This window comes from Acinetobacter sp. SM34, assembly GCF_022012365.1.
GTDB lineage: Bacteria > Pseudomonadota > Gammaproteobacteria > Pseudomonadales > Moraxellaceae > Acinetobacter.
The window spans coordinates 1-57,671 of the sequence record NZ_JAKLTP010000011.1 but is presented as its reverse complement, the minus strand read 5'-3'; the positions used below and the strand labels follow the sequence as shown (position 1 = coordinate 57,671).

General features: G+C 42.9%; 53 protein-coding genes and 4 tRNA genes (1 of these 57 running past the window's edge). 24 read left to right on the top strand and 33 right to left on the bottom strand.

Features of this window, described 5'->3' with window-relative positions; all coding sequences use genetic code 11:
- Nucleotides 1-300 carry the 3' portion of a phosphoenolpyruvate--protein phosphotransferase gene (gene ptsP / locus LZZ98_RS10450; protein ID WP_237787797.1) on the top strand. The gene continues 1,998 nt to the left of window position 1, outside the view, so the window shows 300 of its 2,298 coding nt (coding positions 1,999-2,298); its start codon lies off the left edge, out of view; it ends in the stop codon at nucleotides 298-300.
- Here ptsP and LZZ98_RS10445 read toward each other — a convergent pair.
- The 3 genes from LZZ98_RS10445 to LZZ98_RS10435 all read right to left on the bottom strand — a co-directional run bounded on the left by LZZ98_RS10445 (nucleotide 297) and on the right by LZZ98_RS10435 (nucleotide 2,957).
- Nucleotides 297-497: a DUF7230 family protein gene (locus tag LZZ98_RS10445; protein WP_237787796.1), complete on the bottom strand. Its 201-nt coding sequence runs from the start codon at nucleotides 495-497 to the stop codon at nucleotides 297-299. The two genes, ptsP and LZZ98_RS10445, sit on opposite strands and share 4 nt — an antisense overlap.
- Before the next feature lie 185 nt (nucleotides 498-682).
- On the bottom strand, nucleotides 683-1,063 hold the full coding sequence (locus tag LZZ98_RS10440) for a YkvA family protein (RefSeq protein ID WP_237787795.1): 381 nt from the start codon (nucleotides 1,061-1,063) through the stop codon (nucleotides 683-685).
- A 226-nt stretch (nucleotides 1,064-1,289) separates the two neighbouring features.
- Nucleotides 1,290-2,957, bottom strand: coding sequence for an acyl-CoA dehydrogenase family protein (locus LZZ98_RS10435; protein ID WP_237787794.1), 1,668 nt, complete (start codon nucleotides 2,955-2,957; stop codon nucleotides 1,290-1,292).
- 94 nt (nucleotides 2,958-3,051) lie between these two features.
- Here LZZ98_RS10435 and LZZ98_RS10430 point away from each other — a divergent pair, with 94 nt between their 5' ends.
- Nucleotides 3,052-3,687, top strand: coding sequence for a TetR/AcrR family transcriptional regulator (locus tag LZZ98_RS10430; RefSeq protein WP_237787793.1), 636 nt, complete (start codon nucleotides 3,052-3,054; stop codon nucleotides 3,685-3,687).
- 296 nt (nucleotides 3,688-3,983) lie between these two features.
- Nucleotides 3,984-5,171, top strand: a complete 1,188-nt coding sequence (locus LZZ98_RS10425) for a DUF4268 domain-containing protein (protein ID WP_237787792.1) — start codon at nucleotides 3,984-3,986, stop codon at nucleotides 5,169-5,171.
- Nucleotides 5,172-5,364: 193 nt separating this feature from the next.
- On the opposite strand, the gene katG is transcribed toward LZZ98_RS10425, so the two are convergent.
- On the bottom strand, nucleotides 5,365-7,557 hold the full coding sequence (gene katG, locus LZZ98_RS10420) for a catalase/peroxidase HPI (protein ID WP_237787791.1): 2,193 nt from the start codon (nucleotides 7,555-7,557) through the stop codon (nucleotides 5,365-5,367).
- 358 nt (nucleotides 7,558-7,915) lie between these two features.
- Here katG and LZZ98_RS10415 point away from each other — a divergent pair, with 358 nt between their 5' ends.
- Nucleotides 7,916-8,317 (top strand): DoxX-like family protein, encoded by a 402-nt coding sequence (locus LZZ98_RS10415; RefSeq protein ID WP_237787790.1) that lies wholly within the window; start codon nucleotides 7,916-7,918, stop codon nucleotides 8,315-8,317.
- A gap of 22 nt (nucleotides 8,318-8,339) precedes the next feature.
- On the opposite strand, the gene LZZ98_RS10410 is transcribed toward LZZ98_RS10415, so the two are convergent.
- From LZZ98_RS10410 to hcaE, 9 genes are all read right to left on the bottom strand, one after another.
- Nucleotides 8,340-9,395: an MBL fold metallo-hydrolase gene (locus tag LZZ98_RS10410; protein ID WP_237787789.1), complete on the bottom strand. Its 1,056-nt coding sequence runs from the start codon at nucleotides 9,393-9,395 to the stop codon at nucleotides 8,340-8,342.
- Nucleotides 9,396-9,470: 75 nt separating this feature from the next.
- Nucleotides 9,471-10,409 (bottom strand): cation diffusion facilitator family transporter, encoded by a 939-nt coding sequence (locus LZZ98_RS10405; RefSeq protein ID WP_237787788.1) that lies wholly within the window; start codon nucleotides 10,407-10,409, stop codon nucleotides 9,471-9,473.
- A gap of 421 nt (nucleotides 10,410-10,830) precedes the next feature.
- On the bottom strand, nucleotides 10,831-11,739 hold the full coding sequence (locus tag LZZ98_RS10400; RefSeq protein ID WP_237787787.1) for a DMT family transporter: 909 nt from the start codon (nucleotides 11,737-11,739) through the stop codon (nucleotides 10,831-10,833).
- 168 nt (nucleotides 11,740-11,907) lie between these two features.
- The gene (hcaD, locus tag LZZ98_RS10395; RefSeq protein ID WP_237787786.1) at nucleotides 11,908-13,140 is read right to left on the bottom strand and encodes a 3-phenylpropionate/cinnamic acid dioxygenase ferredoxin--NAD(+) reductase subunit; all 1,233 of its coding nucleotides are present in this window, start codon (nucleotides 13,138-13,140) and stop codon (nucleotides 11,908-11,910) included.
- An 11-nt stretch (nucleotides 13,141-13,151) separates the two neighbouring features.
- Entirely contained in the window at nucleotides 13,152-14,114 is a 963-nt protein-coding gene (locus LZZ98_RS10390; RefSeq protein WP_237787785.1) for a 3-carboxyethylcatechol 2,3-dioxygenase, read from the bottom strand.
- A 66-nt stretch (nucleotides 14,115-14,180) separates the two neighbouring features.
- Entirely contained in the window at nucleotides 14,181-14,999 is an 819-nt protein-coding gene (hcaB, locus tag LZZ98_RS10385) for a 3-phenylpropionate-dihydrodiol/cinnamic acid-dihydrodiol dehydrogenase (RefSeq protein ID WP_237787784.1), read from the bottom strand.
- Nucleotides 15,000-15,001: 2 nt separating this feature from the next.
- On the bottom strand, nucleotides 15,002-15,328 hold the full coding sequence (gene hcaC / locus LZZ98_RS10380) for a 3-phenylpropionate/cinnamic acid dioxygenase ferredoxin subunit (RefSeq protein ID WP_076752998.1): 327 nt from the start codon (nucleotides 15,326-15,328) through the stop codon (nucleotides 15,002-15,004).
- Nucleotides 15,328-15,846 (bottom strand): 3-phenylpropionate/cinnamic acid dioxygenase subunit beta, encoded by a 519-nt coding sequence (hcaF, locus tag LZZ98_RS10375; RefSeq protein WP_086174028.1) that lies wholly within the window; start codon nucleotides 15,844-15,846, stop codon nucleotides 15,328-15,330. Before hcaF ends, hcaC begins: the two co-directional genes overlap by 1 nt.
- Nucleotides 15,843-17,210 carry a 3-phenylpropionate/cinnamic acid dioxygenase subunit alpha gene (gene hcaE / locus LZZ98_RS10370; protein WP_092819097.1) on the bottom strand — a complete coding sequence of 456 codons (1,368 nt, stop codon included), beginning with the start codon at nucleotides 17,208-17,210 and terminating at the stop codon, nucleotides 15,843-15,845. Before hcaE ends, hcaF begins: the two co-directional genes overlap by 4 nt.
- Nucleotides 17,211-17,492: 282 nt before the next feature.
- Between hcaE and hcaR the strand changes: the two genes are divergently transcribed.
- Nucleotides 17,493-18,392, top strand: a complete 900-nt coding sequence (hcaR, locus tag LZZ98_RS10365) for a DNA-binding transcriptional regulator HcaR (RefSeq protein WP_237787783.1) — start codon at nucleotides 17,493-17,495, stop codon at nucleotides 18,390-18,392.
- 287 nt (nucleotides 18,393-18,679) lie between these two features.
- Complete coding sequence (locus tag LZZ98_RS10360; RefSeq protein WP_237787782.1) at nucleotides 18,680-19,351, top strand: DUF1345 domain-containing protein; 672 nt, start codon at nucleotides 18,680-18,682, stop codon at nucleotides 19,349-19,351.
- A 58-nt stretch (nucleotides 19,352-19,409) separates the two neighbouring features.
- On the opposite strand, the gene LZZ98_RS10355 is transcribed toward LZZ98_RS10360, so the two are convergent.
- The 7 genes from LZZ98_RS10355 to LZZ98_RS10325 form a co-directional block, all read right to left on the bottom strand.
- Complete coding sequence (locus LZZ98_RS10355; protein ID WP_237787781.1) at nucleotides 19,410-20,267, bottom strand: alpha/beta fold hydrolase; 858 nt, start codon at nucleotides 20,265-20,267, stop codon at nucleotides 19,410-19,412.
- A 295-nt stretch (nucleotides 20,268-20,562) separates the two neighbouring features.
- On the bottom strand, nucleotides 20,563-21,828 hold the full coding sequence (locus LZZ98_RS10350; protein ID WP_237787780.1) for an OprD family outer membrane porin: 1,266 nt from the start codon (nucleotides 21,826-21,828) through the stop codon (nucleotides 20,563-20,565).
- A gap of 428 nt (nucleotides 21,829-22,256) precedes the next feature.
- Nucleotides 22,257-23,276, bottom strand: coding sequence for a 4-hydroxy-2-oxovalerate aldolase (gene dmpG / locus LZZ98_RS10345; protein WP_086174034.1), 1,020 nt, complete (start codon nucleotides 23,274-23,276; stop codon nucleotides 22,257-22,259).
- Nucleotides 23,277-23,287: 11 nt separating this feature from the next.
- The gene (locus LZZ98_RS10340) at nucleotides 23,288-24,184 is read right to left on the bottom strand and encodes an acetaldehyde dehydrogenase (acetylating) (RefSeq protein WP_237787779.1); all 897 of its coding nucleotides are present in this window, start codon (nucleotides 24,182-24,184) and stop codon (nucleotides 23,288-23,290) included.
- 37 nt (nucleotides 24,185-24,221) lie between these two features.
- Entirely contained in the window at nucleotides 24,222-25,019 is a 798-nt protein-coding gene (locus LZZ98_RS10335; RefSeq protein ID WP_237787778.1) for a fumarylacetoacetate hydrolase family protein, read from the bottom strand.
- A 655-nt stretch (nucleotides 25,020-25,674) separates the two neighbouring features.
- Complete coding sequence (locus tag LZZ98_RS10330; protein WP_086174037.1) at nucleotides 25,675-26,343, bottom strand: HAD-IA family hydrolase; 669 nt, start codon at nucleotides 26,341-26,343, stop codon at nucleotides 25,675-25,677.
- 394 nt (nucleotides 26,344-26,737) lie between these two features.
- A complete protein-coding gene (locus LZZ98_RS10325; RefSeq protein WP_086174038.1) occupies nucleotides 26,738-27,688 on the bottom strand; it encodes an RluA family pseudouridine synthase in 951 nt (316 codons plus the stop codon).
- Nucleotides 27,689-28,449: 761 nt separating this feature from the next.
- Between LZZ98_RS10325 and LZZ98_RS10320 the strand changes: the two genes are divergently transcribed.
- From LZZ98_RS10320 to LZZ98_RS10295, 6 genes are all read left to right on the top strand, one after another.
- On the top strand, nucleotides 28,450-31,833 hold the full coding sequence (locus tag LZZ98_RS10320) for an Rne/Rng family ribonuclease (protein ID WP_237787777.1): 3,384 nt from the start codon (nucleotides 28,450-28,452) through the stop codon (nucleotides 31,831-31,833).
- A gap of 196 nt (nucleotides 31,834-32,029) precedes the next feature.
- Complete coding sequence (locus tag LZZ98_RS10315; RefSeq protein ID WP_237787776.1) at nucleotides 32,030-33,871, top strand: long-chain-acyl-CoA synthetase; 1,842 nt, start codon at nucleotides 32,030-32,032, stop codon at nucleotides 33,869-33,871.
- 193 nt (nucleotides 33,872-34,064) lie between these two features.
- Nucleotides 34,065-34,140 (top strand) — tRNA-Lys (locus tag LZZ98_RS10310).
- A gap of 23 nt (nucleotides 34,141-34,163) precedes the next feature.
- Nucleotides 34,164-34,239: transfer RNA gene (locus LZZ98_RS10305), tRNA-Lys, on the top strand.
- A 58-nt stretch (nucleotides 34,240-34,297) separates the two neighbouring features.
- Nucleotides 34,298-34,373 (top strand) — tRNA-Lys (locus LZZ98_RS10300).
- Between the two features lie 221 nt (nucleotides 34,374-34,594).
- Nucleotides 34,595-34,670, top strand: a tRNA-Lys gene (locus tag LZZ98_RS10295).
- A 122-nt stretch (nucleotides 34,671-34,792) separates the two neighbouring features.
- Here the strand turns inward: LZZ98_RS10295 and LZZ98_RS10290 are convergent.
- Nucleotides 34,793-35,398, bottom strand: coding sequence for a hypothetical protein (locus tag LZZ98_RS10290; protein WP_237787775.1), 606 nt, complete (start codon nucleotides 35,396-35,398; stop codon nucleotides 34,793-34,795).
- Nucleotides 35,399-35,706: 308 nt separating this feature from the next.
- Here LZZ98_RS10290 and LZZ98_RS10285 point away from each other — a divergent pair, with 308 nt between their 5' ends.
- Nucleotides 35,707-35,970 carry a PspC domain-containing protein gene (locus tag LZZ98_RS10285; protein WP_237787774.1) on the top strand — a complete coding sequence of 88 codons (264 nt, stop codon included), beginning with the start codon at nucleotides 35,707-35,709 and terminating at the stop codon, nucleotides 35,968-35,970.
- 83 nt (nucleotides 35,971-36,053) lie between these two features.
- Here LZZ98_RS10285 and LZZ98_RS10280 read toward each other — a convergent pair whose 3' ends face one another.
- Nucleotides 36,054-37,154, bottom strand: coding sequence for an HPP family protein (locus tag LZZ98_RS10280; RefSeq protein ID WP_237787773.1), 1,101 nt, complete (start codon nucleotides 37,152-37,154; stop codon nucleotides 36,054-36,056).
- 205 nt (nucleotides 37,155-37,359) lie between these two features.
- On the opposite strand from LZZ98_RS10280, the gene glyQ reads away from it, so the two are divergent.
- The 6 genes from glyQ to LZZ98_RS10250 all read left to right on the top strand — a co-directional run bounded on the left by glyQ (nucleotide 37,360) and on the right by LZZ98_RS10250 (nucleotide 43,495).
- Nucleotides 37,360-38,349 carry a glycine--tRNA ligase subunit alpha gene (gene glyQ / locus LZZ98_RS10275; RefSeq protein ID WP_237787772.1) on the top strand — a complete coding sequence of 330 codons (990 nt, stop codon included), beginning with the start codon at nucleotides 37,360-37,362 and terminating at the stop codon, nucleotides 38,347-38,349.
- Nucleotides 38,349-40,418: a glycine--tRNA ligase subunit beta gene (gene glyS / locus LZZ98_RS10270; protein ID WP_237787771.1), complete on the top strand. Its 2,070-nt coding sequence runs from the start codon at nucleotides 38,349-38,351 to the stop codon at nucleotides 40,416-40,418. The genes glyQ and glyS overlap by 1 nt, the downstream gene beginning before the upstream one ends.
- Nucleotides 40,419-40,487: 69 nt before the next feature.
- Nucleotides 40,488-41,651 carry a TIR domain-containing protein gene (locus tag LZZ98_RS10265; protein WP_237787770.1) on the top strand — a complete coding sequence of 388 codons (1,164 nt, stop codon included), beginning with the start codon at nucleotides 40,488-40,490 and terminating at the stop codon, nucleotides 41,649-41,651.
- A gap of 79 nt (nucleotides 41,652-41,730) precedes the next feature.
- A complete protein-coding gene (locus LZZ98_RS10260; protein ID WP_237787769.1) occupies nucleotides 41,731-42,120 on the top strand; it encodes a hypothetical protein in 390 nt (129 codons plus the stop codon).
- Between the two features lie 391 nt (nucleotides 42,121-42,511).
- Nucleotides 42,512-42,826, top strand: a complete 315-nt coding sequence (locus LZZ98_RS10255) for a hypothetical protein (RefSeq protein WP_237787768.1) — start codon at nucleotides 42,512-42,514, stop codon at nucleotides 42,824-42,826.
- A 204-nt stretch (nucleotides 42,827-43,030) separates the two neighbouring features.
- On the top strand, nucleotides 43,031-43,495 hold the full coding sequence (locus tag LZZ98_RS10250; protein WP_237787767.1) for a hypothetical protein: 465 nt from the start codon (nucleotides 43,031-43,033) through the stop codon (nucleotides 43,493-43,495).
- Between the two features lie 85 nt (nucleotides 43,496-43,580).
- Here LZZ98_RS10250 and LZZ98_RS10245 read toward each other — a convergent pair whose 3' ends face one another.
- The 3 genes from LZZ98_RS10245 to LZZ98_RS10235 all read right to left on the bottom strand — a co-directional run bounded on the left by LZZ98_RS10245 (nucleotide 43,581) and on the right by LZZ98_RS10235 (nucleotide 46,266).
- Nucleotides 43,581-44,534 carry a 2-hydroxyacid dehydrogenase gene (locus LZZ98_RS10245; protein ID WP_237787766.1) on the bottom strand — a complete coding sequence of 318 codons (954 nt, stop codon included), beginning with the start codon at nucleotides 44,532-44,534 and terminating at the stop codon, nucleotides 43,581-43,583.
- A gap of 112 nt (nucleotides 44,535-44,646) precedes the next feature.
- Complete coding sequence (locus tag LZZ98_RS10240; protein ID WP_237787765.1) at nucleotides 44,647-44,844, bottom strand: hypothetical protein; 198 nt, start codon at nucleotides 44,842-44,844, stop codon at nucleotides 44,647-44,649.
- A gap of 141 nt (nucleotides 44,845-44,985) precedes the next feature.
- Nucleotides 44,986-46,266: a hypothetical protein gene (locus LZZ98_RS10235; protein WP_237787764.1), complete on the bottom strand. Its 1,281-nt coding sequence runs from the start codon at nucleotides 46,264-46,266 to the stop codon at nucleotides 44,986-44,988.
- A gap of 120 nt (nucleotides 46,267-46,386) precedes the next feature.
- Here LZZ98_RS10235 and LZZ98_RS10230 point away from each other — a divergent pair, with 120 nt between their 5' ends.
- The gene (locus LZZ98_RS10230; protein WP_237787763.1) at nucleotides 46,387-47,169 is read left to right on the top strand and encodes a class I SAM-dependent methyltransferase; all 783 of its coding nucleotides are present in this window, start codon (nucleotides 46,387-46,389) and stop codon (nucleotides 47,167-47,169) included.
- 10 nt (nucleotides 47,170-47,179) lie between these two features.
- Nucleotides 47,180-47,794, top strand: coding sequence for a hypothetical protein (locus LZZ98_RS10225; protein WP_237787762.1), 615 nt, complete (start codon nucleotides 47,180-47,182; stop codon nucleotides 47,792-47,794).
- 45 nt (nucleotides 47,795-47,839) lie between these two features.
- Here the strand turns inward: LZZ98_RS10225 and LZZ98_RS10220 are convergent, their stop codons facing one another.
- The 3 genes from LZZ98_RS10220 to LZZ98_RS10210 form a co-directional block, all read right to left on the bottom strand.
- The gene (locus tag LZZ98_RS10220) at nucleotides 47,840-48,250 is read right to left on the bottom strand and encodes a GFA family protein (RefSeq protein WP_237787761.1); all 411 of its coding nucleotides are present in this window, start codon (nucleotides 48,248-48,250) and stop codon (nucleotides 47,840-47,842) included.
- A gap of 83 nt (nucleotides 48,251-48,333) precedes the next feature.
- Nucleotides 48,334-49,536, bottom strand: coding sequence for a TIGR03862 family flavoprotein (locus LZZ98_RS10215; protein WP_237787760.1), 1,203 nt, complete (start codon nucleotides 49,534-49,536; stop codon nucleotides 48,334-48,336).
- Nucleotides 49,537-49,543: 7 nt separating this feature from the next.
- Nucleotides 49,544-50,218: a tRNA (guanine-N(7)-)-methyltransferase gene (locus tag LZZ98_RS10210; RefSeq protein ID WP_237787853.1), complete on the bottom strand. Its 675-nt coding sequence runs from the start codon at nucleotides 50,216-50,218 to the stop codon at nucleotides 49,544-49,546.
- A gap of 84 nt (nucleotides 50,219-50,302) precedes the next feature.
- Here LZZ98_RS10210 and LZZ98_RS10205 point away from each other — a divergent pair, with 84 nt between their 5' ends.
- Both LZZ98_RS10205 and LZZ98_RS15495 read left to right on the top strand, forming a co-directional pair.
- On the top strand, nucleotides 50,303-50,488 hold the full coding sequence (locus LZZ98_RS10205; protein WP_237787759.1) for a DNA gyrase inhibitor YacG: 186 nt from the start codon (nucleotides 50,303-50,305) through the stop codon (nucleotides 50,486-50,488).
- A gap of 607 nt (nucleotides 50,489-51,095) precedes the next feature.
- On the top strand, nucleotides 51,096-51,227 hold the full coding sequence (locus LZZ98_RS15495) for a hypothetical protein (RefSeq protein ID WP_269091749.1): 132 nt from the start codon (nucleotides 51,096-51,098) through the stop codon (nucleotides 51,225-51,227).
- A gap of 33 nt (nucleotides 51,228-51,260) precedes the next feature.
- Here LZZ98_RS15495 and LZZ98_RS10200 read toward each other — a convergent pair whose 3' ends face one another.
- From LZZ98_RS10200 to LZZ98_RS10180, 5 genes are all read right to left on the bottom strand, one after another.
- The gene (locus LZZ98_RS10200) at nucleotides 51,261-51,905 is read right to left on the bottom strand and encodes an MBL fold metallo-hydrolase (protein WP_237787758.1); all 645 of its coding nucleotides are present in this window, start codon (nucleotides 51,903-51,905) and stop codon (nucleotides 51,261-51,263) included.
- Between the two features lie 21 nt (nucleotides 51,906-51,926).
- Nucleotides 51,927-52,940 carry a ferrochelatase gene (gene hemH, locus LZZ98_RS10195; protein WP_237787757.1) on the bottom strand — a complete coding sequence of 338 codons (1,014 nt, stop codon included), beginning with the start codon at nucleotides 52,938-52,940 and terminating at the stop codon, nucleotides 51,927-51,929.
- Between the two features lie 67 nt (nucleotides 52,941-53,007).
- Nucleotides 53,008-54,036: a DUF4062 domain-containing protein gene (locus LZZ98_RS10190; RefSeq protein ID WP_237787756.1), complete on the bottom strand. Its 1,029-nt coding sequence runs from the start codon at nucleotides 54,034-54,036 to the stop codon at nucleotides 53,008-53,010.
- 127 nt (nucleotides 54,037-54,163) lie between these two features.
- The gene (gene murI, locus LZZ98_RS10185; protein ID WP_237787755.1) at nucleotides 54,164-55,036 is read right to left on the bottom strand and encodes a glutamate racemase; all 873 of its coding nucleotides are present in this window, start codon (nucleotides 55,034-55,036) and stop codon (nucleotides 54,164-54,166) included.
- Between the two features lie 48 nt (nucleotides 55,037-55,084).
- A complete protein-coding gene (locus tag LZZ98_RS10180; RefSeq protein WP_237787754.1) occupies nucleotides 55,085-55,696 on the bottom strand; it encodes a DUF1285 domain-containing protein in 612 nt (203 codons plus the stop codon).
- Nucleotides 55,697-55,880: 184 nt separating this feature from the next.
- Here LZZ98_RS10180 and LZZ98_RS10175 point away from each other — a divergent pair, with 184 nt between their 5' ends.
- Nucleotides 55,881-57,593 carry an electron transfer flavoprotein-ubiquinone oxidoreductase gene (locus LZZ98_RS10175; RefSeq protein WP_237787753.1) on the top strand — a complete coding sequence of 571 codons (1,713 nt, stop codon included), beginning with the start codon at nucleotides 55,881-55,883 and terminating at the stop codon, nucleotides 57,591-57,593.
- The last annotated feature ends 78 nt before the right edge of the window (nucleotides 57,594-57,671 follow it).

The window sequence follows — 57,671 nt, the reverse complement described above, 5'->3', positions numbered from 1 at the left end:
GTGATCGAATGTCATAAATACGATAAACCGGTCAGTATTTGTGGAGAAATGGCCGGAGATCCCTTGGCGGCTGTGCTGCTGATGGCGATGGGCTTTAATACGCTGTCAATGAGTTCCAGTAATATTCTGCGCGTGCGTAAAACCATTTGCCATGTACCGATGAGCGATGCACAAGAACAGCTGGAACGAGTATTGAAAATGAGCAATCCGCTGATCATTAAGAGCTGGATGGAGTATTACTTCAAGACCCATGGTCTGGGGGATATGGTGAAATCTGCAACCCGTATCGTGGGTGCTTAAAGGCTTAAATCAAAGCAAAACAGCAGAAATAAAAAAGGGAGATAGTCATTTGAGTATCTCCCTTTTTTGTGCTTGTCATAGCCACGTTTTGCATTTTTCTTGCGGTCTACAAATACCTGGCTTTTGTTGACCTCATGCATGTGTTTTGCCACAAAGTTGTTAATCACAACCTCTGGCATTTGCTTTTTCTTTGCCATGTTTTTTCACCTGTTTGATGTTCGCCATCTTATCGATGGGATGGTGATAATACGCCTTTTTGTACAGAATTCAAGCGATTTTTCTGATCAGATACATTTCGGGTAAAAGATCAATTCAACCTAAATAAAACCTATTTATTTCATTAACTTAAATTCAGATTTAAAGTCTTTATACAAATCAATTATTACAATTTCTGCATATTCAAAAAATGCAGGGCCAAATAGCCCAGAAACAGCAGCCAGATTAAAATAATCACGCCTGCTGCCCAACGGTTTACAGGTCGCTCCGCTAATAGTGAGGCACGGTTTCTGCAATCTTCTATAATTTCTTTAGGCGTAAGCCGAATCACTAATAACAGACCTAAGGGCACAATAATAATGTCATCCAGATATCCCAGTACTGGAATAAAATCTGGAATCAAATCAATGGGTGATAAAGCATATGCCGCAACAATCAGCGCCAATATTTTGATCCAGACAGGCGTTCGCTGATCTTTAGCCACCAGCCAAACGACCACCACATCTTTTTTAATGCTTTTAGCCCATTGTTTAATTTTTTGATACATATAGGTACTGAAAATCAAAAATTTATCAATGATATGTTAGATAAGTTTTCTTAAATAAATATAAATTTTGCAGTTTCAGGATTATTTTTGTGTAAGTGTCAACCAAAGTAAAATTCAGGTGAAGGGAGAGGTACTTTTAAAATTATATTGGCATTATCCCAGCCCTCTTCCCCCGCCTTCTCCCTGAGCCATATATGTCGTAAGAAAAGGCGCCTTCATTGTGAAATTATTTCTGTTCAGTCAAAGCCCTTTCCAACACCCGTTCTACATCCACCTGCTTCGCTGCAATCATACCCACCACACGGCCATGAAATTCGCTATAACGCGTTTCAATAAAAGCAGCGGCCACGTAGTCCGGTGCATAACGTTTTAATAAAACTGCTTGCGCCAAAATCACCAGACGGCTGACCAGGCTGCGCCCCATAAACTGCAATTCATCAGCAGATTGCTGCAACAATTTAAACAGGCTTTGTAATTCATTTTTCAACGTTTCATCTTCTAATGCAGTCGATGCCAAATCTTTAAACAGCACTTCAATCAATTCAGGTTCACGACCAATGGCGCGCAGCACATCCAGGCACATCACATTGCCCGAACCCTCCCAAATGGTATTGACCGGGGCTTCTTTAAAAATACGCGCCATGATGCCGTTATCGACATAGCCATTACCGCCAAACACTTCCATCATCTCGCCAGTCAATTCGACTGCACGCTTGCAGATCCAGAATTTGGAGGCTGGTGTCATGATTCTTTTCCACGCCACGGACAGAGCATCATCCGATTCATAACAATGTGCCAAATGAAAACTTAAGTGCATCGCGGCTTCGGTTTCCAGGGCTAAATCCGCGAGTACTGCTTGCATCAACGGCTGTTCGGCTAAATGTTTGCCAAAAGCTTTGCGCTGACGGGTATAGGCAAGGCATTGCACCAAAGCCTGACGCAGCATGGCGGTACTGCCCACAGAACAGGTCAGACGGGTATAATTGGCCATTTCAATAATGGTTGGGATACCACGTCCTGCTTCACCGATCATGATGCCCCATGCCTCTTTAAACTCCACTTCGGAACTGGAGTTGCTGCGGTTGCCGACTTTTTCTTTGAGGCGCTGCACATGAATATGGTTCTTGGTGCCATCCTCTAACCAGCGCGGAACAAAGAAGCAGGCCAAGCCGTCCTGTTCGGTTTTGGCCACGACCAAATGTGCATCACACATCGGTGCCGAGAAAAACCATTTATGCCCGGTCAGCAAATAGGCCTGGCCACGGCCTGATTCAGCGACAGGAACAGCCAGGGTTTCATTGGCACGCACATCGGAACCACCCTGCTTTTCGGTCATGCCCATCCCCAGCCAGATCGATTTCTTTTGAGCAATCGGCAGGTCACGTTCATCGTATTCGGTAGATAATAATTTTTCGCCAATTTTGGCCCACAGTTCAGGTTCCCGTTGGATTAAGGGAATGCTGCCCAAAGTCATTGAGGTTGGACACAGACTGCCGCATTCGACCTGTCCGCTTAAGTAAAAACGCGCTGCCCATTCCACCCATTTGGAGGAAGATGCCGCATGATTAAATGGATGGGCATGGCTATCGAACTTGCGATTTAGCTCCATCCATTTGTGCCAGGCAGGATGAAACTCAATGTAATCTTTACGGCGGCCACGGGCATCGAAGGCATGCAGAATGGGCGTGTGCTTATTGGCTAAATCGGCATATTGATAATATTCAGATGAACCGACAACTTTCCCCATATCACACAAGGTTGCTTGGTCATGGCTGCCATAACGCTTCAATATTTCATGTAAAACCGTATCTGATGAAAATAAATTGTAATCTTGCAGTTCATCAAACTGGTTGCTGATTTGATGGGTCATCCATGTCTGATTCGATGTATTCATCGTCTATATTTCCTGCTTGTTGTTCTGGGCTTTTCATTCCAGTATAGAGAAAAAATAGCCACGGGATGTTCGGCTTTGTTGGGTCAAACTTTTTATGAAAAATCCACAGATACAGGTACGGCGTAAGCCACGCCAGTCAAGAGCCAAGCTGACTCAGGAAGCCTTGCAGGACAGTTTTGTTCGGCTTTTGCATGAGCGTGCTGCACATGACATTACCATTCGGGAGATTACCGATTTGGCCGGTGTGGGCCTAGGTACGTTCTATGAATATTTTTCTAAAAAGGAAGATTTGATTGCGCTGACCATTCACCGGCATGTAAAAAACAATGCCGAGGACTTAAAGACTTATGCACAAAGCCTGCTCAAGTTATCCACAAATTTAAGTTTGGAAGATTATTTAAAGCAGGTGATTCATTATCAACTTGAGCAGATTCAGGCGCAGCAGTTCTTATGGGCGCAGACTTTTTTGCTGGAACGGCAGATTTCGAATATTGAGAGTTACCGTAAAAGTTATGAGATGATGGTGCAGATGTGGCAAAGTATTCTCGCGCCTTTTATTCAGGATGCTGAACAGCTCACGCGGATGAGTTTAAATGTACAACGGGTCTGTTATGGCTTTGTGTCGCAGACGTTGTTGGTAAAGCCTGAATTTGTGGAGTGGGAGGTTTTAGAGGAGGATATTTTTCAAACTTTGGTCAACTTAATTTTTAATAAAAATGTCCTTTTTTGATTGGCAAAACATATCAAAGCCGCTCATAAAAAAACCGACTTGTTTCAAAGCCGGCTTTTTACGCATATTTGCATTGGGGGTGTATTTTTTAAGTAATTGATATTTAAATTAATATGCAAGTGCACTTCGTATAACCACCATTATGTTAAATAGGGGGGATTTTACGATTCTAAATTTATTAGAAATAATCTAATTATGCTTTGCATAATATATAGATGCATGCTTGTATCATCTTAAATTGAAAAAGTGCTTAGGCTGACCCTAATAGCTTTAAAGCATATACATTTGGAAGCGATATGAGTTTATTTACTGTAGATACTGATAAGAAAGTATTAATGCCACTTGGTGGAACAAAACTGAGTGAACAACAACTGACAGAACGTTATGATTTACAAGAATGGCTAGTTAGTCATCCTAAAGCTTTAGGTGAAGAGCTTCTAATTATTCAAAAAGAATTTTCGGGCTTTGATGGGACAGGGGAACGTTTAGATTTATTAGCATTAGATACCCAAGGTAGATTAGTTCTTATTGAGAATAAACGAGATGAAAGTGGACGTGATGCAGTTTGGCAAGCTATCAAATATGCTTCTTATGTGGCTACTTTCACTGTAGAAGATATTGAAAATGTTTTTGAACAGTATCTACTTAAATACAAACCTAGATATCTCGAACTCGATGATAATGCATATGATTTAGATCAAATCAAGCATACAGTAAAGTCACTTATTCAAAGGTTCCTTGAAGAAAATCAAGAATTAGATACGGAAATACCTACACTTAATTTAGGAAATAGCCAGCATATAATTTTAGTAGCAGGCGAATTTAGACGAGAAGTTACTAGTACAGCATTATGGTTAATTGAGCGCGGTATTGAGGTCAAATGTGTCAAAGTTTCCCCATATATATTAAATGGACAACTTCTAGTTCAAATCCAACAAATTATTCCTGTTCCAGAAGCTTCTGAATATATGGTGCGTTTAAACAGGAAAGATGCTGCGGAAGTTTCAGTTAAGATTAAACGCACTGATAGAACTGATATTAGATATCAATACTGGGAACAGTTATTAGAATATTTTTCAAAATTTAATAATCGTTTATATAACAATATAAGTCCAAAAAGTGATCATTGGCTTAATACTGGTTCTGGTATCTCAGGATGTGCATATACCCTAATTTTTTTACAAAAAGAGCTAAGAGTTGAATTTGCTATGGGGCGTTCAAATGCAGAAGAGAACAAACTACTATTCGATTTTTTTAGCCAGCATAAACAGCAAATTGAAGAAGTATTTGGACAACCTCTGGAGTGGTTGCGTTTAGATGATAAAAAGTCATCACGTATTCAATTATCAATACTAGTAGATGGATATGATAATAAATCTTGGGAACAACATTTTAAGTGGCATTTGCAAAATATAGAAAGGTTAGAAAAAGCATTTAAGCCATTAATAAGTGAAGCTTATAAAGCCTTAAATAATATCAGTTAATATTTACTAATTTTAAAGAATTTCTAAAATTAACATAATACACGTTATACGAAATTCAATAAATAAGTCAAATAATTTCAATATCTTATAATCTATAAAAAAGCTAAGTGTGTAAGATTCAGCTTTTACATGAGATATCCTTGTTTCACATAAAAACCGCCCCTCAAGGCGGTTTTTTACATCTCAATGCAAATTATTTCTTCACATCAAAACGGTCTGCATTCATCACTTTGGTCCAGGCGGCAACAAAGTCCTTCACGAATTTTTCTTTGTTGTCATCTTGCGCATACACTTCTGCATAAGAGCGTAGAATCGAGTTCGAACCGAACACCAGGTCCACACGTGTTGCAGTCCATTTCGCTGTACCCGTTGCACGGTCTACAATCTCATAATGGTTTTTGCCGACCGGTTTCCAGTTGTACGCCATGTCAGTCAGGTTCACAAAGAAGTCATTGCTTAACACGCCTTCACGGTCTGTAAACACGCCTTCTTTCGCACCCGCGTAGTTGGTACCCAGTACACGCATACCACCGACCAGTACCGTCATTTCCGGTGCAGTTAAACCCAGTAACTGAGCACGGTCTAACAGCAATTCTTCAGGTTGAGCAGTGTAGTCTTCTTTTAGCCAGTTACGGAAACCGTCGTGTTTTGGCAACAAGTCTTCAAATGAATAGACATCGGTCTGCTCTTGGGTGGCGTCCCCTCGTCCCGGCGTGAATGGAACTTTAATCTCCACACCTGCAGCCTGAGCCGCTTGTTCCACCGCAGCCGTACCGCCCAATACGATCAGGTCGGCAATGCTGACTTTCTTCTCAAGACCAGCCTGAATTTCTTCAAGTTTCGCCAATACTTTCGCCAGACGTTCAGGTTCGTTGCCCACCCAGTCTTTTTGCGGCGCCAAGCGGATACGTGCACCGTTCGCACCGCCACGATAGTCCGAACCACGGAAAGTACGCGCGCTGTCCCAAGCGGTGTTGATTAACTCGGCTGTGCTTAAACCGCTGTTCAGCAATTTCGCTTTGAGTTCTTCAACTTCTGCTTCAGACAACACGTAATTCACCGATGGAATCGGGTCTTGCCAGATTAAATCTTCAGCAGGAACATCGGCACCTAAATAACGCGATTTTGGCCCCATGTCACGGTGAGTCAGCTTGTACCATGCACGCGCAAACACTTCAGCAAAATAAGCTGGGTCTTTGTAGAAACGCTCTGCAATTTTGCGGTATTCAGGGTCTATTTTCAGCGCCATATCGGCATCGGTCATCATCGGGTTACGGCGCACATTCGGGTTGTGTGCATCAACAGGTTTATCTTCCTCTTTGATGTTGATCGGTTCCCATTGTTTCGCGCCTGCCGGGCTGATGGTTTTTTCCCACTCATAGGTGAACAATAAATAGAAGAATTCATTGTCCCATTTGGTTGGATGGGTAGTCCAAGCCCCTTCCAGGCCACTGACCATGGTATTGGCACCGTTACCGGTACCTTCAGGGTTATGCCAGCCTAGGCCCTGGAATTCGACATCTGCACCTTCAACATCTTTACCCAGCAATTCAGCTTTGCCGTTACCGTGTGCTTTACCAATGGTGTGACCACCTGCAGTCAAGGCAACGGTTTCTTCGTCATTCATGCCCATGCGGTCGAAGGTCACACGCATATCCTGTGCAGTACGCAGCGGATCCTGTACACCATCCACACCTTCAGGGTTCACGTAAATCAAACCCATCTGCACAGCAGCAAGCGAATTGTCTAATGACTTACGATCCTGGTCATTTTCATAACGGTTTTTGGTGGCATCCAGCCATTTTTTTTCAGAACCCCAATTGATGTCTTTTTCAGGGTGCCAGATGTCTTGACGACCGCCACCGAAACCAAACGTTTTCAGACCGGCTTCTTCATACGCCACTGTACCGGCCAGGATGATCAGATCGCCCCAAGAGATTTTATTGCCATATTTACGTTTAATCGGCCAAAGCAGACGACGGCCTTTATCGGTGTTGACGTTATCTGGCCAGCTGTTCAATGGTGCAAAACGCTGGTTACCGGTATTGGCACCGCCGCGACCGTCCTGTTTGCGGTAAGAACCGGCCAAGTGCCAGGCAGTACGCACAAACATGCCAATGTAGCTGCCGTAGTCCGATGGCCACCAGTCCTGGCTGCTGTTAATCAGTTCGCGTAAATCTTGTTTCACTGCTTCTAAATCCAGTGAATTGAATGCCTTAGCATAATCAAAATCCGGGTCCATCGGATTGGTTTTTTTATCGTGTTGAGAAAGAATGTCAAGATTTAGAGCGTTGGGCCACCAAGCCATATTTGAGCTGGCGGCATTGGTATTGCCACCCTCTTGGTGGAACGGGCATTTGGCTGTATTTTGCATATCCTTATTCATATCTGAGCTCCAAATTAATCATAAAATGACGATTGTCATGAACCGTTAAAAATTTCTAACTCATCATCAAAATAGCTGTTTTTTATGACAATAGAAAGCAAGTTATATGAATGAAAACAATCGAAAAAGCCTATTCTAAAACAGGATTTATCAACCTTCACAACAAGAGGTCAAATTTTTAGAACTGCATTATCAATTGGTGATAAAGACAATCAGGATTTGAGATTTTGAACAATATTTCTGATTAAAAATAATGTGCTATATTGAGGCCATAACAAGCAAGAATACCTCACATCATGTTGATCAAGCATGATCGCTACTGCTGAGAACAGACCGTATTTTCTGGAACCTGCCATTCGTGAATCATCAGCCTCTATTGGAAAAACCGCTTCGGCTTATTCAGATCACGCTTGCGGTACTTTGGATTTATCAGGGATTAATACCCAAAATACTCTTTCAATCGACTGCGGAAATTGCAATTTGGCAGAGCATGGGCCTAGAACTAGCTCTGGCAAAAATCTGTGTTGCGCTATCGGGCATGATTGAAATGATGTTTGGCTGTACTTTTGTGATTTGGCCAAGAGCCATTTTAATCCATCAGCTTAATATTTTAGGCTTAAGTGGGCTATTACTGCTGATTATGCTCACGAATCCCTTACAACTCACCACTGCATTTAACCCGGTCGTGATGAATATGGCGATGATTTCCCTTTCAATGCTTGCCATTCAACTGTTAAAGCTGAGCCAAGCGTCATCTTAAGAAATAAACATCTTGCACAACATCAAACCACCAGACGCCGCCCTTCCCGTATACAGATAAAAGGTGTCATCAGTTTAGAAGTGTTTTTCATCGCGATCTTTAAGTCGATTTCCGGCTGTTCCCGACTTTCATCGGTCAGTTGAAAGGTTCGGTAATGAATGGCCAGCGAACATTTGCAATGTAAATCCTGATGCGCCTGAAAAGCCTCTTGCGGGTTCATGTGCATATAACCCATCAGCTCGCGCGGTTCATAGGCACCAATCGGCAACAGGGCTACACGTGGTGCGCCCAAACGGCTGTGAATTTCTTTAAAATGCGGTGAATAGCCGGTATCTCCGGCAAAAAAACAGTGATCTTTTCCAGTCAGCACCGAAAATCCGCCCCAGAGTGCCCGGCTATGATCGCGCAAGCCACGACCGGAAAAATGCTGCGCCGGGGTATAGATAATTTTTAACTCATGCAATAAAGACGATTGCCACCAGTCCATTTCCAGCACATGGAAATTTTTAGGCAAATACCAGGAGTTACCCAGTCCAGTATAAATCGGCATGGCAAATTTATCATGTAGCCACTGCAAGCTGGCCAAGTCCATATGGTCATAATGATTGTGACTGAGCAGCACGGCATGAATGGTCGGCAATTCTTCCAGGGCAATGCCCGCAGGAATAACCCGTTTCGAACCTTTGCCTTGCGCAGGGCCGGCATGTTCACCCCAGACCGGATCGGTTAATAAATTATATGGCCCGATCTGCAACAGCACCGTGGCATGTCCGACAAACCACACTTGCCAATCATCCATATTTGCCTGAGGACGATTCTGGGGAATGGCACGTTTGTTCGCATGGAATTCGGCATGTTCCTTAGCGCTATCGACATTCCATGTGGATGACTTGCGGGTTAACAGCCATTTTATCAAGTCGGCGCGACCACGCCCTGCTGGCCGGGGTAAGGCATTGACGAATCGCTCACCATTATGGTGATTCGAATACATAAACTGAAATGAAGGCTGACGCCAGGTATGTGACCAGCATGCTTTGGTCGGGAGTTGAAAGTGTAATTGCTCAGGCTTTTGCTTCATGTACATTTAATTTCTTAGTGTGACCGCAACATCCAGAATCCGATATTCTGAATGCCATGCCATATATATCACGTTTTATTCCAAACGTCCTTGCATACGTTCCAACCACACCTGTTTGGTTTGCGGTTTGATAAACAATGCCACAATTTCCGGATGAATCTGTTTAATTTTCGCTTCAATTCTGTTGACGCAAGCCTCAATATCATCCGAACTCAAGTTATCTTCAAATTCCAGACTTAAGGAAGCCAGTACTTGATGTGCCCCCATCTGTTCAGTCAACACGCCATTGGCCGACTGTACCGCCTCATCTTGCTGCGCAATCAGCAAAATGTCATTACGCAGTTTTGGATCGGCCGTTTCACCCAGCAATAAGCCCTTGGTTTCGCGGGCCAGTAAGATAGCAGAAACCGCCAATACTATACCAATCAGGATCGAAGCCACGCCATCCAGTTCAGGAATATTCAAGGCATGCGCCAAATAAATGCCGATCAAGGCAATCAACAGCCCGCATAAAGCAGCGGTATCTTCAAATAATACGGTAAAGGTGGTGGGATCCTTACTGCGTCGAAACGCCTCGAAATAGCCTTGCTTGCCTTTCACCTTACGGAACGCTTTCAAGGCCACAAACCATGAGGTGCCTTCACATACAATCGCAATCCCTAAAACAATATAATTGATGGTGGGATTCAGCATTTCTTCGGGATGTAATACGTGTTGTATGCCCTGATAAATAGACACAATGGCACCCAGTGCAAACACCATCAGTGCCACAATAAAGGCCCAAAAATACAGTTCACGGCCATAACCAAAAGGATGCTTGTAGTTTGCCGGCTGCTGGGATTTTTTCATGCCATAGAGCAGCAAAATTTCGTTCAGTGTGTCTACCACCGAGTGAATGGCCTCACTGAGCATGGCTGAACTGTTGGTGATATATGCCGCGACAAACTTGACCAAAGCAATTGCAAGATTACCTGCCAGTGCCGCATAAACCACAATCTTGTTCGAATCAGACATTCAAATTTGTCCTAAACATTTTTTGCTAAGCGTTATTGTTATCAAATAGATCTATTTGATTTTTATAGCTCTTTGCATAGTACTCAATGTGATTGCTGTCGTGGTTTATTCTTTTGTTGTTTTTAGCGTAACTGTTGATTATTTCGCCAACCCCCAGATAGATGTTGCAGATGAAACCCTACCGTGAAATGTGATGCATTTTTCGCGATTTACACAGATGCCAACCTAATCAAAAAGAAGCAGAAGCCACTGCTGTCCCATAATTTGGATTATATTTTAATACTGAACCAGCATACGACATCCTGTCGTGATGGGGAATGTGTGGCATCCCTGCCACACTCGCGAATCTAATACATGTACTTCAACTATGGGGCAGTAGTGGGCCGAAGCTTTCTTTTTCAGTTTTATCTGCCCCGTTGTATTAACGCAGTTTAGAAAAATACTGTTCACGCCACTCTTTCCAGAAATACAGCACAATCCCGAACATCACCACCACAATACCGGCAAAGGCATTTGGGCTGATATGCTCATGATTTAAGGTTGCTCCGAGTATCAAAGCAATAATCGGCGTCATCACGTTACTGAGCGATACAGTAGAAGCGGCCAAACGACGAATCAGCCAGAAGTAGCACAGCATGGCTACAATAGAGGACATGATCATGGTAAAGACAAAACCAATCATGGCCTCGGTGCCTGGAAGACGGGTCGGCATATGCTGCCAGATAAATGGAATCAGGAGCAGTGAACCGGCTGCCGATACCAGAAGTGAACCGGTAGCCTGAGACATCGGACTCAAAGGCGCATTGATCTGTTTGACCCAGAAAATCGAGCTGATATAAGACACCATACTGATCAGCATCAAGACCACACCAATCGGATTGATTTTACTGTCGGCAGAATCGGCAAAGACGAAGGTCAAACCTGAAACCGCAATCGCCATACCCAGCCATTGTAGCCAGATCAGTCTTTGGGTTTTTAAAATCACATGCCCGATCAGACCGGCGATCAGCGGTGAAAAACCGAAGATCAGCGCCATTAAACCTGAAGTTAAATAGTTCGCGGCAAGGTAAATAAAAAGCTGCGCACCGATCAGGTTCAAACTTCCCGCCACATAACTTTTTAACGAAGTCTGATCAAAAGGCAGCGGATCACGCATAAGCTTTAAAAGGAATAAGGCAATGATTGAAGCGCCAAAATACCGGATAATCAGCACCCACATCGGGTGCACTTCCTGCACACTCCAGACAATCGCCAGTGGCGTAGTGGCCCAGATCAGTACCAATAAGACGTAAATACTTGCCGTGACCGGCAGTGATGATGAAGAACTCATAAGTCTCCTGAACGAGGCCAAGAAGTCCTGAATCAGCAACTTCGGAACTAGCGTACAGCGGATCAGCGCTGAGATAAAAGTTTAATTTTCGATAAATTCATCAGATATAGCGCATAAAAAACAGACCTATGCAAAGCATAGGTCTGTCCAAAAATATCTCAATAAAACTTAAGCAACTTTGCGTAAATCCAGGCTTAAATCAAGATGTTTTTCTGCTTCAAAAGTGGTGTTTTTGCTGATCATTTTTTTCAAATGACGCATTTCTTTCGCGGCATTCACGGTAATGCCGGCAACAATTTGACCGTCGGTCACACCGTACATCACGAATGAATTGTCTGCGCCTTTAGCTGCATCCATTTCACCACGGATCACCCATTCAGCTGCCGCCATATCACCCACAAACTGGAAGTTGATATTGAGCTGATCAGTCCAGAACCAGGCCGGATTGGCTTTCGGATGTTCTACACCCATCACGTGACGCGCGAAGATACCTGCCTGAAGGTTGGCATTTTCCCAGGTTTCAACACGACGGTATTGACCATCTTCACGAAGCTGAGTGGCTACGTCACCTGCTGCATAAATGTCAGCATTTGAAGTCTGGCAGTTTTCATTAACTTTGATGGCAACATCAACATCCAGACCGGCATCTACTGCAAGCTGTGCATTCGGCACAATACCAATCCCGTAAACCACCGCATCGGCACGAAGTTCTTCGCCACCTTCAAGAGTTACAACCACTTCTTCGCCATCCAGTTTGCAGTTAGCAATCTGAGTAGAAAGACGCACATCGACACCATTTTGACGATGCTGCTCAAGCAGGAATTCACTCAAGATACGTGGTGAACAACGGCCCATCACCATAGGACCCATTTCGATTACGGTCACTTGACAGTCTTTGTAACGTGCTGATGATGCAAGTTCCAAACCGATTACACCACCGCCGATCAAGATCAAACGGCGACCGGCTTGAAGTACAGGAACCAGTGCTTGTGAATCTTCAAGGTTACGTAGCGTATAAACGTGTTTACCCAAAGCATCGAAGTTGGGTAAACGGCGCGCTGCACCGCCAGTGGCAAGCAGCAACTTGTCATAAGCAACCACATCACCATTTTTAAGTTCAATGGTTTTTGCTTCGCTGTTGATTTTCACCACGCCATTGCCACGAATGGTTTCCACACCCAAATCTGCCAGTTTTTGTTCTGACAGAATTTCGATTTTGGTTTCCTCTGGCTTTAAGATCACATCTTTAGACAAAGGCGGACGTTCATACGGCAGATGTGTTTCATCACCCACCAAAATGATTTTGCCTTCGTATTTGTTGGCACGGAGTTCTAAAATGGCGCTAGCACCAGCTTGACCAGCACCGACGATAACGATGGTTTCGATAGCATTTTGGCTCATGGGTTCAATCCTTATTTCAATTCTGCAGATACGATGCCGAAGCCCGCAATCCACTCACTAATATCTTCGTAGCAGTGAGTTGTCATTTCATACTCACCAACTTCATGTAATGCAGCAAACGCAGCCATCCAGGAACGAACTTCCTGACCGCCACGACCACCCTCGACACGAATTTCAGCTTCGGTCATTGCCTCAATTGCAGCAAAGTCTGCTTTGGCAAAAGTTTCCAGCAATGCGCGATCCCACTCAGGGTTGAGCGGCACTGAGACTGATTTATCGCCAGCAGCAAGACGCTGACCTACTGAAATCACTTTGGCCTGGCGGTTATTACGTGATTCTTCAGACGGGTTACGGCCACAAATCAAGAATTCTTCCACTTCTGGAGGCACTGAGCCCATTTGCGGCGTTGGTGGATCATGGGAAAGACCGCCAGTACCGAGTACCAGTACACGTTCGTTTTCAAGGTTCAATGACTTGATGAACTGACCTACTGCTCGACCCAACGCCACGGTACGCTTGGTGGTTGGCATTGGCGCAGCTGCACCATTGATGAAAACTGGAATTGTTGGGTAACGGTCAAGCTGACCGCCACACAAGAAATGCAATGGCTGAGTCACGCCATGATCGGCTTGCATACGATATGAGTACGCAACATCCACACCTTCATCCAACACACGACGCACTAGATTAATGGCTGTTTCTTCAGGCACATTAATGTGGTCATTGTCTTTACCGTAATCCCAGTCCCCCGCTGCTTTGGCACGAATACCCACGCAGAAGCTTGGCATCAGGTCATAAAAGAAACCATTGAAATGGTCTGGACCAAAAGTAATGATTAAAGTTGGATTGTAGTCTTCAACTTCTTGGGCAAGTTTGGCAAAAGCTTCACGAACGGCTTGTTCTTTATGCTTTTCTTGCGGTGAAGCGAATTCCATTAACGGGCTGTGCGATGCACAAATGAGTTTAACGGCCATGAGTGACTCCTAAACGGAAGGCAGCCTGATCAGGCTGCCGAGTAAGTCCATTACGATTTAGGCTGATTAGATCTCATCAAAGAAGCCGGCACGTGGCTGACGTAAACCACGAATACCTAAGCCACATTCCGCGTTAATTAAAACGCCGGTCAATGGGCGGTTGTTTTGACGAGAAGCCAGTAATACATATGAACCAGTCATATCTTCAGGTTCTGGTAAGAAGCCAAGCGGCATACCACGTCCAATTTTTTCAGGATCGCGGGCATCCAATAAGCCAAGGTTTTCCTGGCCTAAAGATGCTGCACCTTTGATATTTACATTCATACCTGAGGGTGCAACTGCGTTCACTCGTACTTTAGGTGCAAGCTCATAAGCCAGTTCTTTCATCACGCCCACACCAGCATGCTTAGATGCAGTGTAAATAGGGCCTCCGCCTGCTGAGTACAGTGCAGAGTTAGACAAAGTAAATATGATAGAACCTTCAGAAGCTATCAATGCATCCAGTGCAGCCTTGGCACCCAAGATGAGTGACTTGGTATTAATGCCCATGATTTCATCAAAGGCTTTTTCCAGCTGTTCACCAGATGTATTGACGATATCTGCGTAGTGATCCCAGATACCTGCATTTCCAACGAAACAATCGAGCTTACCAAAATGCTCAACGGTCGCATTAACAGCGCGGACGTTGTCTTCATAGCTGGCTACATCGCCTTCGATCGCAAGAACTTTACCGCCAAAGTGTTCATTTAATGCATCCACTTTTGCTTTTGAACGCTGAAGAACTGCAACTTGTGCACCTTCCTCCAGGAAACGTTCAACCAGTGCCCAGCCTAAGCCTGAACCACCACCGGTAATGAGTGCAACTTCGCCTTGTAGCCAACCCATGATTACTCTCCTGCCATCTCTACAAATAACTGACCATCTTCAACAATCACCGGGAAAGTCTGGATTGGATCGGTTGCTGGTAAACATAATGCTTGACCAGTTTTCAAACAGAAACGTGCTGAATGAAGTGGGCACTCTACAGTACCATCGTCTTCAAGATAACCTTCTGACATAGAAGCATTACCATGAGAACAACGGTCGTTCATTGCGAAGAACTCACCGCCATTGTTGAAGACTGCAAGCGCTTCGATACCGTTTACGCCGCAATCCACTTTCAATGCTTCGCCTTCGTCTAATTCGTCAACTTGGCAAACAAAAATCTTATTCATTAGAAGAACACGCTCAGGTTATGTGAGTTATAAGTCACCTGATCAAGGGTGATCTTACGATTGAAGATCTCAAAGCCTTGTTCAGTATCGACTTTACGGATTTTGTCGTGACGCTTACCACAGTAGATGGTGACATCTTTTTCTTTCTGGGTGCGGTACAACAGGTAAGTCACGTAAACGTCGTATTCGCCTTCAACTTCCGTTGCCTCAACGATGATGTTAGACACCATGTGAGTGGTACGTGAAGGAGGTTCTTCGGCCCATGCCATACCTGTCTCAAGACGGGCAACACGGCGTTCCAGCAAATCTTTAGTATCGTTAAATACCCAAGTTGTAGGTGGCTCGATCGAACGACGACGGTCACGTGTTTGAGCGTTTGGTGTGGTACGCAATGTGTAAGAAATATCTTCTGACAGCACAGCTAACCAATCGCGGAATTTCCAGTCGTCAAGCAATTTTGCTTCACGATAGAGGAACTGACTAATTTGATGTTGAAGTTCTAAACTGATCTGACTCATTTCATAAGCTCCTTCTCATATTCGTCAGCTGCTTTTTCCACGTCTTCCCATTTTTCATGGATCAATAAATCTGCCCAGCGGCGATACATGCCACGTGCTGCAGTTTCAGAGAAAATATAGTTGGTGATACCCGGGATACCATCTTCACGAACTTTCTCGTTGCCTTTACCCATTTCCATAATCAACTGGTTCTTACGCGCTTTATAACCACGTAAAACTTTTTGGATTTCGATCCAGTTTTCAGAGTCATCTTGCTCTAGGAAACCAGCAGGACCGAAGGCACGAGTTGCAGAACGTTCAAATGCTTCTTTCACTTCTTGAGAAGCTTCAGCATCGGCAATACAGAATGCCCAAACTTCAGTTTTGTTAGGACCACGTGGGTGCCATACGCGAAGTGTTGCAGTACCGTTCAACCAAGACAATGTTGGGAACATGGTGTTATGACCTGCAAGACGCAGCGCACGAACTTCACCAAGACGTTCTTTTACTTCTTCGTAAGTTTCACGGAAGTAATTCGCCACTTCGCCATCCACCCATACGTTAGCGTCTGGTTTTTCTGTGAAGAAGAAGCCTGAACCGTGACCACGTGAACCGTACTGGATCGCGTCTTTGGCAGTTTCCCAAACTGGGCGGGCAGTTTGTGCAGCACCTAATTTCTTGGTTGAATCATCATCTGGTTTTGCACCCAACACCTGAATTGCAGATGCGTGAGAGAACAATGCGTGATATTGGTCAGATGCGAACTGTTCAGCTGCAAATTTCCAGTTACACTCGATTTCCCATTTGTGCACACCACCGATGATTTCAGTACCACCCGGACGACGGTCTAATACGCCATCGAGGTACCAAGCGATATCACCCATGTATTCTTCCAGATCTGGAGTCGTTTCATCCCAGCATCCGAAGATTAAGCCTTTATAAGATTTAACACGGTTAACTTCTACCAGACCCCATTGCTCTTTGCATGCGCCTTGCGGGAAAGCACGCTCTTCAAGCGGGATGTCTTTTAAAGAACCATCAATACCGTAAGACCAGCCGTGGTATGGGCAAGTGAATGCACGCGTATTACCACAGTCCGCGAAGCTCACACGCATAGAGCGGTGACGGCATTGGTTTAAGAATGCTTTGATTGAACCGTCTTTTTGACGTGCCACAATAATTGGATCTTCGCCCATGTAGGTATTGAAGAAGTCACCAGCCTTAGGAATCTGGCTTTCATGGCAAAGGAACAACCAGGTACGACCGAACACACGTTCAAGTTCTAGTTCGTATAGATCTGGATCTGTATAGATCGACGGCGAGATACGTCCATTTTGTGCATCGACTAAAGCGTCGATTTCGCGCACATCAATTTTTCCACTCATGAAAAGCTCTCCTGTGACCAGTAACGGCACAAAGTAAATAGACTCAACTTTTCAGCGATAATGGATTTTTAGCCAGTTTTGGTGAAATATTTTTTTTGTTTCAATTAAGATATTTTATGGATTATTTAAAACTGTGCTTTATATATTTAAACACTAATAGAAAATGCAAGATCATTTATTTTCTAAATGGCAGAATAATCTTCACCTCATAGTTGTTTATAGATTATACTGCTACAAAAATATAGTAAGACATTTTTTGGATTACTCTTTTGGACGAGTTATATGGAATTACGACACCTACGCTATTTTATCACCGTTGCAGAAGAACTTAACTTCAGTAAGGCTGCACTAAAGCTTTATACCGCCCAGCCCTCTTTAAGCCAGCAAATTAAAGACCTGGAAGAAGATGTCGGGGTAAAACTGCTTTATCGTACCAAACGTAAGGTTGAGCTGACTGAAGAAGGTGCCGTATTTCTCGAACAGGCCCGCTTAACCCTGGCACAGGCAGATAAAGCCGTTGCCATGGCACGCCAGGTGTCTCAAGCCAAACAGCAAATGCTGCGTATAGGCTTCGTTCCGGTGGCGGAAATGAAAATTTTCCCTTATGTGTTGCCGAATTTGCGCGTGCAAAACCCTGATTTAAAAATTGATTTGCTCAGTTTAAACAACAATGAACAAATGAAGTTGCTGAAAAAAGGCGAGCTCGATATCACCTTTACCCGACACAACTTTAATAGCGATGAAATTGAAAGTTTATTCGTACTGCGCGAGCCATTGATCTTTATTTTGCCAGAAAATCATCCTTTGGCTAAATATGAACGCATACCCGTTAAAGAATTGAATGGTATAGATTTTATTATTCCCGCTGCGGAACAGTCTTTAACGCTGCATAATGCCATTATGGATTTTGCCCATGCTAATGGCATTGAATTCAATATTGTGCAAAAAGCCGATAATATCCTGTTTAACATCAACTCTGTAGGGATGGGCCTAGGCTGTACCATTCTGCCAGGTTATGTCGCTCCGCTCACCATGAACAATACCGTGATTCGTGCCTTAGATGTGGAACTGCCCTACCTCGACCTGTATGTGAGTTACCATAAAAACAGCAGTTCTGGGGCAGTGAAAAAATTTATTGAATTACTGACCCATGTGTTTTATCTGAACATTAATCGCGGTTAATTAATTTTTTACACTTTTGCGCTGAATTAAAGCCACCATTATTTTGCTAATAAATAATGGGGCTTTTTTTTATTTCAATTTGTGTATTTTTAAACCCGCTTAGACTTAAGTCTTACTCATTTTTCATATCATCAACACGGCATTAATAGGAAATAACTCATAACTTTTCTTTTAAGGACTTATAATCAATATTTCATCAGCAAAAAATTACAACTTAAGTCTAATAAATTCTTCACAGGCTTTTTAAAATTTACAAAACAAAAACAACCATAAAGGAGATGATAACCATGCAGCTACTGCTCCGTATAAAAACAGGGATTCGGCACCATCTTCATTTCTTCCTGATCTTTCCTTTTATTGCGGTACTTTATGCCGCTTTTCAGTTCATGACCGCATGGAGCTGGTCGACCTGTCTTTTAATGAGCTGGAATCTTGCTGTTTATACTTATTTATTGCTTACCCTCAAAAAACTCTGGCATGTTGACCATGCTCATATCCTGCAACGTGCGGAACAACAGGATGCCAGTAAATGGCTGATTCTTTTTCTGGTGATCCTCACTTTAATTATTTGTTTCATCGCGATTATTATTGAAGTGAATAATTTGCCTAGCAATACTGCGATTCGAACGGGTCATTTAATTTTATCCATGCTGACCATTACTTCAGCCTGGTTCCTGATACATACAATTTTTGCGATTCATTATGCGCATGACTTTTATTTGGCATTAGACCAGAATAATGAAGGTGGACTGGATTTTCCGAAAACCCCTAAGCCGACTTATCCCGACTTTTTATATTTTAGTTATATCGTGGGTACTTCTGCACAAACTGCTGATGTATCCGTTAGCCACTCCAAAATGCGGGTACTAAATACCTTGCACTTGCTTCTGGCTTACGGATTTAACACGACTATTCTGGCCATCATTATCAATGTGGCAGCGAACTTTATTAGCCCTTGAATATGCTCATAAAAAAAGGATGACCGAAGTCATCCTTTTTTATCTTTAACAGCTGTGATTAAACACCACGAGCAGTTAAGTAGTCTTTAATAACAGTATTGAACTCTTCAGCTTTTTCCACTTGAGACCAGTGGCCACATTGGCTGAAAATGTGCGCATCAGCATTCGGCACAGTGTTTAAAATGTCCCAAGTACGTGAAACTGGAATGACCACGTCCTGTACACCGTGAATCAACAATACTGGTACAGTAATGTCTTTCATTTTTTCGAAATCAAGCGGGAATTCGAAACGGTCACGGTCACGTGCGCCCACTACGTCCATCAAACGATTCGATGCATAGTCATTTGCAGCAGAAGCATAACGTACTTTCACCAATTCGTCGGTGATCAGGTCTTTGTTCACCACGAACATAGACAATGTTTTCTTGATGCCTTCTTCAGTCAATACCGGGTTGGCATGCGCTTTAAGTGCTGCAGTCTGTTTAGCACCGCCAGTACCCATAGACACAATACCCAATACACGTTCAGGGTAATCAAGTACCATTTGGAATGCCAACCAGCCGCCCAATGAGTTACCAACCAACCAGGTTTTTTCAATGCCAAGTGCATCTAAAGTACGCACCGCATGGTCTACCCAGGCACGGATACCATAAGCAGTATTTGGTGCAACTACAGTTTGACCATAACCAATGGTGTCGATGGCGATACAACGTGCCTGCTCACCAATTTGCGGCAAGTTTAACCACCAGTTTGCCGCAGCAGATACACCAGTACCTGAACCGTGCAAAAACAGAATAGGCGTACCTTCACCCACTTCGTGATAGTGAGTCAACTCACCTTCTGCAGTTTCAATCCATTTGTCTTCTAAGCCAAAGAATGGATCTGTTGTATATTCAGGGATTTGAACAGTGCTCATACATACTCCTCGTACAGTCTTTAGCTTGCGTTTCCATCTTGATTCAGAATTTAACGTCAAGTTGACTCGGTGAAATTTACTTTTTTACCGCCTTATATTACCTGTTCAAACCGGTCAAACTGATACAAATTTACGATCAAATGCTATAAAAAAACGATAATTTAACTATTTGTTTTTAAAAACTTTATTAAAGACAAAACCCTTATTTTTATTAAGGCATTTAATAAAAAATAGCTTTCTACATAGCAAAAAAAAAGCGACTTATTTAAAGTCGCTTTTTTATTACACCGCTTAATTAGAACTTATAAGTATAAGTCGTTGCTACACGGTACTCTTGCAAGTCTGATTTCCAGTCAAAATCGGTATCAATATACATGGCCTGGAAGCCTAAACCTTTCAGTTTACCTTCTGGAACCGTGTAATTCAGAATCAAATTCAGCTCATCCGATTTCTGGTCTTTCAAGATCCCTGCCGAGGTTTTAACTTCCGCATCTGAACCGGTGAAGTATACTGCCGTAGCATTTAAACCTTTGGCACCCAATCCAGAGAAATCATAACCATAAGTGAAGCCCCATGATTTTTCATTGGTATTGGTAAAGGTTGCGACACCCCAGTTTACCAGGTAAGGCTGCGGTACCCAGCCACCCAATGTCGGGAATGCATTATCACCAAACATTTGCTGGTAGCCCAAACCAACCGTATGTGCGCCATAATTGACTTTAGCGCCTACAGACAACGCCTGGTTATCAATATCACCATACAACTTGTCACCTGACTCCGAGTTATCAAAGTAACGGATATGGCTGTCTAACTTGGCTTTTTCACCCAGCTTGGTTTTGTAACTGGTACCGACATAATGCTGCTGGTAAATATCTTCAACATCTGCATACCAGTAGCTGCCGCCAATTTCTGGAGTAAACTGGTGATCAACACCCGCAATCAACATTCCATCAGAAGCTTCACCATTATCGTAATACTTTTTGCCCTTAGCAGGTGCAAACAAGGTTAAGTCACGGAACTGGTTGTCATAACGGTTATTGATCTTATCAATATAAGCCACAGTCAGTTTGGTGTCTTTAATCTCTTTCGACTCTAACCATGCACCGCTATATGTGGTGAGTAACTGACGCGATGGATCGAATACCAGTACTGGAGATACCGGTAATAATTCACCGACTTTTAATTCAGTTTGTGAAACTTTGGCTTTTAAGGTTGCCCCTACTTTACCAAAATTGTCTTTCGACTCTTGACCATCATGTGGCAAAACCCAATCCGGATTTTTATCACGGCCATTTAATTTAAATGCGTGCTGCACCAACAGGTCTGCACCCACTTGAATACCGCCACCGATGTCCTGATAACCCGATTTGGCATCCAGTGTGATGCCTTGAGACCAAGAACCCCAGTTGTTTTGCGGAAGATCTGCATACTGACGGTCTAAATAAAAGTTTTTAAATTTTAATTGGACATTACTGTCGTCAACAAAATCTGCATTCGATGCAGTTGTTCCTAAAGTTGCTGTCGCAGCAAGCATTGCTATCCATAAGTTTTGACGACGCATGGCTGAATTCCCTAGTAATCAAATTAAGCTATGGCGCCATCATGCTAAACAATCACAAAAAACGAAATCCGACCAGAGTATTAAGATTTATTGCCTTTATGGCTATTTCTGCTTTTTTTTATTTTAGTGATTCAAATCACGTTAAGAACTTTAAACAATAAGTCATTTTATCTTCCTTTCATTTCATTTTTGTTAAACCTTTGTTTCAGTGTTTATTTTAAAAGAATTTAGGCTTTTTGAGCGCAAAAAAAAATTGATTAATCGCTTTTAAGTTTAACCCAGAGCTAAAACCACTTAAATAATTGATTATATTAATATAACTATCCTATGATATGATATTTTTTATCTATAAACTCAAGTGTAAAATCAAGGTCTAGCCATAAAAAAAGCGCCCTTTCGGACGCTTTTTCGCTTCAACTTAAAACAGATTAAGCATTGGCTTCTTTGGCTTTAGACATGGTCAATGCCAAGTCTTCAATCATGTCTTCCTGACCACCTACAGTACCACGGCGACCCAGTTCCATCAGGATTTCACGCGCAGACACGCCATATTTGGCTTCAGCACGTTTCGCAAATAACAGGAACGAAGAATAAACACCGGCATAACCTAAAGTTGCTGCATCACGGTCAGCACGGATCTGATGTGTCATCATTGGAATGATTAAATCTTCGGCAACATCTTGAACTTTAAACAAGTCCACACCTGTTTCCATTTGCATACGGTTGGCAACCGCAACAAACAATTCAAGTGGAGTATTACCTGCACCTGCACCCAGACCGGCAGAAGCTAAATCGACACGCGTTGCACCAGCTTGAACCGCTGAAACAGAGTTCGCAACACCCATACCCAGGTTATGGTGACCATGGAAACCGATTTCGATTTCTGAAGCCAAGTTGGCACGTAAAATACCTACACGGTCAGTCACGTCTTGAGGCAACATATAACCAGCAGAGTCAGTTACATAAATACAGTTTGCACCGTATGACACCATTTTATTGGCTTCTTCCAAAAGTTTTTCAGGAGTTGCCATGTGCGCCATCATCAAGAAGCCCACAGTATCCATACCAAGTTTACGTGCAGCAGTAATGTGCTGTTCAGAAACGTCAGCTTCAGTTGAGTGAGTTGCAACACGAATGGTTGCTACACCAACATCATGTGCCATTTTCAAATGGTCAACCGTACCAATACCAGGCAATAGAAGTGCAGATACTTTGGCCTGTTTCAGGTTTGGAATTACCGCTTTTAGGTATTCTTCATCGGTTGCTGCTGCAAAACCGTAGTTCACAGAGTTACCGCCTAAGCCGTCACCATGTGTTACTTCGATTAAAGGTACACCTGCATCATCCAAAGCAGTTGCAATGGCAACCATTTGTTCAGGTGTAGTTTGATGGCGCATAGGATGCATACCATCACGTAAAGTCATATCATTAATAATAATCTTAGACATTTTGGTATTCCTTAAGCTTCAGCAGTGTTTAATACGCGTTCTGCAAACATTTCTGCAGTACGTGCAGCCGCTGCAGTCATAATGTCGAGGTTACCGGCATATTTAGGCAGGTAATCACCCAGGCCTTCAACTTCCAGGAAGATGGATACACGGTTTCCGTCAAATACAGGACCATTCACCAGTTTGTAACCTGGTACGTATTTTTGAACTTCTTTGATCATCGCATGCACTGATTCAGTGATTGCAGCCTGATCTGGCTCGCCTTCAACTAGGCAGTGAACCGTGTCACGCATCATCAATGGTGGCTCAGCCGGGTTAATAATGATGATCGCTTTACCCGCTTTAGCACCACCAACTTTCTCAATCGCACCAGCAGTGGTACGGGTGAATTCATCGATGTTTTTACGTGTACCTGGACCTACAGATTTAGTCGATACAGTGGCAATGATTTCACCATATTCAACCGGTTGAACACGTGAGATTGCGGCCACCATCGGAATGGTTGCCTGACCGCCACAAGTCACCATGTTCACGTTTGGTAATTCACCCGCTTCAAGCAAAGCTTCAAGGTTTACCGGTGGAACACAGTAAGGACCAATTGCCGCTGGGGTTAAGTCAATCATCAACACGCCAAGTTCGTTTAACTTACGGCTGTTTTCTGCGTGAACGTATGCAGAAGTTGCATCGAATGCAATTTTGATTTCGTCAGCTTCAACATGTGGCAATAAACCGTCCACGCCTTCAGCCGTGGTTTTTAAACCCATTTTCGCAGCACGTGCCAAACCTTCAGAAGTCGGGTCAATACCCACCATCCAAACTGGCTCTAAAAATTCACTGCGTTGTAATTTATACAGCAAGTCAGTACCGATGTTCCCTGGACCGATCAATGCACATTTAATCTTTTTCATGAACAATTTCTCTTAAAAACGCTCTTAAAATCTGGACTTATTCAGCAGCGAATGCAGCAGTTACAGAACCAAAACCTTCAATTTCAACCACGAATTCATCACCCAGGTTGGCGACAACCATAGGACCCAGTGCACCGGTTAAAATGATGTCACCGGCAAGCAGCGGACGGCCACGGCGTACCATTTCATCCGCCAGCCAAACCGCGGCATTTAATGGATTAGCAAGACAGGCTTTACCCACACCTTGAGACACGATTTCTTCGCCGCGTTTCATGGTCATTTTGCAGTTGACGAGGTCTAAATTTTCAAGCTTCACCGGACGTGAACCTAGTACATAAGCCGCAGAAGATGCGTTATCTGCAACAGTATCAATCAATGAAATTTTCCAGTTTTCGATACGGCTATCCACGACTTCTACAGCAGGCAATGCATATTCAGTTGCACTAATAATGTCTGCATAAGTGTGTTTTTCTTGGGTTAAATCTTTGTTGATGATTAACGCGATTTCTGCTTCAACTTTAGGTTGAATCAATAGGCCAGCTGGAATCGCTTCACCATCACCATAAGCCATGTCAGCAAACAACATACCGAAGTCCGGTTGGTCTACGCCCAGCTGCGCTTGCACAACTTTAGAGGTTAAACCGATTTTACGACCGGTTAAACGGCGGCCTTCAGCCTCTGCACGTTTGGTATTTACTTCCTGAACTGCGTATGCAATATCCACATCAGCATTTTCACCGCCAAGTTGCGGGCGAACTGGTGCAATCGCAGTTTTTGATAATTCAGCGTCACGTAATGCTTGCGCAACTGATTCAACAACAGCAGAATTCGACATCAATGTTTCCTTAAACTGCAAAAATTGGACTTATACCGTTATCGATGGAAATGCGATGAACAATGAGAAAAAATCTGTGAACTGATCAAAGCCATCAGCAAAGGGGTGCTGCCCATCTTGGCAAACGCGTATATGTATAAACAGTTTTAGAATCGGAAAATTGCGCTTTTTATGCCAATACTTATTTTATTTATGACAATAGCTAATTCCTATAAATTAACTTGGTTTTATTTTTAAAAAACAGGCATATGAACAAGATATTAAAAAATGCTTTCTTTTATGTGCTTCAGGACAAATTGTCAGATTCATAGAATAACCATCGATCTACGACTAAAAGACTAGATGCTTTGCCTGTTTTTAGTACAAACCTTTTTTTATTAAATCATGAGTTCTAAAAACACCAATTAAAAATCAATATCTTATATTTTAATTATCAATCAGTTTTATCTTCAGCTTATATGCAGCTGATTAGCTTCGCAGTCCACAATTCTGTTCCATCGCGGTACTTTTTCGATATCAAGGTGGATCTGCATACATGCCAATAGAGCCTTATGGTAGTCAAATTTTTAAATGATGAGCATGAACAGATCAAAATAAAAATAAAGATAAAAAAAGAGGATTTAAAATCCTCCTATTTTAACCCATCATCCTGGAATTAAACCGCCTGTTTTAAATTCACATGCTTTAATAAAAGCTGATGCAAATCGGCAACATCCTCTGCAATGGCTAGCGGATTATAGTGGGCAAGGACTTCAGGCGTATGCACACCATAACTTACCCCTATACGCGGCATGGCAATATTTTGTGCCATTTCCAGATCATAAGAGGTATCACCCACCATAATGGCATTTTCAACACTGATGCCCGTGACCTGTAAAATTTCAGTCAACATTAAAGGATCAGGTTTGGATTTGGTTTCACTGGCTGCACGGGTCACATCAAACAGGTCATCACTGGCTGTTTGATGAAGTACACGGTCTAAACCTTTACGGCTTTTTCCTGTCGCCACAGCAAGTTTCACCTCTTGTGCCTTTAGATCCTGCAACATAACCGAAACCCCTTCAAACCAGGCATCTCCTTTGGAGTTTTCCACATAGTGAGTGGCATAGCACTGCAAAATCTCATGATGTAATTCAGGCACTTCAGGAAACAAGACTTGCGCCACTTCCGGTAAACCCAGACCAATAATGCTTTTTGCAGCAGCTTCTGTCAGCGGCTGCTCGAACTGCTGTGCCGCAAACTGTAGGCTCGCAACAATCTGACCGACTGAATTAAATAGCGTTCCATCCCAGTCAAAAATGATGAGTTCTACAGGTGTGTTCATGTTTGAGTTCCAATATTTGGTTCAGTTTTTTAATTTACTTCACTCTTATTTTTTCAAAGAAGAGCTTTATTTCGAATTCATATAATTTTGAATTAACGAAATATTCCCTCTCCTTCCAGGAGATGAGGAATATATTCCGCAAGGGAGAGGTTAAACTAATTCATAACCACGGTTAGCCTCAATAACTGACTTTTTCCGTGTAGGTATTACTTACTTTTCAAGGATGAAAAGTAACAAAAATCCTTTGTTACTCTGATGGAACATCCCTGTACCACAGAGTAACGGCGACATCCATGTTGCCTTTCGCTTAACTCTCTACATATTAAATTCGAATCTCTCCTAACCCCTTTTTCTTAAAGAGGAGAATTTCCAATTACAGGAAATTAGAGATCAATCAAGAAGACTCTTTATCTTTCTTCTGTGCTCTTAACTGCGCCACCAAACTCTGCATATCTTCAGGTAATGGCGCTTCAATGGTCGGATAACCCGGAATTTCCAGTCGCATCGCATGCAAACACAAACGACGTGGCTTCGGCCCGTTATATTCGGTTTCATGACCATATTTTTCATCACCAATTAAAGGGTGACCAATACTTAAACCATGGACACGAATCTGATGGGTCCGACCAGAAAGCGGTGAAGCATACACCAGTGTGCCATGCATGAAACGCTCTGCCACATTCCATTGAGTTTTACTGTCTTTACCCTCTTTAGACACACGAACCCGGCGCTCGCCATTGGCCAGCTCATAGCGATGCAAAGGTGCATCAATTAGCTGTTTATCCAGACTGACCTGCCCTTTAACAATTGCAGCATAAGTCTTTTTAATTTTGTGTTCACGCAGTAAATCTTGCAGTGTTTTTAAGGTGCTGCGTTTTTTACTGATCATCACCAGGCCAGAAGTGTCACGGTCAATACGGTGAATCAGTTCCAGATATTTCTTGCCGGTTGCAGCACGCAGACCTTCAATCAAGCCATAAGCCACACCACTGCCGCCATGCACGGCAATCCCTGAAGGTTTGTTTATCACCATCAGGCCTTCATCTTCATACACCACTCGACTGAGCAGGCTTTGCGCCACTTTATCCGATACCGGTGCCGCCGTTTCATCTTTTTGCTCATAACGAATCGGCGCAACGCGAATCTGGTCGCCAATATTGAGTTTGGTTTCCGCTTTAATGCGCTTTTTATTGACCCGAACCTGTCCTTCACGGATTAAACGATAAATCCGACTTTTAGGCACACCTTTCAGTCTGGAAAATAAAAAATTATCGATACGTTGACCTAATTGATGCTCGTCCACTTCAAACCAGGTGACACTTTGCCATTCTTGCGTAGAATTCATACAGTTACGATGACCCAAAAAATACTAAAATTGATTAAAAACTGATCACTTAGGCTATGCTTTACACAAGAAACATAAGCTTAGCCCATAGGCAGATGATGCAAGGTTTGATATAGTCAGCGCACGGATACCACCGTTAGTGTGAAAAAATTTAATTCCTTCAATATTTTTGAAGCTCAAAATTAAATTTCACAATTCACATTAAACACGGAAAGGTCCCTAAAGAATATGCCGACGCCGAAGGCTTATTATATCGGCAAAAAAGCAAACTGTTGCGTTTAATTGTACTTCGTACATAAATCAGTTTGCCCTAAAAAATATGTCGCCAACGTTAAGTTGGTTTTTAAACGTAAACTGATACACATCAGATTAGTCGCACCCTGAAGTTGTATTCAGGCTATAACGTTGATGCATTGGATCTGCACATAAAGCAACGATACGATGATAATTCCGTATCAAGACGCCCGATCATGAATTAATGAAGGGACGGTCTTCAAGCTACGTGACAGTGAAAGTTACTCACATCTAATGCACCGTTAGACCGCCAGTGAATCGTTCAGGTGACTTTAATCGTTTATAAGATTGAAGCCGTATTGCCATCTTCAATACGTGAATCAAAAACCGAAGCCCAAAAAAAGGCCGGTAAAAAAGCTCAGACCACAATTGCGTCATTTTGAGATCTGGGTGTTGATCCGTAATGTGTGATGTTCGCTACGTGTATAGCGATGTTTTGGTGTGTATCACTATTAGGTGTTACACCCATGAAACGTATGTTGATTAATGCAACACATGCCGAAGAAATTCGCGTTGCACTTGTCACTGGTCAGCGTCTTTACGATTTCGATCTAGAAAATCGTACCCGTGAACAAAAAAAATCCAATATCTATAAAGGTCACGTGACTCGCGTTGAACCTTCTTTAGAAGCTGTTTTTGTAGAGTATGGTGCAGGCCGTCAGGGCTTCCTGTCTATGCGTGAAATCGCAAACTCTTACTACAAGGCAGATCCTCGCCAAACTTCAAATATCCGCGAATTGATCACTGAAGGTACCGAACTTTTAGTACAAGTGGAAAAAGAAGAGCGTGGCAATAAAGGCGCTGCCCTGTCTACATTTATTTCGCTTGCTGGCCGTTATTTGGTGCTTATGCCAAATAATCCGAAAGGTGGCGGTATCAGCCGTCAAATTTCCGGTTCAGTTCGTGACGAACTGAAAGAAATGTTGGCCTCACTGAATATTCCTCGTGGCATGAGTGTGATTGTTCGTACTGCGGGTATTGGTCGCTCTCAAGAAGAATTGCAACTTGACTTGCAACACTTAATGGACCTTTGGGCACAAATCCAAAACACGGCTGGTTCTGGTCCATCACCAATGCTGGTACATCAAGAAGCCGGTGTGGTAACACGTGCAATTCGTGACTACTTACGTGATGATGTTGCAGAAATCCTGATTGACTCTGAACAAGCCTATAACGAAGCGTATAACTTCGTGAAAGCGGTTATGCCACGTCAAATCGACAAGTTAAAAACCTATACTTTAAATGAGCCTTTATTTGCTCATTTCGGTATTGAAAGTCAAATCCAGACTGCCTATGAACGTGAAGTAAAACTTCCTTCTGGCGGTTCAATCGTGATTGACCAGACTGAAGCTTTGGTGTCTATCGACATTAACTCGGCTAAATCGACTCGTGGTCACGACGTTGAAGACACCGCTTTAAATACCAACCTGGAAGCAGCCGAAGAAATTGCACGTCAACTGCGTTTACGTGATATCGGTGGCCTGGTGGTAATCGACTTCATCGACATGACCAAAGACCGCAACCAGCGCATGGTTGAAGCCAAACTTCGTGAAGCGACCCAAAGCGACCGCGCCCGTATCCAATTCGGTCAATTGTCCCGTTTTGGTTTAATGGAAATGAGCCGTCAACGCTTACGCCCATCGCTTGAAGAAGCAACCGGTTACGTATGCCCACGCTGTCATGGTACAGGTATGGTGCGTGATTTACGTTCTCTTTCCCTTTCGATCATGCGTAAAGTGGAAGAAATTGCACTTCGCGAACGTCATGGTGAAGTTCAGGTCGAAGTTCCGGTTGAAATCGCAGCATTCATGTTGAATGAAAAGCGTCATACTTTGGTGTATTTAGAACAAACTTCAAATGTCCGTGTAACCGTGTTGCCACATCCGCACCTAGAAACACCGCATTACGAAATCACTTATAATGCTGAAGGTTTTGCACCAACCAGCTATGAACGTACCGAAGCAACACGTTCAAGCGAAAAAGAGTTGGGTTATGAATCTTCTGAATGGCATTTGGAAGGTGAGCAACAAGCTCAAGCTGCTGCGCAGGCACCTGCTCAGCAACAGGCTAAAAACCAAAACAACAAGCCACAACGTCGTCCACAACAAGTAGCTCAAGAAGTACAGCAATCACAACCAGCTCAAGTTGCGCCTGCTGCTCAAGCTTCATCCAGCCCATGTGCATGGCTAGAAAACCTGTTTGTGCAAAAGCAAGCTAAAACAGTTGATCAAGCACGTACTGCAAACAATGCTGCTGCTGCCATTGAACAAATGGTCAATGGTGGTGCGGTCAGCCGTGGTCAATTCGGTCAGGTTGTAACATCTGCGCCTACTCAGAGCGCACCACCGGTTGCCACTGCAAACAACAATGCTTACTTATCGCCAACTGCGCCTGTAACACAAAAACAGGAACAGCACGAAGTTGCAGATAAATATTCTGATAAAGAAGAAAAATCGCAACGTCACAACAAAAAGCGTAATAAGCCTAAAGAGCAACGGGAACAAACTCAGCACGACAATCAGCAAAACCAAGTGCATGAAGAAATTGTTCAGGTTTCTCGTCATGAGCAGCGCCAAGAGCAACGTCCAGAACAGCGCCAGGATTCACGTGAAAACAAGCGCCCGACTCGACGTCAACACGCTGAACAGCAAAACACTGATCAACAAGCAGAGCAAAATGCTGTGCCACGTCGTGACCGTCGTAACCAGCAACGTCCTGAACGCCCAAATCGCCACCGCGATCAAAGCGTATTGAACGAACAGCCAGCACAACAAGCTGCACCTGCTGCAGTAGTGAATGAACAGCAACCTAAAGTCGAAGTGATTGATACACCTCGCCAGGATGTTCTTCCAACAGCATTGGTGATCAATATCGATCAGGCAAAAAGTGAAATTGTTGCATTAAATTCAACTCCTGTAGTTGAAGCGCCAATTGCACAATCTGCACCTGAAGCTGTTGAAGCCCCAGCACCTATTACTGAGAAACCAGTGGTCGCGAAGGAAGAAAAACCTGCTGCTGCAACTGAAACTCATGAGCCGCAAAAACCACGTTCTGCAGAAAAACGTGCCAGCAACGATCCGCGTATGCATCGTCGCCAAAAGCGTGAAGCTCAGGCAAAACAAGCTCAGGCACCGAAGTTAAGCCCTTCTCAGGTTCCAACTTTGGGTCAATACACGGTGGGCAGCCTTATTCGCCATGTGTATGGTGAAGATTGCTCAGTATTGATTGAACAGTTTGGTTTAATTCCAACCTTCAACCGTGCCTTGGTAAAATTTACCGAGCAATATGCCGAGACCATCAGCCAACAGGCAACTGAAGCGCAAGCACCAGTACAGGCTGTGACTCGTGATGTGGCATTAACCAAAGCAGCACCTGAAGCAGAACCCGCACCCGTGCTGGACTTAACGCCGCCAACACCGGTATCTGACAAGCGTGTGGCAAATGATCCACGTGAACGTCGCCGTTTGGCAAAACAGGCTGCAGAACAAGCTTTAGAGCAAGCAAAGCAGGCACATAGCGAACCTGAAGTGACTCCTGCGGAAGCTGTTCCAGCCGAAGTTACTCCTGTCACAGAAGCCGAAACAGTGACAGCCGAAGTGGCTGAGCCTGTAGTGACTGAAGCGGTTGCTGAAACTGCTGCAGAAACAATAGCTGCTCCAGTAGAAACTGAACAGGCAGCAAAACCGGTACAAGCTGAATTGGCGGTAGAAGCTGCTCAGGATGTACCAACTGAGCTTGAGCCTAAAGCAGAAGCTGAAAAAACCGAAGGTGAAGACGCTGACAAACCTGTCCGTCCTCGTCGCCCTCGCGGTCGTCCACCAAAGAAAGCAACGCCTGCAAATGAGTCATAATTAGTCACATAATTAGCTCTAATGCAGCGAAATAAAAAAACCTAGTCATTCCGGTGACTAGGTTTTTTTTGATACTTTTATCGGATTAGGTTGATTGCACTAGATTGAAACGGCTAAAAGACAAGTGTACAAATGACTGCAAGCGTATTGCGAACAAATAAACTGTATTGGATTACGAAAAATAAATAGGATTCATATGAACCATACCACACCGAGCGATCTTATTGGTATTGCGGATGTCGCAGCAAAATTACCTAAATTTATGAGTAAAGTCCCTCACCTGTTGAGTGGTCTCAAACAAGCCTATTTGCGTACCTCCAATACTCCTGCAGGCTTAGGGATTGCCTTTGAAAGAGCGGTAAAACGCAATCCGCACGGCATGGCTTTATTATTTGAAGACCAGAAATTCAGCTATCAAGAACTGAATGCATGGGCCAACCAGATTGGACACTTTTATCTATCCATCGGTGCCTGCAGAGGTGATGTGATTGCGGTGATGGTGGAAAATCGCCCGGAACTGGTGGCCACTGTGATTGCCCTGGCAAAAATTGGGGTGACAGCGGCATTAGTCAATACCTCACAAACAGGCAAAGCCCTGACCCACAGTATCAATCTGGTTAAACCGATTGCCATCATTGTCGGTGAAGAATGCCGTAATGCTGTCGAAGAAGTCCGTCAGGATTTACAGCTCCAAGCAGACCGTTTTCATTGGTTCGCCGATCAAGCCACACAAAAGGATGCAGGCAAAACCCCTCAGGCCTGGGCCAATCTTGCAGAAAAAGTGGATCAATTTCCCAAATTCAACACCCCAACCACAAACACTATTCAAGGTAAAGATGGTCTATTTTACATCTACACCTCGGGCACTACGGGCTTGCCTAAAGCGGTCATTTTCACGCATAGCCGCTGGACACTGGCCTATGGTACCTATGGACATGTGCTGGATTTAAAATCTGATGATGTGATGTACTGCACCCTGCCACTGTATCATGCCACCGGTATTGTGGTGTGCTGGTGTGGCGTGATTGCCGGCAGTGCCACTTTGGCATTGCGTCGTAAATATTCGACCTCTTCCTTCTGGAAAGATGTGCAAAAATTTGATGCTTCTGCCATCGGTTATGTCGGTGAACTCTGCCGTTACTTAATGGATGCCCCGGTGTCTGAACTGGAAAAAGGCCACCGTGTCACCAAAATGATTGGTAATGGCATGCGCCCGAATATCTGGGACAAATTCAAAGAGCGCTTTGGCATTGAAGAAGTGCTGGAGCTGTATGCATCCAGTGAAGGTAATGTCGGTTTTAGTAACGTGTTTAATTTTGACAACACGGTTGGCTTCTCTCCAACGCCTTATGCCATTATTGAATTTGATAAAGAAAACAATCAGCCCGTGAAAGATGACAAAGGCTGGTGTAAAAAGGTGAAAAAAGGCGAAGTCGGCTTACTGGTAGGTAAAATTACCCGCCGCTCCCCTTTTGATGGCTATACCGATGCGGAAAAAAACAAAGCCGTAATTATGAAAGATGTGTTTAAACATGGCGATGCATTCTTTAATACCGGTGATCTGGTACGCGATATCGGTTTCCGTCATGCCCAGTTCGTAGACCGTCTGGGTGATACTTTCCGCTGGAAAGGCGAAAATGTTTCTACCAGCGAAGTTGAAAATGCGGTCAGTGAATATGAAAAAATTGCTGAAGCGGTGGTTTATGGGGTGGAAATTCCGCATACCAATGGTCGTGCCGGTATGGCAGCCATCACCTTGAGCGATGGCGCAGAATTAACCGAGCAAGACTTAAAGCAAATGGCAAGCGAGTTTAAAAAATGTTTGCCGGCTTATGCTGTTCCGGTATTTTTACGCATTCAAGCTCAGGTCGAAACTACAGGTACTTTTAAATATCAAAAGAATAAGCTCAAAGAACAGGCTTTTGATCCTAACAAGACCGATGAACGTCTGCTGGTTTTACTCCCGAATGCGACCGAATATTGTGATTTAACCGCGGAAATATTCAGCAATATTCAAGCCTATAAATACCGTTTCTAATTTCTGAACAGGTGTTTTTTAACAAGATTAAGCAAATTTGTTGTATTTATAATCAAACATCAACAAGTTTGCTAATTTTTACTTGCGCTCGTTTGATATCTTGCTACAATACGCTCCATCAAAACAAAGTGGTGTTTAGAAAGCCTTTATTTTCTTGCACTGCACATTCAGACAAGTGCTGAATGTTGGTTCAGGGTCGTTAGCTCAGCTGGTAGAGCAGCGGACTTTTAATCCGTTGGTCCCGCGTTCGAATCGCGGACGACCCACCACTTATTTTGATCAACCTAGAGATGGGTCGTTAGCTCAGCTGGTAGAGCAGCGGACTTTTAATCCGTTGGTCCCGCGTTCGAATCGCGGACGACCCACCATCTTTTAAAAGGCTTCTGACATGAAGCTTTTTTAGCTTTTAAAGCACTCTTTCTGAATGGGTCGTTAGCTCAGCTGGTAGAGCAGCGGACTTTTAATCCGTTGGTCCCGCGTTCGAATCGCGGACGACCCACCATTCTTTCTTAGGGCTTCTTTCTGTACTACAATAGAAACGAAACCTGCAATATTCCGACCAAGACAAACCACACCGTTTCGGTTGATTCGCCATTCTCGAAATTTTGCTACACCGATGTTGCAAAACACAATGCTTTAATGCATTTTTAAAAAATCTCAGATTTTTTCTTGCACTCGGGTGAACCCTTAAAGCGATGCTTTAAGTTCACTAATCCTCATTCAGGGTTGTTAGCTCAGTTGGTAGAGCAGTAGACTCTTAATCTATTGGTCGAGGGTTCGAGTCCCTCACAACCCACCAGATTTCTTTATATTATTCTTCTTATCTCTATACGCACATATAATAAAAAATGCTCCATATTTAGAGCATTTCCATCCTTTTAAATTGCAAGCTTGGTTAAATCAACCAACCCCCTCTCTTCTTTAACTGACTTTTTCTTTAAGCAAACGGTATGCCTGTTGTGGAAAGGGATTGCCTTCGGCAAAATATTGCTCGTTTAAGGCTGAAGCATGCGCAATCTTGTCCAAATCCATGACCAGATTTTGATCTTTATCAATATTATAAAAAAAATCCACCCCATTTGAGCGATGCAAAATCACCTGATGATTTTGCCTATCATAAGACCAGTGATCTTGCCGGTGATACAGATTTGAAGCGAAGCTGATTTGCCCCGAATGGATCAGAGTGCGATGGGCAATTCCATCCTCCTGTAAATTAATAACATAATCTGCTATACCATCTTTACATCTGACAAAAGGATCATCACAACTGATCGTGGCTTGATAACGGCCAATATAAGGCTCGGCATAGTCTGGAATGGCTTTTTTGATTCTGGATTCTGCCTGTTCCACCGGAACAGTCGCCCGCCCAGCAACTTCGGTGAGTTTTCGATCTTGAGTATCATTAACAGCTGAAGTTTCTGCTTTGATCTGTTTCGCTACAGAATCCTCCACAGGTTTGTGACAACCGATCAGACCCGCTGAAACTACAATCAAGATCCATAGCTGATAATCTGCTTTTTGAAACACCTATTCACCCCTGAATCATCTATTTTCTTCGGCTACTTGTTCATCTGTTCAATTATTTATGACTTACGTCATGAGAGGCTTTTTATCATCTTGCAAGGCATTTCCATATTTAATTGATTTTTATTGATATAAATCAACTTTTTTAGGACAAGTGTATTTTATATCCCAACTCTGGTTGCAGTAATTATTTATTTACATAACTTAACCATTTTTTAGGACCTGCCACTTTAAAAATGTATTGGCATCTCCATCTCTTTATTATGAGTATGTTGTTTTAACTTTTATTTTCTCATTCTAAGGAGACCTAGATGGCCAATGTTGGTTTATATCGCTCTAACCGCCAAAACATGATTGCCGGTGTAATGGGTGGTATTGCTGAACGTTTTGGTTGGAATGCCACTTTGCTGCGCATTATTTTTATTCTTGTTTCTGTTATGAGTGCAGCATTCCCGGGGATTTTGGTTTATTTAATTTTATGGTTAGTGATACCAAAACAGCAAAATACCATGTTTGCTCAGTCACAAGCCTATAACAACCCGATCCGCACCGTAAATTCGGATCAGAATCGCTAATATCTCGTTGAACTCTAATGAGTTCGTTTTATGCTACGACCTATACCCCAATCGGTCGTAGCTTTTTTTGTCTGATTTTGAGCTTATGCCACTACATTCAACTGCTGATTCAATGCCGCAATCATATCGGCACGGCTAATAATGCCGATCATTTTCTGTTTTTCCACCACCGGAATATAGTTAAATGAGCGTTCCACAAAATACGGCACCAAGTCCTGAATCGGTTGCTCCGGTTTTACGGTCACGACCTGTCGGATCATAATATCCTTAACCTGACGCTGCCATGTGGTTCTTAAATCGGTGGCACGCTTAAACCACTCCACTACCTCATATAAAGCCAGTGTTCCCACCAGTTGCTGCTGTGCATCAATCACAGGCAGGCTCATTAAATTCATGTGCTTGAATTTATCCAGAGCTGAATGAATATCGTCATTTTCATTTAAGCTGATCACGTTTTTGGTCATGATGTCCTGACACTTAAACAGACTCACTCCCCGGGCATTGGCTTTCTCTTGCGCTGCCAGAATGATTTTTTGCAGGTCATATTCACTAATATCCAAAAGCTCGGTTTGCTGATCCAGCGTTGCCTGAATATCCTGCGGTTGAATAGTCACTTTCTGGGTAGGCGTTGGATCTTTAGAACGCTGGTTAATCTGGGCAACTTGCGGATATTGTTTTCCCAGCAAGCGGTTAAACACAATCGCAACCATCATTAGCAATATGGAATTTAATAAAACCGGATAAAAAATAAAGTGATATCCAAGCTCATGGATCGCCTCACCACCCAAAACGGCAGTAATGGCCACCGCCCCACTCGGCGGATGCAATGAATCGGTGCTCATCATCAACATAATGGACAGCCCGACCGCCACACTAAAGGCTTCGGTCAGGTTTGGAATATATGCGGCACAGGTCACGCCAATAATCCCGGCAATGATATTTCCCACCACCATATTCCACGGCTGTGCCAAAGGACTGGCAGGTACCGCAAACAGCAACACCGAAGATGCGCCCATCGGCGCGATATACCATGTGTTAATATCCCCCAGTACCCACCAGCTAATAACGGAGGAAAGTGCCAGCCCCAGCAATGCACCCACACCGCACAGCAGGCGGTCTTTCAATGGAAGCACTTTAAAATTGGGTTTTAGGGTATTCAGCCAGTCTGCTTTTGAGTGAAACACAGTGTGCCTATTTGTTGTATTGGAGTGGAAGTTCGGCATTATAAAATGCTGACGATTTAAGGTGTATTTATTTTACATCTTATATTTATCAATAAATTTGTGAATCATTTTTAAACAGCCTAATTCTTATCCTGAAATCTTTGCCACTCCCCGACAAAATCCTTATACTTAGAGCCAATTTTTCTCTAATTTTAATGGATGCTACATGAGTCGCGCCATATCGCATATTGATACCTTTCAAGGCTTAATTCTTGCCTTACAAAACTACTGGGCTGAACAAGGTTGTGTAGTGTTACAACCTTACGATATGGAAATGGGTGCAGGGACATTCCACACTGCAACTTTCCTTCGTGCTTTAGGGCCAGAAACTTGGAACGCGGCTTACGTACAACCTTCACGTCGTCCTAAAGATGGCCGTTATGGTGAAAACCCGAACCGTTTACAACACTACTATCAGTTTCAGGTGGTGCTTAAGCCAAACCCGGACAATATCCAGCAGCTTTATCTCGATTCGTTAGAAGCCATTGGTATTGATACCCTGACTCACGACATCCGTTTTGTTGAAGATAACTGGGAATCACCAACACTCGGTGCCTGGGGCTTAGGGTGGGAAGTTTGGCTTAACGGTATGGAAGTGACGCAGTTCACTTACTTCCAGCAAGTCGGTGGTGTTGAATGTTACCCGGTAACAGGCGAAATCACTTACGGTCTTGAACGTCTTGCAATGTACTTGCAAGGTGTAGATTCAGTTTACGATCTGGTTTGGACCAAAGGTCAGTTTGGTACTGTAACTTACGGTGACGTATTCCATCAGAACGAAGTAGAACAATCGACTTATAACTTTGAATACGCCAACGTTGAAAAAATGTTTGAACTGTTCGACTTCTACGAAGCTGAAGCAACACGTTTAATCGAAGCTGAACTTCCACTTCCTGCATATGAACAGGTAATCAAAGCATCGCATAGCTTTAACTTGCTGGATGCTCGCGGTGCAATTTCTGTGACTGAACGTCAGCGTTATATTTTACGTGTCCGTACTTTGGCACGTTCAATTGCAACAAGCTATGTAGCAGCACGTGCGAAACTGGGTTTCCCAATGGCAGAACCACATTTACGTGACGAAGTATTAGCGCAGTTAAAAGCACAAGTTGAAGCAGAAGCAGCTCAAGCAGAAAAAGCAGCGGAGAACAAATAATGTCTAAACATACTGTTTTATTTGAACTTGGCTGTGAAGAACTTCCACCGAAAAGCTTAAAAAAATTACGGGATGCCCTTCAGGCAGAAACTGAAAAAGGCTTAAAAGATGCTGGTCTGGCTTTCGATACCATTGAAGCTTATGCAGCGCCACGTCGTTTGGCATTGAAAATTGTCAATGTTGAAGGCGCGCAAGCAGATACGCAAAAACGTTTTGACGGCCCTGCCGTTCAGGCAGCTTATGATGCTGAAGGCAAACCAACCAAAGCCCTTGAAGGCTTTATGCGTGGTCAAGGCATCACCGCGGATCAAGTATCGACTTTTAAAGCCGGTAAAGTTGAAAAAGTGTGCTACTTAAAAGACGTGAAAGGTCAAAGCCTTGATGTTTTACTGCCACAAATTTTACAAGCTGCTTTAGACAACCTGCCAATTGCAAAACGCATGCGTTCTGCGGCAAGCCGTACCGAATTCGTACGTCCGGTAAAATGGGTTGTATTGCTTAAAGATAACGATGTGATTGATGCCACCATTCAGGATCACAAAGCAGGTAACCTAACTTATGGTCACCGTTTCCACGCGCCTGAAGCCATTACTTTAGCCAATGCTGATGAATATCTTGCTAAATTAAAAGCAGCGCACGTTGTGGCTTCTTTTGAAGAGCGTCAGGCGATCATTGATCAACAAGTTAAAGCACTTGCGGATGAAGTCAATGCCATTGCCATTGTTCCAGCTGACTTGCGTGACGAAGTAACTGCACTGGTTGAATGGCCGGTTGCATTACGTGCCAGCTTCGAAGAACGCTTCCTTGCTGTTCCTCAAGAAGCGTTGATCACCACCATGCAGGACAACCAGAAGTATTTCTGTTTGGTAAATGCTGACAACAAACTGCAACCTTACTTCATTACCGTTTCAAATATTGAGTCTAAAGATCCAACTCAAATTATTGAAGGTAACGAAAAAGTTGTTCGTCCACGTTTGTCTGATGCTGAATTCTTCTTCTTGCAAGACCAAAAGCAACCACTTGCATCGCGTAAAGAGAAATTGGCGAACATGGTTTTCCAAGCTGAGCTTGGTACGCTTTGGAACAAGTCTGAACGTATTGCGAAATTGGCTGTTGCACTTGCGCCAATCACTGGTGCAAAAGCGGAAGATGCAGAAAAAGCTGCCCTTCTTGCGAAATGCGACTTAACTTCTGAACTTGTGGGTGAATTCCCGGAACTTCAAGGTATTGCGGGTACTTACTACGCACGCATTGAAGGCGAAAATGATGAAGTTGCAGAAGCACTGGGCGAGCAATACTTACCTAAATTCGCAGGTGATGTTTTACCGAAAACCAAAACAGGTACGACCATTGCCCTTGCCGACCGTTTGGATACCTTGACCGGTATTTTCGGTATTGGTCAAGCACCTACAGGTTCTAAAGACCCGTTTGCACTTCGTCGTTCTGCAATTGGTATCTTGCGTTTAGTGACTGAAAACAACCTTGACGTTTCTATTGAAGATTTAATCAAGCTTGCTTTGGCTGCGTATGGCGATGTATTGAAAGATCACGATAAGACTTTGGCAGATGCTGTTGCATTCCTTGAAGGTCGTTATCGTGCGAAATACGAAGACCAAGGCGTTGCGGTTGACGTGATTCAAGCTGTTCAAGCATTGTCACCAAAATCTCCGCTTGATTTTGACAAACGTGTAAATGCGGTAAATCACTTCCGTGACTTGCCTGAAGCGGCTGCACTTGCGGCTGCCAACAAACGTGTTGCGAATATCTTGGCTAAAGAAGCAGAGCCTACAGGTGCTGTGGTTGAAGCCAACCTGGTTGAAGATGCTGAAAAAGCATTATTCGCTGAACTTGCGAAAATCACGCCTGTGGTTGAGCCGTTATTTGCTGCCAAAGACTACACTGCTGCATTGTCTGCTTTAGCTGCGCTTCGTGCACCAGTGGATGCGTTCTTTGACAGTGTAATGGTGATGGCTGATGATGCTGACCTGAAAGCTAACCGTTTACGTATGCTCGCTCAGCTTCGTGGTTTATTTACTGCGGTTGCTGATATTTCTGTGCTTCAGCATTAAGTGTTAATTGCTTGAAGTTTAAACAAAACCCCGCTATAAATTAGTGGGGTTTTTTAATATTAAAATAGTATGAAAGTATTTCTAAGTTACGCGAAAGAAGATAAAGAATTTATTTTAGAATGTTATGAAGAATTAAAACGTAAAAATTTTAACCCTTGGATGGATGAACATGACCTTCTTCCTGGACAAGCATGGGATGAATGTATCAAAGCAAATATGAAGGATACAGACGTAGTTTTGGTTTTTATGTCTTCTGATAGTGTTTCTAAAGTAGGATATGTTCAACGAGAACTAAAATATTTTGTGGACAAGAGAAAAGATCACCCTGAAGGTTCCATTTATTTAATTCCTATCCAACTCGACAAATGTAAAGTGCCAGATACTATTGCTTCTGAAATTCAATTTATAAATATTAATCGAGATTTAAATAGTAAAGAATGGGCTAATGTTCTTAGATCACTAGATTTAGCAGCTAAGCAAAGGAATATTGAGAAGATAAATGAGGATTCAACAAAACTACGAATTGATTTAAAGGAAATATCTGAAAGCGTTAGATCTTTGACCGGGTATGATTTTAATGGTAACTACCCAGTTATTAAGGCAGCACATGATAATTTTAGGGAAATAAATGATCTCACATATTCAATAGTACTTGATCAGCTAATTCATATACGACAAAGACTTTTTGAAAAGCCTTTAGATATCGAAAGAGAAAATAATGAGCCTACATATCTGGATATATATGATATTTCAATAACTGCGGATATTGGATATGTCCGTGATAACTTTGTGAGTTTCGTATTCACAAATTATTTTTATACGGGGGGTGCCCATGGTAATCATAATTTTTTCACCAAAAACTTTTATGTAAAAGATGGAAAAGCTATTTCCGTCAATTATACGTTGCTTTTTCAACAAGAAAATATTTTAGATGCTGATGCATTTATTAAATCTTATTGTCACGATGATTTATTAGCTCAAATTGCTTATCGCTCTGAATCAGATGATTTTGATAAAGAATGGATTAAGAATGGGATTGAGCAAATTGCTGCTGAGGTAATTCTTATTAAAGAACGTAGTTTAGAGATATTCTTTGCACCGTATGCTGTTACCGCTTATGCATTTGGAGATTTTAAAGTAGAGATACCTTTTTATAAATTATCAAAGTTTTTAGATAAAACTCCTAGCAGCCTCTATTCTCAAATAACCGCATATGAATATGAAGAAACTTAAAACCTTTCCTAACAATTCTAGGCATTTCATATTTAATTCCCTATACTCAAACCAACAACACTCAACAAGAAAGAATCATATGAAATTGAAAATGCTTATTTTGACTGGTCTTGCGGGTATTGCTCTTACAGCGTGTACAACTGCTCCAACTATTCCAACACTTGAAACAGGTGTCTTACAAGAAGTTCAAAATCTGGAAGTCTATCCAAATACCACCGACAACAAAGCCAAACTGACCAAATTTACCAACAAATGCATGATTGAATTTACCGGCAACCTGCAAGCTGGCAAAGCCATAGAACACTGGTCATTTAAGGGCAATACCTTAATTACTGGCGGCTCAACCGTCTTTGCTACAGATGGTACAAGTACAGCCACTAACTTTGACCTGAATGATGCAGCAGTGCAAAAAAATTTCCTTGCACTACGCCATTATTTTCATAAAGATGCTTTAGCGCAATGTAACTAATACCTGACTCATACACCCAGAATCACTGATTCTACTTCGACTCGGTGATTCTTCTACCCCTTCAATACAAAGCCTTCATTAGTTTTATTTCTATTCAAATACCGTTTATCGTTATTTTCCTTAAAATGTTACATATCAATACTTTGTATCCAAGCTAAATCCTGATTTTTGAAAAAAAACTTAAAATTCAAAAACTAAAAAAAGATAGCTGAAAATCACATTCACATATTTGTCCAAATTGTTAATTCGATGTTGCTAAAACGTTGGAATTTATTCTTAAATTCCAAATTTTAAGATTTAACCGATTAAGATAATGATTTTATAACTCGGTAAACACTCGAGTTTTATTGTAAGGATAAATCGAGCTATGAAAACAATCAGAACAATAGTGATGAGCACTACACTTTTAGCTTGTACTTCCCTTTTGGCCAACCCTAGCCCCAAAGCGACTTCAGAGCTAAAAGCCCAACCCAGTGATCAAAATACTGCTGACAAAGTGGATAGCGTTAAAAAAGGGACCAATAAAACTCGGACTGCGAGCAAAAACTCCCGAGAGAATACTCAAAACTTTGCCAGTAAAAACAGCAATAATTCACACCCAAGTAATATGGATATTAATGGTAAAACCCATGCAGAGCTGGATACTTACTCAGGGAAAATGCATTCAGGACTTACGGTCGAAACACCAAGCAATGAGGAAGAGTAAATCCATAGCTTAGCTCTCTTGGAAAAGCCCATCTTTATGGGCTTTTTTCTTGCTAGATGCATTGTAGATTTATCTCAAATGTAATGAATCTGTATTAATTTCGCCACATTTCACATTTTAAGCCAAATTCACCCTTAGAATAAAATCAAATAGATCATATTGAAACGAATTGAAGTCATCGCTAAAACAGGAATAAAACCCACAATGAAAATGATGAAAACGGTATTAATAACCAGTGCAATTTTGGCCTCTACTCCCCTTTGGGCTCAAACAGCCACAACCGCTCCAGCCAATACTTCAACTCATACTCAACCAGCGCCCTATGGTGATAATCCCAGTATCTTTAAAGTACTAGGCCATAAGGCACAGCAGAAAGTTCAGCATACGGCGGAAAAAGTCGATTATGGGGTACAAAAAGGCATCGCCAAAGTCAAACCTAAAGTAGAAAATGCCTGGGAAGAAACCAAGGATTTTGCTACTGAAAAATCAGAAATAGCCAAAGAAAAAACCGAGCGAGCTGCAACAACAGTGAACAGAAAGCTGAATCAAACCAAAGATAATATTATTGGCAGTCCAAATGACCAGCCTGCACCGATTGTTTCTCGTCCGCTAAGCGAGTCTTCAACAGATCAGCAGTCGGTTCCTGTACAGCAAACACCAACCAGTTAAATACATTTGACTCAAAATAAATACCAGTATTGAAAATATAAAGCTTCTCCCGGTCAGGGAGAGACTTTATTGATTTTTATATTTTTTAATTCACCTGTCGAATCGCTTGTCCTGCTTTAAAGGCTTCTACATTTTCCACCATCTGCTGCACAATACGTTGCCGTGCATCTACACTGCCCCATGCACTATGCGGGGTAATAATCAGATTAGGAATATCGTCAGCTAAAAGCACATTACCATCTTTAGGCGGCTCAACCGTGAGCACATCGGTTGCAGCACCTGCAATTTTGCCTTGGCGTAAAGCATCGGCAAGCGCAGCTTCATTGACGATTCCACCGCGGGCACAGTTAATTAAAAATGCGCTCGATTTCATGGTCCCGAAGGCCTGGTGATCTATCAGGTCTCGGGTATCGTCAGTTAAGGGACAATGCAGACTAAGGAAATCAACTTGGGGCAATAAATCCGCAAAAGGAATACGACTGGCATCAGTTGGACGGTTCGGCAATGATCCAACCAAAACCTTCATCCCAAAAGCCTCAGCCAGTTTGGCTACAGCCTGCCCCAATTCACCATAACCTATAATGCCCAAGGTTTTGCCGGCCAGTTCAATAATCGGGAAATCCAGCAGGCAGAATTGCGAAGCCTTATTCCATTGTCCCTGTTTCACTGCCCGATCATATTGAATTAACGAGGTTGCTAAAGCCAGCATCAAACTTAAGGTGTGCTGCGCCACTGCCGCCGTGCCATAACCCTGACAGTTGCAGACCACAATGCCCTGCTTACGTGCCTGTGCAAGATCAATATTATTGGTGCCAGTTGCGGAAATTAAAATCAGTTTCAAATGAGGACATTGCTGCATGGTCGCTGCATCGACCACGACTTTATTACTGATAATGACCTCTGCCTCTTGTACACGTTCGAGCAGCTGTGCCTGGGTCGTCGTTGGAAAAAGTGTCAGCTCATCAAATACCGCTTCAAGCTGACTGAAATCCAGATCATTTTTATCCAGTGATTCATAATCTAAAAATACGGCTTTCATGCTGCTTTCCTTGGCTGAGTTTGATGAATATCTAAAAATTATTGCCCAGACATTAAAAGCCAGTTTTATATTCTTTTTCAACCAAATTTAGAGCTTAAAAATACAAAACCCACTATTTAGTGGGTTTGTTGATATGCAGCTGAATCGACTTGTAGATTTCATAAAATACATAAATTGCCAGGGCAAACACCACAAGCATTCCCCCACCCATAATGATATAAGTCGGATCTAGACTGTCTGCGAAAGCATAGCAAGGTATGAATATAGAGATGAGGGTTAAAAGTACAGCCGGTATAAAATCACGTTTCATCCTGAAGCACCCGTTATTTATTGTTTAATTTTGAGTCATAAGAACTTGCCTTACCGTTCTATCTTAGACCGATTTAAAGATAAAGCAAGTGATCAAAATTAAAACAAATTGGGGGTGCATGCTCAACCCTGAATCTATAGGCTATAGCGCAGATAACGGGTCAGGCTGGGTCACAAATTGCGCAGTTTCAGGAGCATCTTCCACGAACTCATGACTACCATATTCGTTATTGCTCAAGTTTAAATGCTTATAACTGAGCAGGTAGAAATCACTATACTTTTTAATCACCAATGGATGCATACCAGCTGCTAAAGCTTCCTGCTCCCTGAACAGTTTCATCACTTGCCGGTCATTCATGGCTACGATAAAACGTTCGTCATTCATTGAAATGTGTACCAGTCCACTACCCTTGGCAAAGATCGGCATCAGAAATTTATGATTCAGTGCGATGGCACTGGCCGCATAGCTTTCAATCTTCTGGCTAATCACATTAAATACCAGACCATGACCAAAACAGTCCATTAACTGACTTCGATTTTCCTGCGGCAAATTGACCTGTATGCCCAATTTCAGTAAATCTTGCTGACTGACCTGTTTATTGCGCAGCAATTCCCTGAGTAAATTATTCTTTAACTTGGCATCAAAAAACTGACTGTCCAGCTGCAAATCATTATTGACCAGAATGGAACCCAAGGCATTGCGGTGTCGAGGCAACAGGTTTTCAATGACTTTACGATAGTAAAACTTGCTGTTCTTTTTCACTTGACGGATTTTGCGATAAAAATAGCTGGCATCAAACTCATGCAATAAAAAGTCATGCAGCAGTTCTGAACTGGCCAGTACCGCAATGGCATCGTGTCCGGTAAAAGGCAGGTTCAGGGTCTGAATTTTTGGCAGCACCTGTTCAAGTTTTAAATAATGCGCACGGTCTTCAGGACAGTAGGGATCATAGACCACTATATATTCTCGTTCCGCTGCAACATCCTGGGGCTGAATGCGCATATGGGCATTCTGTTCAGGATGAAAGAACATGTTATAGCGTAGGTCTTCGACTTCTTCAGGATTAATAGAATACTGCGGCACCAGCGCCACTACGCGCTTTAAATCCAGCAGGTTGGAATACTTGATGACCGCATACCCGCCCATGGAACCGCCATAGCCAATCCGGGTTTTAAACGGCGCAATCAGTTCCTGAATCTGGGCAAACATTTCGCGCATCGAACTTTCAGGAAACCAGGATTTCTGCTTCGGCATAATGCCAATCACGTTAAAATTATATTTATGCAGTGATTTTTCCGCATTAATCGACAGTCCTTTGGCCCGGGTAATTAAATCGCCAAAAGAGAAAATCAGTTCATCCGATGAGCCTTTCAGAAAGATTGCACGAATTTGTTCGTCTTCAAAAATAATGTGTTTATCCATTTCCACACCGAAGCAAATCGGCCCTTTATCAGAATCAATGCTACAAATAGACACCTTGCCTATTTACGAAAAGCGACTATGGTATTTTATAGATGCCATGAAGATTAAAAAGCGCAAAATATGACACAATCACTTCATCCTGCTGCTCAAAAAGGCTTCAGTTCTGCCGCTGAACTTTATCAACAAGTTCGTCCGAGTTATCCACAAGACATCGTCAATTGGCTACGTGATCAGCTCCAACTGGGTGAACATTCGCAGGTGGTTGATCTGGGTGCAGGTACTGGCAAATTCTTACCTTACTTAAAACAGCTGACCTCACACATCATTGCCATTGAGCCGATTCAGGCCATGCTGACACAATTGCAACACGCCTATCCTGACATTGCAACGCTACAGGCATCGAGTGAATCTCTACCTTTAACCGCCCATAGTATAGATGCTGTGATCTGCGCACAATCCTTTCACTGGTTTGCCAATCTTGAAACATTAACGCAAATTCATCAAGCGCTCAAACCGTCCGGACATCTGGCACTGATCTGGAATCAGCGCGATGTTCAGGTTGACTGGGTCAAAGCGCTGGCAGACCGTATTGAGCCTTTGGAAGGCAATACGCCACGTTATCATAGCGGTCAATGGAAAAAGGTCTTTGAACAGCAAGCCTTGTTTCAATTAGAAAATACCGAAACGTTTCAGCAGCAACATGTCGGCACTGTAGAACAGGTGGTGTCCAAACGCCTGCTCTCTACCAGTTTTATTGCCGCCATGTCAGCACATGAACAGCAGCAGTTAAAAGCTGAATTTGAACAGATCGTTTTAGAGTATACAGGCAAGCATCCTCAAGATGAAATCGCATTCCCCTATGTGACCTATGCCTATGACTTTAAAACACTCGATCAGAAATAAAGGAACCATCATGATAAAACTTCAACTCAAACACTTTGGTCTTCCTGTTTTATTGTGCTCAAGTGTATTGCTGAGTGCCTGTGATCGTCATCAAGATACCGTATCTCAAGACGATAAAATTCAGCCTGAAGATAAAGTCATGCAGGAGCTGGTTACAGAACCGGTTAAAGAATTCAAAAAAACTCCAGATGACCAACACGATATTGCCTTGCTGACTGACTTTGACCAACGTTTTACCCAAATGAGTGACCAGATGGAAGATGAGCTGGTGAAAATGCAGGAGAACGGTTCCCTGACTGATGAATTTGCGCATAACCGTAAACGCGACAACATCCGCTCGGCTTTATACATGCTTAAAGAACTGGATTTAAAAACTGAACAAGGACGCTATATTCAAGGTCTGATGGCGGGGTATTGGCAGGCTCAAGCCAAACTTTATGATGAGCACAAAGATAAAAAAGCAGAACCCATTAAAAATTCAGCAGATCAAGTCAAAGATCTGGGCGAATTTTTACATGCTCAGGAACAGCTGGAACACTGGCAATCTCAATATCCGCAAATGAACAAAGCCGAAACAAAAAAAGCTGAAGTAGCTAAATCCGAAACCACTCAATCTAGCTACTAGAATCGAGTGCATAAAAAAGTCTTTTAATCACAGGTTTCACAATGACTACGGCCGCTCATCATATTGTGGCAGGCCATCACAGATGGTCTCCCACTCTGCTTTGGACGCCACAAAAATATGCTGGGTCGGCTTTTGCTGCAGCGGTGTATCCAGCGTGCCTATTCTCAGGCGATACAGATCAGGCGTTTCGGTTTTAATACTGATAATCGGTGAGCCACAATCGGCACAGAAACAGCGCTGCGTGGTTTCGGTCGACTGAAACTTTTTCAGTAAATGTTCCCCTTGCACAATTTTAAAATCGGCTTTTCGAATCGGTGCATTGCTGGCAAAAGCGCTGCCATTGGCTTTACGACAGCGCTGGCAATGACATTCTATGATGTCGCCAATTTCACCCCGAATTTCATAGCGTAAACCGCCACACAAACAGCTTCCGGTATATTGTTTTGCTTCTGACATAGCGATGCATTTTTTTATAATGACTGAGTATGCAAATTAGCATGCTTCCCATCACAGTTCAAAATCTGCGCCATAATGTACTGTTATTTTTGTGCAACCAGATAAGCATGCACACCCTCACCTGCAGCACGACCTGTAGCAAAACAGGCAGTGAGCAAATAACCCCCGGTCGGCGCATCCCAGTCCAGCATTTCTCCACAACAAAACACATGCGGATTAGACTTTAATTGCAACTGCTCGGACAACACCTCTCGTTTCACCCCACCTGCACAGCTAATCGCCTCTTCTATCGGACGGAAACCCGTTAAAGCAATAGACAGATGTTTAATCTGTTGGGCTAAAGCCATCGGATCGTTCCATAGATGTTTCGCCACCAGTTCACGCAGCAGATTGGCCTTAGCTGCATCCAGTCCCGCCTTACGCCAGACATTGCTTAACGATTGCTTTTTACTCGGCTGTAATTTTTTCGCCAATTGCTGAATGCTTTGCTCGGGGATTAAATCCAGATACAGCTGCATAGCCTGACCATTTTTTTGCTGCTGACGTAGTGCCCGTCCCTGCTTATAGATCAAACCGCTTTCCAGACCATAATGGGTAATCACAATATCGCCCATGGTTTTGGTTTGTCCCTCTACCCAGGCTTCAACACGCTTTAAAGGCTGACCAAATACCGGCTGCATAAACTTGGACCAGACATGTTCCACCCCGGCATTACTGGCCTGAAACGCTTCAATGTCATGCGCAGACAGCCACTGCTGCCATGCCCCATCGCTGCCCAGTTGCGACCACGATACCGCCCCACAGGCCATGATGATGGCATCAAAGCTTTGCTCGATAATATCCTGATTAAACAAGTTTTTGATGCTAAGGGTTGCGCCATTTAAATTTAAGCATTGATGGCGATAATGAAATTTTATCCCTTGTTCAGCCAGACGTTTGAGCCAGGCCCGAAGTAAAGGTGCGGCTTTCATTTCTACCGGAAACACCCGGCCTGACGAACCTATATAGGATTTAATCCCCAAGCCTTTCATCCATTGCTGAATCCAGTGGGCATCCCATTTTTTTACCCAAGGCGCCAGCCATTCCACCTGATCATAACGCTGAATAAACTGCTCAACAGGCTCGGCATGGGAAATATTCAGTCCGGTTTTACCAGCCATCAAAAATTTGCGTGCAGCAGACGGTTTTTGTTCATAGACATGAATCTCGTAGCCGTATTGGCTCAAGACTTCTGCAGCCATCAACCCTGCTGGACCTGCTCCAATAATTGCAACACGCTTTTTCATAACCCACTCATTCAGCATCTTTCACAGCAGTTTCTGATGCTACCGCTTGAACCGGATTTTGTCCCAGTAAAGGCATGAAATCATCAAAACGTGTGCTGTAGCCTTCAGGTTTGCTGATGATCAGTTGCTGGCACAACTCCCCACGCTGCAAATATTTAATTTCAAAATGGGTACGTGCCGATGTGCCTGGAATCACTTCTTTAACAAAAGGTAATTTCCAGACTTCGATTAACTGCTGCTGTGCTTCTGCGATATATTCAGGAATATTGCTGGCTAACGTGACTGTACCGCCGACCTGTAAACGTGACAGTAAAAATTCAAAAAATGGCATGTTTAACCAGCGCTGTGCCGGATTATGCGGTTCCGGATTCGGATATAAAATAAAAAACTGCTGCACTTGAGCAGGCAATAAGGCATGCACAATCCAGGGCATGGCATCGGCATGAACCGCCTGTAAATTGCTTTGTCCTTCCAGGTCATGCTGTTTTTGCATGGCCAGATATTTTTCACGTGTGCGCTCAATGGCGATCAATTTTTTTTCAGGATGTTGAGCTGAAAACAGCAAGGCATGTTTACCTTTACCGGCACCAATTTCCACACAAACGGGATCTGGGCGAATCATTTGAAAATCACGAGGCGCATGCATACGCTGTGCTTGAAATTGACGAATTGGCATAATCAGATCAAACTAACAAAAATCCGCTCAAGTCTAGCAAGTGCGACTGTATTTGCCTAATTGAATCCTTATTTTTCTTCGGAGAATAACATGCCCCGTACTTTTCCGTGTCCACGTTGTGGCAAACCGACCACTTGGGAAGGCAATCAATTTCGTCCTTTTTGCTCAGAACGTTGCAAAATGATTGATCTGGGAGCCTGGGCCAGTGATGAATATAAACTGCCTACTCAAGATGCACCACAGGCAGATAATAGTGGCGAACAAGATGATTTTTGATCCTGCTCAATAGTATTAAAACTCATCTACAAGGTTGATAAAATGTATTTATCAACCTTAACCAAATGGATTGGAAAGCATTTTCTTATATTCTAAACTTAAAATAATAATACACAAAATCAGAAGGATACCAATCGCCTCAATGAACATATCGTGACTATAAAAACCAAAACCTAAACAGATACATGTCAAAAGGCTAAATATCAATAAGATTATTTTTATCACTAATAATTTCATGTGTTACTCTCAAAATAAGAAAAAATTAAAAAAAATTGTTAATAATGTGATTTTTTAAACGTTTTTAGTACAAAAAAATCTTTTTGTCTAGCATTTTGTATTAAATTTGTTTTCATTTTTATCAATGCCAGATCAAAAAAGTCTGAAAAAACCGATTTTGGAAAATAATCCCATTGTTTTATATATAGCTTATTGACAAAAAAACAACTAATGCTTATTTTTTAACCTGAAATTACACTATAAAAAATTAATAAAAAATTTAATAACTAAACACTGAACAGCTTTAAATTCTAAAAACTAAAAAAAGGAAATCTCGATGGGGCTTTGGTGCTTAAAATTTCTATTTTTCATATTTGCCATCTCAAGTCTAGTGAGTCTGATTTTCGGCTTGTATATCCACGATGGCATTATTATTTCGATTGGCATTTTATTCATGCTTGCAGCCATTATCATTGCACTGGAATTAAAACAGCTGCGCAGTGGCCCCTTTCACCGAGATTAATGAAATGAATTCATCAATCTCTTACAGGAAAAATTAACCCGCTTTACCTGCTACAAAAGGATTATGCTGTTTTTCAAAACCAATGGTACTTAAGGAACCATGACCTGAAATAAACTGGGTTTCATCGGGCAAACTAAAACATTCTCGCTGGATGGAATCTAATAATTGCTGATGGTTGCCTCGTGGAAAATCGGTACGCCCAATTGATCCCTTGAACAACACATCCCCTGTCCATAACAGGCCATAATTTTTATTATAGAACATCACATGACCCGGCGTATGGCCCGGGGCAAAACGAACTTCGAATTCCTCTTCTCCCAACTTTAAAACTTCTCCGCCTTCAAGCCATTGAGTCACGTCTACTTTTTCTGGAATCGGGAAACCATAACGTACCGATACTTCTTGAATCATATCGAGCCAAAAGGTATCTTCCTTATGCGGCCCGATCACCGGAACATTCCAGAGCTTACTTAAATTACCCACTGCTCCGGCATGATCCAGATGTCCATGGGTTAACCATAAGGCTTTCACGTTGAGTCCCAAGGCTTCCACCTCGGCTTTTAATTTTTCAGGCTCACCGCCTGCATCAATCAAAATGGCTTCTTTGGTTTCTGCATCCCAAATAATGGAACAGTTTTGCTGAAATGCCGTGACCGGAACAATTTTGACTTGCAGCATGATAGTGAAACCTCAGGGAAATTAGTGAGCGAATGTTTGCTTTAATCCATCAAGATTAGCCTGAAGCATAAGATTGAGCAATTGCAAATGATCTTCACGGACATTTAAGGCGGGAATATAACTGTAACTTTGCCCACCAACCGATTTAAATAATTCGGCATTTTGAATTGCCAGTTCTTCCAGAGTTTCCAGACAATCGGCAGAGAAGGCAGGACTCATGACCTGAACGGATTTAACCCCTTGCTCGCCCCATTCTTGAAGTAAAGCATCGGTATAGGGTTTTATCCACTCCTGTTTTCCAAAACGCGACTGGAAACTGATAGCCCATTGATCCTCTTTCAAACCTAAAGTTTGTGCCAATAATTGTGCAGTCACGCGGCAACGATCGGCATAAGGGTCGCCTTTATCTGCATAGGGCTGAGGAATCCCGTGAAATGACATTAACAGTTTTTCTGGCTGGCCATGGACTGCCTGATAGTCTCGGACACTTTGTGCCAAAGCCTGAATAAACGCGGGATGCTGATAATAATCCCGAATGATAGACAGGCCCGGCAAATTACGTTGCGTCAAAATCCACTTTGCTACCGCATCATATAAAGGTGCGGTTGAGGTGGCTGAATACTGCGGAAATAAAGGCAATAAAATCAGGTGATCTGGCATATCCTGTGACAAGCGACTTAATGCAGCCTGAATGCCGGGATTACCATAGGTCATGGCGGGAATTACATTGAGGTCAAATTCAGAATATTGTCCCGTTAATGCCTTTTTTACTTCAATGACTTGATTCAATAGCACTTCACGCATTGGAGAGTCATTTTGCCACACCATTTCATAGGCATGGGCCACACGTTTGGGGCGAAATGGTAAAACAAACAGACGTAAAATGATTTGCCAAATCGGCTTCGGGATTTCAATGACACGCTGGTCAGAGAGAAATTGTTTCAGAAAACGACGTACCGCAGGGGCCGTGGGCTCGTCTGGCGTACCCAAATTGGCCAAAATAATAGTGACTTTCGTTTTAGGTGCAGAAGACATCAAAACCCTTTTCCAATATAAATGTACTGCTTTACTTTAACAGCTTTCTGCACTTTCTCTATATGGATTAAAACGCAGATTTAAATTGAAAAACACGATCATTATCAAGCAAATTGCTCTCAAGTAGCTTTTGTCCTTTGAGGGTTAATTGCCAGAGCATCCGTTGACGGTCATCCCGGCCTGACTGAATAATCCAGTCATTTTGACGCATTTGCATTTTAATGCTGTGTAAGGCACGAATATTGATTTGTGCACGGGCAACGGCATGTGCACGTGGCATTTCCATCCGGGCATCGGCCAACCCCGTATCATTCAAATAGTCATTGATGCATTTGGAAAAATATTCTTCTGGCGTTGGATTTTTAAACATGCTACCCAAAATGGCAAGTAACTGGGCCCAAGTCAGTTTCTTCTCAATTTTCAGCTCTTTAAAATTACCATCTTGGTAGGCATGCATACGATATTCAAATGAAAACAGTTCATTCATGGAAACTTTAGGTAAAGACAGGAAAGGGTCTACTTCCCGTTTTCCGACTTCCGTTTCAAGCTGTTCGATTTTGGCTTTCAGTTGATCAATCTCATCATGTAAAGATTGAGTGTTCTGCGGTCGAACCCATCCCGATACCGGATAGCGCTCCAGCATTTGTGGCATGTTCAAACGAACGGCCATTTCCAAATCACGGATGCTGCGATAAGTAAAAACCTGATCTACTTCTTGCTGTAATAATTTACGAAATTCTAAAAATTTTTCACGCAATTCAGGCTTTTGATCATGTAAAGATTCATCACGTGATGCAGGATCATCATGCATAAACACAATAATCGGTTTCTGTTTGGTGACTGCATAAATATATTCCAGATGCATATAACCTACACCTGAAACAGATTGTTCACCATATTGACTGCCCAGAAGTAGTATCACATAGTCACAATCATCAATCTGACGACGTGCAAATGCTGTACTTAATGGCGTGCGCTGTTCTAATCCCCAAGAAAAGAAACCCATGCCCACTAAAGTTTGAGCCAAAATGATCCGTTCCGGCTGCATTTCACTGCCAGAAGTAGAAATAAAAACCTGATAACGCTTATCGAGCATTGGTTATCCTCTTCCAATTGCCTGTTACATCCTGACCGTCACATTGCTAAGCAGTCACGATATAGTTCAACAACCCCAATATAAATATTTTTTAATATATTTCAAAAGACTAGCTGCATTTGTTTATTTATTCAACACCAATATTGCGAATATCCCAAGTCAAATCCCCTTGAATTAGGTACTGCAGCACAGTTTTTAAATTTTCTGCATTATTGCCACTGACATAGCACTCGATACGTAAGCCATTATTTTGATCTTGCTCAAATAATAATTGATTCTTGATCAAAATACGGGCTGTTTGTCGTGCAACGGCCAGTCCAGAGTCAATTAATGTCAGTTTATGACCAAATATAGACTGAATTGCAGGTTTTAGGAAGGGATAATGTGTACAACCCAAAACTAAATAATCGGCACCCTGATCGACCACAGGTTGCAAAATTTCTTTTAAGGTGGTTAAACATGGCTCGCTCATCTGTGCGCCACTTTCAACAAAAGGCACCAGATCCAGACAGGTTACAGGAATAACCGTCACATTGGCGGGAAGAGCAAAACGCTGTATGACGTCTTTAATCAGCTGACCACGAAAGGTTGCAGGCGTGGCAAGCACAGCCACAGTTTTGGATTTAGTTTGCAGAACGGCCGGTTTCAGTGCAGGTACTAAACCTATAATAGGAAAATTTTCTCCATAATGATCACGTAAATAATCCAGACTGAATGCAGAAGCGGTATTACATGCTACGACTGCTACTTTACATCCTTTCCGATACAGCCACTCAATGGCATGCGCGGTAAGCTCACGAATTTCCTGATCCTTACGCGGCCCATAAGGTACATGAGCAGTATCTGCATAATAAACAATACGTTCTTTGGGCAAATGTCTGGCAATTTCTTGCGCTATAGACAAACCGCCTATTCCAGAATCAAAAATCCCGATGGGTGCATCAGCTTGGGCCTTGGGCATTGGGTCGATTAAAGGATAAATAGGATGAATGGCTGTCATAGTTCCACTTTCAGCAGTTCAAGAAATCGGAAGATCAAAGCTTAAACCTCAGGTGCCTAATTGCAAGTGAAAATCGCCACTTTGTAGCGTTAAAATGGTTTCATTTTTGTCATTTTCAAGGAGCTGTCCCATTTCAATTAAATGAAAAAAAGCAGAACGTTGAATTAAGGCATTGATGCCAAAACGCACATGAATATAAGGACGCAATTCACTTGCATATTCACGCATAAACACGGGATGCGCCTGATCCATAATCACCACATCCTGTGTGGTCGTGGTGAATTGAATATAAGTCTTTCCATCAATCTCGACCTGGTCGACCTGATTGATAAATAAAGGCTCATCTTCTACTTCAATTTCAATCTGCTCAACCGGGGTTTTTAAGTAGAACTTGTCCTGTTCTTTCCAGAGCACGGTTGAGAAAAGCTCAATCAAGGCTTGTCGTTTGATCAATTGACCTTCGTGCCACCATTCTCCATTGGCTTTTACCTTCAAATCCATTGCACCACAATGCTTCGGGTTAAATTGGTCTAATGGGGGGATTGACCTTTTGTGACCGGCCTGTGCATCTTTTAAGTATTGTGCAATGTCCATTAAATTTTTATCATCGGGAATAGCTACTTTTTTCGTCGGATTTGGTGAATTATTTTGATTAATCATAACTAAAGACCCTGCTGACGGAAAAATAATATGATTCAGCCAATTGGCTAGATCAAGGTTTAAAACTATACTAGCCCACAATATAAAAGGCACGATACTAAAATTGTGTCTGGGCATACAGAACACTCATGGCAGCACCGGAATAATGACGGTCGCCACCTTCTAATGATATGAGGAATCCTACATGGAACACATCGAACGTGAATCGATGGAGTTTGACGTCGTCATCGTAGGTGCAGGACCGGCCGGTCTTTCTGCAGCGATCAAGATCCGTCAACTTGCAATTGAAAACAACCTGAACGATCTGTCGGTTTGTGTCGTGGAAAAAGGCTCTGAAGTCGGTGCGCATATCCTCTCTGGTGCTGTGCTAGAGCCACGTGCGATCAATGAATTATTCCCTGACTGGAAAGAACAAGGTGCACCTTTAAATGTTCCAGTGACCGAAGACAAGACCTATTTCCTGCTTTCGGATGAAAAATCACAAGAAGCGCCACACTGGATGGTGCCTAAAACCATGCATAACGATGGCAACTATGTTATCTCGCTCGGCAACGTGGTGCGCTGGTTGGGTCAAAAAGCGGAAGAGCTGGAAGTATCGATCTTCCCAGGCTTTGCCGCTGCTGAAATTCTGTACCATGCAGATGGTTCGGTGAAAGGCATTCAAACCGGTGACATGGGCATTGGCAAGGATGGCGAACCGACACATAACTTTACTCCGGGCTATGAACTGCATGCCAAATATACCCTGTTTGCTGAAGGCTGCCGTGGTCACCTCGGCAAGCGTTTAGTTGCCAAATACAACCTCGATAAAGATTCAGATCCACAACATTACGGTATCGGGATTAAAGAGCTTTGGGAAATTGATCCTGCTAAACACAAGCCCGGTCTGGTGATGCACGGTGCCGGCTGGCCTCTTGCCGAGACCGGTTCTTCAGGTGGCTGGTGGTTATACCACGCTGAAAACAATCAGGTCACTTTGGGTATGATCATCGATCTTTCCTACACTAACCCGCATATGTATCCATTTATGGAAATGCAGCGTTGGAAAACCCACCCGCTGATCAAACAGTACCTGGAAGGCGGCAAGCGTATTTCTTATGGCGCGCGTGCCGTGACCAAAGGTGGCTTTAACTCGCTACCTAAATTCACCTTCCCGGGTGGCTCTTTAATTGGTGATGATGCAGGCTTCCTGAACTTTGCCAAAATCAAAGGCTCACATACCGCGATGAAATCCGGCATGCTCTGTGGTGAAGCAGTGTTTGAAGCCATTGCTGCCGGTGTGGAAAAAGGTGGTGACCTTGCGGTTGCACGTGTGACTGAAGGTGAAGATTTCTTCACTAAAGAATTGACGGCTTATACCGACAAGTTCAACAACAGCTGGCTAAAAGAAGAGTTATATAACTCGCGTAACTTTGGCCCGGCGATGCATAAATTCGGTACATTCGGTGGTGGTGCATTTAACTTCATCGATCAGAATGTCTTTAAAGTGCCATTTACACTGCATGATCTTGTTCTTGACTATGCAGCACTAAAAACACAGGCAGCAGAAACCTTTAAGCCGAATTATCCAAAACCGGATGGCAAGCTGACCTTTGACCGCCTGTCTTCGGTGTTTGTATCGAATACGGTACATGAAGAAAACCAGCCAGCGCATTTAAAACTGACTGACGCTTCAATTCCAGTGAACGTGAATCTGCCGAAATGGGATGAGCCTGCTCAGCGTTACTGCCCTGCGGGAGTTTATGAAATCATGGAAAATAATGATGGCTCGAAACGTTTCCAGATCAATGCAGCCAACTGTGTACACTGCAAGACCTGTGACATTAAAGACCCATCTCAGAACATCACCTGGGTAACGCCTGAGGGTGGCGGTGGTCCGAACTATCCAAACATGTAATTTGATTGTGGATGGTTTGGGCTTTGCTTGAACTATTCAAACAAATTAAAAAAATCCCTGCTTAATGCAGGGATTTTT

What these genes read in the sequence shown, in the direction of transcription:
- LZZ98_RS10260 (WP_237787769.1), top strand. Translation starts at nt 41,731, where the DNA reads ATGAAATTGAAAATGCTTATTTTGACTGGTCTTGCGGGTATTGCTCTT.
- hcaR (WP_237787783.1), top strand. Translation starts at nt 17,493, where the DNA reads ATGGAATTACGACACCTACGCTATTTTATCACCGTTGCAGAAGAACTT.
- LZZ98_RS10245 (WP_237787766.1), bottom strand. Translation starts at nt 44,534, where the DNA reads ATGAAAGCCGTATTTTTAGATTATGAATCACTGGATAAAAATGATCTG.
- hemH (WP_237787757.1), bottom strand. Translation starts at nt 52,940, where the DNA reads ATGTCTTCTGCACCTAAAACGAAAGTCACTATTATTTTGGCCAATTTG.
- glyS (WP_237787771.1), top strand. Translation starts at nt 38,349, where the DNA reads ATGTCTAAACATACTGTTTTATTTGAACTTGGCTGTGAAGAACTTCCA.
- LZZ98_RS10205 (WP_237787759.1), top strand. Translation starts at nt 50,303, where the DNA reads ATGCCCCGTACTTTTCCGTGTCCACGTTGTGGCAAACCGACCACTTGG.
- LZZ98_RS10435 (WP_237787794.1), bottom strand. Translation starts at nt 2,957, where the DNA reads ATGAATACATCGAATCAGACATGGATGACCCATCAAATCAGCAACCAG.
- LZZ98_RS10180 (WP_237787754.1), bottom strand. Translation starts at nt 55,696, where the DNA reads ATGATTAATCAAAATAATTCACCAAATCCGACGAAAAAAGTAGCTATT.
- LZZ98_RS10220 (WP_237787761.1), bottom strand. Translation starts at nt 48,250, where the DNA reads ATGTCAGAAGCAAAACAATATACCGGAAGCTGTTTGTGTGGCGGTTTA.
- LZZ98_RS10330 (WP_086174037.1), bottom strand. Translation starts at nt 26,343, where the DNA reads ATGAACACACCTGTAGAACTCATCATTTTTGACTGGGATGGAACGCTA.
- LZZ98_RS10190 (WP_237787756.1), bottom strand. Translation starts at nt 54,036, where the DNA reads ATGCTCGATAAGCGTTATCAGGTTTTTATTTCTACTTCTGGCAGTGAA.
- LZZ98_RS10285 (WP_237787774.1), top strand. Translation starts at nt 35,707, where the DNA reads ATGGCCAATGTTGGTTTATATCGCTCTAACCGCCAAAACATGATTGCC.
- LZZ98_RS10265 (WP_237787770.1), top strand. Translation starts at nt 40,488, where the DNA reads ATGAAAGTATTTCTAAGTTACGCGAAAGAAGATAAAGAATTTATTTTA.
- LZZ98_RS10315 (WP_237787776.1), top strand. Translation starts at nt 32,030, where the DNA reads ATGAACCATACCACACCGAGCGATCTTATTGGTATTGCGGATGTCGCA.
- murI (WP_237787755.1), bottom strand. Translation starts at nt 55,036, where the DNA reads ATGACAGCCATTCATCCTATTTATCCTTTAATCGACCCAATGCCCAAG.
- LZZ98_RS10255 (WP_237787768.1), top strand. Translation starts at nt 42,512, where the DNA reads ATGAGCACTACACTTTTAGCTTGTACTTCCCTTTTGGCCAACCCTAGC.
- LZZ98_RS10355 (WP_237787781.1), bottom strand. Translation starts at nt 20,267, where the DNA reads ATGAGCACTGTTCAAATCCCTGAATATACAACAGATCCATTCTTTGGC.
- LZZ98_RS10430 (WP_237787793.1), top strand. Translation starts at nt 3,052, where the DNA reads ATGAAAAATCCACAGATACAGGTACGGCGTAAGCCACGCCAGTCAAGA.
- LZZ98_RS10325 (WP_086174038.1), bottom strand. Translation starts at nt 27,688, where the DNA reads ATGAATTCTACGCAAGAATGGCAAAGTGTCACCTGGTTTGAAGTGGAC.
- LZZ98_RS10350 (WP_237787780.1), bottom strand. Translation starts at nt 21,828, where the DNA reads ATGCGTCGTCAAAACTTATGGATAGCAATGCTTGCTGCGACAGCAACT.
- hcaF (WP_086174028.1), bottom strand. Translation starts at nt 15,846, where the DNA reads ATGAGTCAGATCAGTTTAGAACTTCAACATCAAATTAGTCAGTTCCTC.
- LZZ98_RS10360 (WP_237787782.1), top strand. Translation starts at nt 18,680, where the DNA reads ATGCAGCTACTGCTCCGTATAAAAACAGGGATTCGGCACCATCTTCAT.
- LZZ98_RS10390 (WP_237787785.1), bottom strand. Translation starts at nt 14,114, where the DNA reads ATGGCCGTTAAACTCATTTGTGCATCGCACAGCCCGTTAATGGAATTC.
- hcaB (WP_237787784.1), bottom strand. Translation starts at nt 14,999, where the DNA reads ATGGGTTGGCTACAAGGCGAAGTTGCACTCATTACCGGTGGTGGTTCA.
- LZZ98_RS10340 (WP_237787779.1), bottom strand. Translation starts at nt 24,184, where the DNA reads ATGAAAAAGATTAAATGTGCATTGATCGGTCCAGGGAACATCGGTACT.
- katG (WP_237787791.1), bottom strand. Translation starts at nt 7,557, where the DNA reads ATGAATAAGGATATGCAAAATACAGCCAAATGCCCGTTCCACCAAGAG.
- LZZ98_RS10215 (WP_237787760.1), bottom strand. Translation starts at nt 49,536, where the DNA reads ATGAAAAAGCGTGTTGCAATTATTGGAGCAGGTCCAGCAGGGTTGATG.
- dmpG (WP_086174034.1), bottom strand. Translation starts at nt 23,276, where the DNA reads ATGTCTAAGATTATTATTAATGATATGACTTTACGTGATGGTATGCAT.
- LZZ98_RS10400 (WP_237787787.1), bottom strand. Translation starts at nt 11,739, where the DNA reads ATGAGTTCTTCATCATCACTGCCGGTCACGGCAAGTATTTACGTCTTA.
- LZZ98_RS10240 (WP_237787765.1), bottom strand. Translation starts at nt 44,844, where the DNA reads ATGAAACGTGATTTTATACCGGCTGTACTTTTAACCCTCATCTCTATA.
- LZZ98_RS10200 (WP_237787758.1), bottom strand. Translation starts at nt 51,905, where the DNA reads ATGCTGCAAGTCAAAATTGTTCCGGTCACGGCATTTCAGCAAAACTGT.
- LZZ98_RS10410 (WP_237787789.1), bottom strand. Translation starts at nt 9,395, where the DNA reads ATGAAGCAAAAGCCTGAGCAATTACACTTTCAACTCCCGACCAAAGCA.
- LZZ98_RS10335 (WP_237787778.1), bottom strand. Translation starts at nt 25,019, where the DNA reads ATGTCGAATTCTGCTGTTGTTGAATCAGTTGCGCAAGCATTACGTGAC.
- hcaC (WP_076752998.1), bottom strand. Translation starts at nt 15,328, where the DNA reads ATGAATAAGATTTTTGTTTGCCAAGTTGACGAATTAGACGAAGGCGAA.
- LZZ98_RS10225 (WP_237787762.1), top strand. Translation starts at nt 47,180, where the DNA reads ATGATAAAACTTCAACTCAAACACTTTGGTCTTCCTGTTTTATTGTGC.
- glyQ (WP_237787772.1), top strand. Translation starts at nt 37,360, where the DNA reads ATGAGTCGCGCCATATCGCATATTGATACCTTTCAAGGCTTAATTCTT.
- LZZ98_RS10175 (WP_237787753.1), top strand. Translation starts at nt 55,881, where the DNA reads ATGGAACACATCGAACGTGAATCGATGGAGTTTGACGTCGTCATCGTA.
- LZZ98_RS10250 (WP_237787767.1), top strand. Translation starts at nt 43,031, where the DNA reads ATGAAAATGATGAAAACGGTATTAATAACCAGTGCAATTTTGGCCTCT.
- LZZ98_RS10230 (WP_237787763.1), top strand. Translation starts at nt 46,387, where the DNA reads ATGACACAATCACTTCATCCTGCTGCTCAAAAAGGCTTCAGTTCTGCC.
- LZZ98_RS10320 (WP_237787777.1), top strand. Translation starts at nt 28,450, where the DNA reads ATGAAACGTATGTTGATTAATGCAACACATGCCGAAGAAATTCGCGTT.
- LZZ98_RS10405 (WP_237787788.1), bottom strand. Translation starts at nt 10,409, where the DNA reads ATGTCTGATTCGAACAAGATTGTGGTTTATGCGGCACTGGCAGGTAAT.
- LZZ98_RS10425 (WP_237787792.1), top strand. Translation starts at nt 3,984, where the DNA reads ATGAGTTTATTTACTGTAGATACTGATAAGAAAGTATTAATGCCACTT.
- hcaE (WP_092819097.1), bottom strand. Translation starts at nt 17,210, where the DNA reads ATGAGTGGAAAAATTGATGTGCGCGAAATCGACGCTTTAGTCGATGCA.
- LZZ98_RS10445 (WP_237787796.1), bottom strand. Translation starts at nt 497, where the DNA reads ATGGCAAAGAAAAAGCAAATGCCAGAGGTTGTGATTAACAACTTTGTG.
- LZZ98_RS10440 (WP_237787795.1), bottom strand. Translation starts at nt 1,063, where the DNA reads ATGTATCAAAAAATTAAACAATGGGCTAAAAGCATTAAAAAAGATGTG.
- hcaD (WP_237787786.1), bottom strand. Translation starts at nt 13,140, where the DNA reads ATGAGCCAAAATGCTATCGAAACCATCGTTATCGTCGGTGCTGGTCAA.
- LZZ98_RS10235 (WP_237787764.1), bottom strand. Translation starts at nt 46,266, where the DNA reads ATGGATAAACACATTATTTTTGAAGACGAACAAATTCGTGCAATCTTT.